The 46,124-nt window shown below is 49.9% G+C and carries 36 protein-coding genes and 1 pseudogene; 24 read left to right on the forward strand and 13 right to left on the reverse strand.

Annotated elements, in window-relative coordinates:
• Both VIN66_RS16280 and VIN66_RS16285 read left to right on the forward strand, forming a co-directional pair.
• On the forward strand, positions 1-753 hold a 753-nt coding region (locus VIN66_RS16280; RefSeq protein WP_331924957.1), incomplete at its 5' end, for a TonB-dependent receptor.
• A 67-nt stretch (positions 754-820) separates the two neighbouring features.
• Positions 821-1,468 carry a response regulator transcription factor gene (locus VIN66_RS16285; RefSeq protein WP_331924958.1) on the forward strand — a complete coding sequence of 216 codons (648 nt, stop codon included), beginning with the start codon at positions 821-823 and terminating at the stop codon, positions 1,466-1,468.
• Here VIN66_RS16285 and VIN66_RS16290 read toward each other — a convergent pair.
• Together VIN66_RS16290 and VIN66_RS16295 are read right to left on the reverse strand one after the other, a co-directional pair.
• Positions 1,465-4,902 carry a PAS domain-containing hybrid sensor histidine kinase/response regulator gene (locus VIN66_RS16290; protein ID WP_331924959.1) on the reverse strand — a complete coding sequence of 1,146 codons (3,438 nt, stop codon included), beginning with the start codon at positions 4,900-4,902 and terminating at the stop codon, positions 1,465-1,467. The two genes, VIN66_RS16285 and VIN66_RS16290, sit on opposite strands and share 4 nt — an antisense overlap.
• Positions 4,903-4,964: 62 nt before the next feature.
• Positions 4,965-5,714 (reverse strand): 3-hydroxybutyrate dehydrogenase, encoded by a 750-nt coding sequence (locus VIN66_RS16295; protein ID WP_331924960.1) that lies wholly within the window; start codon positions 5,712-5,714, stop codon positions 4,965-4,967.
• Between the two features lie 344 nt (positions 5,715-6,058).
• Here VIN66_RS16295 and VIN66_RS16300 point away from each other — a divergent pair, with 344 nt between their 5' ends.
• Complete coding sequence (locus tag VIN66_RS16300) at positions 6,059-7,660, forward strand: AbgT family transporter (protein ID WP_331924961.1); 1,602 nt, start codon at positions 6,059-6,061, stop codon at positions 7,658-7,660.
• A gap of 46 nt (positions 7,661-7,706) precedes the next feature.
• Here VIN66_RS16300 and VIN66_RS16305 read toward each other — a convergent pair whose 3' ends face one another.
• Positions 7,707-8,732, reverse strand: coding sequence for a LacI family DNA-binding transcriptional regulator (locus tag VIN66_RS16305; RefSeq protein ID WP_331924962.1), 1,026 nt, complete (start codon positions 8,730-8,732; stop codon positions 7,707-7,709).
• 530 nt (positions 8,733-9,262) lie between these two features.
• Here VIN66_RS16305 and VIN66_RS16310 point away from each other — a divergent pair.
• Both VIN66_RS16310 and VIN66_RS16315 read left to right on the forward strand, forming a co-directional pair.
• Positions 9,263-11,866: a TonB-dependent receptor gene (locus tag VIN66_RS16310; protein ID WP_331924963.1), complete on the forward strand. Its 2,604-nt coding sequence runs from the start codon at positions 9,263-9,265 to the stop codon at positions 11,864-11,866.
• Positions 11,867-11,948: 82 nt separating this feature from the next.
• Positions 11,949-12,962 carry a cupin-like domain-containing protein gene (locus VIN66_RS16315; protein WP_331924964.1) on the forward strand — a complete coding sequence of 338 codons (1,014 nt, stop codon included), beginning with the start codon at positions 11,949-11,951 and terminating at the stop codon, positions 12,960-12,962.
• 3 nt (positions 12,963-12,965) lie between these two features.
• On the opposite strand, the gene VIN66_RS16320 is transcribed toward VIN66_RS16315, so the two are convergent.
• Entirely contained in the window at positions 12,966-13,973 is a 1,008-nt protein-coding gene (locus VIN66_RS16320; RefSeq protein WP_331924965.1) for a sulfite exporter TauE/SafE family protein, read from the reverse strand.
• Between the two features lie 240 nt (positions 13,974-14,213).
• Here VIN66_RS16320 and VIN66_RS16325 point away from each other — a divergent pair, with 240 nt between their 5' ends.
• Positions 14,214-14,921 carry a SapC family protein gene (locus tag VIN66_RS16325; protein WP_331924966.1) on the forward strand — a complete coding sequence of 236 codons (708 nt, stop codon included), beginning with the start codon at positions 14,214-14,216 and terminating at the stop codon, positions 14,919-14,921.
• A gap of 314 nt (positions 14,922-15,235) precedes the next feature.
• On the opposite strand, the gene VIN66_RS16330 is transcribed toward VIN66_RS16325, so the two are convergent.
• The gene (locus tag VIN66_RS16330) at positions 15,236-17,800 is read right to left on the reverse strand and encodes a family 20 glycosylhydrolase (protein WP_331924967.1); all 2,565 of its coding nucleotides are present in this window, start codon (positions 17,798-17,800) and stop codon (positions 15,236-15,238) included.
• Positions 17,801-18,087: 287 nt separating this feature from the next.
• Between VIN66_RS16330 and nagK the strand changes: the two genes are divergently transcribed.
• Genes nagK through VIN66_RS16355 form a run of 5 tightly spaced genes read left to right on the forward strand, consistent with a single transcriptional unit; the run spans position 18,088 to position 23,559 of the window.
• Positions 18,088-19,002 (forward strand): N-acetylglucosamine kinase, encoded by a 915-nt coding sequence (gene nagK / locus VIN66_RS16335; RefSeq protein ID WP_331924968.1) that lies wholly within the window; start codon positions 18,088-18,090, stop codon positions 19,000-19,002.
• Between the two features lie 11 nt (positions 19,003-19,013).
• Entirely contained in the window at positions 19,014-20,012 is a 999-nt protein-coding gene (nagB-II, locus tag VIN66_RS16340) for a glucosamine-6-phosphate deaminase NagB-II (protein WP_331924969.1), read from the forward strand.
• Positions 20,013-20,034: 22 nt separating this feature from the next.
• Complete coding sequence (nagA, locus tag VIN66_RS16345; RefSeq protein ID WP_331924970.1) at positions 20,035-21,153, forward strand: N-acetylglucosamine-6-phosphate deacetylase; 1,119 nt, start codon at positions 20,035-20,037, stop codon at positions 21,151-21,153.
• 34 nt (positions 21,154-21,187) lie between these two features.
• Complete coding sequence (gene nagP / locus VIN66_RS16350) at positions 21,188-22,480, forward strand: N-acetylglucosamine MFS transporter NagP (RefSeq protein WP_331924971.1); 1,293 nt, start codon at positions 21,188-21,190, stop codon at positions 22,478-22,480.
• The gene (locus VIN66_RS16355; protein WP_331924972.1) at positions 22,480-23,559 is read left to right on the forward strand and encodes an acyltransferase family protein; all 1,080 of its coding nucleotides are present in this window, start codon (positions 22,480-22,482) and stop codon (positions 23,557-23,559) included. Before nagP ends, VIN66_RS16355 begins: the two co-directional genes overlap by 1 nt.
• Positions 23,560-23,588: 29 nt before the next feature.
• Here VIN66_RS16355 and VIN66_RS16360 read toward each other — a convergent pair whose 3' ends face one another.
• The gene (locus VIN66_RS16360; protein WP_331924973.1) at positions 23,589-24,986 is read right to left on the reverse strand and encodes a capsule assembly Wzi family protein; all 1,398 of its coding nucleotides are present in this window, start codon (positions 24,984-24,986) and stop codon (positions 23,589-23,591) included.
• Positions 24,983-25,465 (reverse strand): pantetheine-phosphate adenylyltransferase, encoded by a 483-nt coding sequence (coaD, locus tag VIN66_RS16365; protein ID WP_331924974.1) that lies wholly within the window; start codon positions 25,463-25,465, stop codon positions 24,983-24,985. The genes VIN66_RS16360 and coaD overlap by 4 nt, the downstream gene beginning before the upstream one ends.
• Before the next feature lie 119 nt (positions 25,466-25,584).
• On the opposite strand from coaD, the gene VIN66_RS16370 reads away from it, so the two are divergent.
• The 5 genes from VIN66_RS16370 to VIN66_RS16390 all read left to right on the forward strand — a co-directional run bounded on the left by VIN66_RS16370 (position 25,585) and on the right by VIN66_RS16390 (position 32,678).
• A complete protein-coding gene (locus VIN66_RS16370; protein ID WP_331924975.1) occupies positions 25,585-26,247 on the forward strand; it encodes a TetR/AcrR family transcriptional regulator in 663 nt (220 codons plus the stop codon).
• A 125-nt stretch (positions 26,248-26,372) separates the two neighbouring features.
• Positions 26,373-27,569, forward strand: coding sequence for a glycine C-acetyltransferase (locus tag VIN66_RS16375; protein ID WP_331924976.1), 1,197 nt, complete (start codon positions 26,373-26,375; stop codon positions 27,567-27,569).
• A gap of 15 nt (positions 27,570-27,584) precedes the next feature.
• A complete protein-coding gene (tdh, locus tag VIN66_RS16380; protein ID WP_331924977.1) occupies positions 27,585-28,610 on the forward strand; it encodes an L-threonine 3-dehydrogenase in 1,026 nt (341 codons plus the stop codon).
• A gap of 171 nt (positions 28,611-28,781) precedes the next feature.
• Entirely contained in the window at positions 28,782-29,324 is a 543-nt protein-coding gene (locus VIN66_RS16385) for a PEP-CTERM sorting domain-containing protein (protein WP_331924978.1), read from the forward strand.
• A 249-nt stretch (positions 29,325-29,573) separates the two neighbouring features.
• A complete protein-coding gene (locus VIN66_RS16390; RefSeq protein ID WP_331924979.1) occupies positions 29,574-32,678 on the forward strand; it encodes a S8 family serine peptidase in 3,105 nt (1,034 codons plus the stop codon).
• A 93-nt stretch (positions 32,679-32,771) separates the two neighbouring features.
• Here VIN66_RS16390 and VIN66_RS16395 read toward each other — a convergent pair whose 3' ends face one another.
• A complete protein-coding gene (locus VIN66_RS16395; RefSeq protein ID WP_331924980.1) occupies positions 32,772-35,078 on the reverse strand; it encodes a S8 family serine peptidase in 2,307 nt (768 codons plus the stop codon).
• 369 nt (positions 35,079-35,447) lie between these two features.
• Here VIN66_RS16395 and VIN66_RS16400 point away from each other — a divergent pair, with 369 nt between their 5' ends.
• The 3 genes from VIN66_RS16400 to VIN66_RS16410 are packed head-to-tail and all read left to right on the forward strand — an operon-like array spanning position 35,448 to position 37,956.
• Positions 35,448-36,629, forward strand: a complete 1,182-nt coding sequence (locus VIN66_RS16400; RefSeq protein ID WP_331924981.1) for an NAD(P)/FAD-dependent oxidoreductase — start codon at positions 35,448-35,450, stop codon at positions 36,627-36,629.
• A gap of 12 nt (positions 36,630-36,641) precedes the next feature.
• On the forward strand, positions 36,642-36,950 hold the full coding sequence (locus VIN66_RS16405; protein WP_331924982.1) for a hypothetical protein: 309 nt from the start codon (positions 36,642-36,644) through the stop codon (positions 36,948-36,950).
• 40 nt (positions 36,951-36,990) lie between these two features.
• A complete protein-coding gene (locus VIN66_RS16410; protein WP_331924983.1) occupies positions 36,991-37,956 on the forward strand; it encodes a DUF4862 family protein in 966 nt (321 codons plus the stop codon).
• 82 nt (positions 37,957-38,038) lie between these two features.
• On the opposite strand, the gene VIN66_RS16415 is transcribed toward VIN66_RS16410, so the two are convergent.
• Positions 38,039-38,752 (reverse strand): hypothetical protein, encoded by a 714-nt coding sequence (locus VIN66_RS16415; RefSeq protein ID WP_331924984.1) that lies wholly within the window; start codon positions 38,750-38,752, stop codon positions 38,039-38,041.
• 276 nt (positions 38,753-39,028) lie between these two features.
• Between VIN66_RS16415 and VIN66_RS16420 the strand changes: the two genes are divergently transcribed.
• The 4 genes and pseudogenes from VIN66_RS16420 (at position 39,029) to VIN66_RS16435 (ending at position 41,829) form a co-directional block, all read left to right on the forward strand.
• Positions 39,029-39,769, forward strand: coding sequence for a TrkH family potassium uptake protein (locus tag VIN66_RS16420; protein ID WP_331924985.1), 741 nt, complete (start codon positions 39,029-39,031; stop codon positions 39,767-39,769).
• Positions 39,770-39,832: 63 nt separating this feature from the next.
• Positions 39,833-40,264: pseudogene (locus VIN66_RS16425) on the forward strand (potassium transporter TrkG); the annotation flags it as partial.
• 46 nt (positions 40,265-40,310) lie between these two features.
• Positions 40,311-41,153, forward strand: coding sequence for a sensor histidine kinase (locus VIN66_RS16430; protein WP_331924986.1), 843 nt, complete (start codon positions 40,311-40,313; stop codon positions 41,151-41,153).
• Positions 41,146-41,829, forward strand: coding sequence for a response regulator transcription factor (locus VIN66_RS16435; RefSeq protein WP_331924987.1), 684 nt, complete (start codon positions 41,146-41,148; stop codon positions 41,827-41,829). The genes VIN66_RS16430 and VIN66_RS16435 overlap by 8 nt, the downstream gene beginning before the upstream one ends.
• Positions 41,830-41,833: 4 nt before the next feature.
• Here the strand turns inward: VIN66_RS16435 and VIN66_RS16440 are convergent, their stop codons facing one another.
• Positions 41,834-43,924 carry a S9 family peptidase gene (locus VIN66_RS16440; protein ID WP_331924988.1) on the reverse strand — a complete coding sequence of 697 codons (2,091 nt, stop codon included), beginning with the start codon at positions 43,922-43,924 and terminating at the stop codon, positions 41,834-41,836.
• A 219-nt stretch (positions 43,925-44,143) separates the two neighbouring features.
• Here VIN66_RS16440 and VIN66_RS16445 point away from each other — a divergent pair, with 219 nt between their 5' ends.
• A complete protein-coding gene (locus VIN66_RS16445) occupies positions 44,144-44,701 on the forward strand; it encodes an NAD/FAD-utilizing enzyme (RefSeq protein ID WP_331924989.1) in 558 nt (185 codons plus the stop codon).
• A gap of 65 nt (positions 44,702-44,766) precedes the next feature.
• Here the strand turns inward: VIN66_RS16445 and VIN66_RS16450 are convergent, their stop codons facing one another.
• From VIN66_RS16450 to VIN66_RS16460, 3 genes are all read right to left on the reverse strand, one after another.
• Positions 44,767-45,327, reverse strand: coding sequence for a CBS domain-containing protein (locus VIN66_RS16450; RefSeq protein WP_331924990.1), 561 nt, complete (start codon positions 45,325-45,327; stop codon positions 44,767-44,769).
• Positions 45,328-45,407: 80 nt separating this feature from the next.
• Positions 45,408-45,731 (reverse strand): hypothetical protein, encoded by a 324-nt coding sequence (locus VIN66_RS16455; protein ID WP_331924991.1) that lies wholly within the window; start codon positions 45,729-45,731, stop codon positions 45,408-45,410.
• A 123-nt stretch (positions 45,732-45,854) separates the two neighbouring features.
• Positions 45,855-46,124, reverse strand: a 270-nt coding sequence (locus VIN66_RS16460) for a diguanylate cyclase (RefSeq protein ID WP_331924992.1), incomplete at its 5' end; no start/stop codon positions are given.

The following is a 46,124-nucleotide window of genomic DNA, read 5'->3' on the forward strand; positions in this document are numbered from 1 at the left end:
GGCTTCAAGTCCGGTGGTTTTGATATGCGGGCAAACCAGTCAATTAACCCCGATGCTGACGAGCCGTATCAGGAAGAAACCGTTGATACCTATGAGCTTGGGATGAAAAGCGAGTGGCTCGAGCAGCGCTTACGTCTGAATGCTGCGGTATTCATGTCTTCTTATGATGATATGCAGGTAACAGTACAGCGTTCGGTTGAGACATCACCCGGCGTCATCACCGTTGCTTCTCAGGTGTTAAATGCCGCCAGTGCCGATATTAACGGTGTCGAGTTGGAGGCGCAGTTCGCTGTCAGCCGCAGCTTCGATATCAGCATGATTGTTGGTTATGTTGATGCCAGTTTTAACAAGGTGGAGTTTTTCGACCCTAACCAGCAGCAGGTTGTTGATGTATCTGATGTTTGGGCTTTCGCCAATACGCCTGAACTGACTGCAACCCTGGCCGGTAAGTACAGCATTGCAACCGATGTGGGCGAATTTGTCATTACCGCCAATATGGCGCACCGCAGTGAAACCCAGATTTTTGAGACGCCATCTTTGCTCGATTATGGTGGTTACACGTTGTTTAATGCCGGCGTAAACTGGTATTCAAATGACGGCCACTGGGATATTTCACTGCAGGGTAAAAACCTGGGAGATAAGCAGGCACGTATTGCCGGTTATAACTTCGGTGTTGCAGCTCTTGATACATCGGTGTTGGGTTTCTACATAGACCCGCGCACAGTTAGTCTGAGTGTCGGTTACCGCTTCTGATTAACAAAACACTTGCCGGGGCGAAAGCCCCGGTTCATTATGGGCCAAAAGGCTCAGATCCGGATTTATGATTGCTTTAATTGCTGATGACCACCCGTTGTTCCGGGTTGCTTTATCCCAGGCGTGCGCCAACATTCTTGGTGCCGATGCCCTGCTGTTACAAGCGCAGAATATGCAGCAACTCTGGCCGCTGTTACGGGCCCACCCTGATACCAACTTTATTTTTCTCGATCTTAAAATGCCCGGCTCAGACGGCTTTACCGGCTTAACGGCGCTGCGCACTGAATATCCAGACGTGCCGGTTATCATGGTGTCGGCAGAAGAAGACCCGGTCATAATTAAACAGGCGCTGACCTTAGGCGCCGCTGCTTATATTCCCAAATCAGCCCCGCTGGAGCTGTTATCGGAAGCCATCACTGCGGTGTTAAATGGCGACAGTTGGCTACCGGCCGAGCTGGAGCAGGATGTACGTAATGCCAAGCCGCTGATTGATGAAGATTTCGCTCACCGGCTGGAACAACTTACCCCCCAACAGTTCCGCGTGTTAAAAATGATTGCCGACGGCCTGCTGAATAAGCAAATTGCTTATGAAATGAACGTGCAGGAAACCACCATTAAACAGCATGTGTCGGCTATACTGCGCAAGTTAAATGTAAATAACCGAACTTTAGCCGGTATTATGTTTGAGAAATTACGTCTGCCAGAGCAGGTTTAACGCAGTAAACGCTGAAAAAGTTTTTTTAGTGCCGCCGGTTTGAGTGGTTTTAGCAAAAAGTAATAGCCGGCATTTAATGCATGCTCACGTATTGCCTCGTTATGATCTGCCGAATGAATGACGACCGGTACATTGACACCGAAATGCGCGGCCAGCTGCTCTGCCACTTCAACGCCGGTGGCGTTATTATCCAGATGATAATCAAACAGCAGGGCGTCAGGTTTAAAGCCTTGCTGCAGCGCCTGCAGTGCTTCCGACGGCTGACCGACAGCAATAACCTCTATTTGCCAGCTACGTAGCAGCTCGGCCACAGCGCTGCGTAATTGCGGTTCATTATCCAGCAGTAAAATGGCCTTGCCAGTGAAGCTGGCCAGCGTATCGGGTTTTGCGGCTACTGAGGTGGTTAACTCTACCGGGGCGGCTAATGGCAGTGTGACACTAAAGCAGCTGCCTTTGCCGGGCACAGACCACAGTGTAAGCGGATGACCTAAGATGGTAGTAATGCGACTGGCTATCGCCAGGCCAAGCCCGAGGCCACGTTGATCCTGTTGCTCACCTTGCTGGAATTCTTCAAAAATACGCTGCTGATCCTGCGCGGCTATACCAATGCCAGTATCCATTACGCATATTTGTAGATTAGCGCCGCGACGCTTTACTCCCAGCACGACTTTGCCAGTCGCTGTGTAGCGGATAGCATTAGCCAGCAGATTCTGGATCACGCGCTTTAACAGTTTGCGGTCGGTCGTGACAGCCAGTTTTGACGGCACATAACGCAGAGTCAGGCCTTTTTCCTCCGCCAGCACGGCGGCGTCACGGGCAATATCATCGAGTAATGCACATAGGCTGACACTTTGTGGCTGCGCGCTGATAACGCCGGAATCCAATTTGGTCAGCTCCAGAATTGCACCCAGTAACTCTTCGGCTGAGTTTAATGAGCTAATCAGGTTCTGGCTTAGCTGTTTAAGCTCCGGTGTGGTTTGCTTATCGCGCAGCAAACTGGCAAACAGTGCTGAGGCGTTAAACGGCTGCATTAAATCATGGCTGGCCGCCGCAAAGAAACGGGTTTTCGCCTGGGTGCTGGCTTCGATTTTTTGCTGCGCCTGCTGCAGCTGCTCGTTCAGCTGCTGCAAAGCCTGTGTGCGTTCAGCGACGCGTAGCTCCAGTTGTTGCTGCGTATTGATAAAAGCACTGACATCGCTGTAGGTGGTGACAAAGCCGCCACCGGGTAGCGGGTTGCCCTGCATTTCCAGTACGCTGCCATCTTGTTGACGGCGCTGAAACTTATAGGCACTGCCTTGTTTAAGATAGCTTAAGCGCTTTTGAATTTCCGCTTCGATATCTTCGCTGTCGATCAGGCCGCGCTGCAGGTTATAGCGGATCACATCAGCTACCGGCTTACCGACTTCAACCAGCCCGGCCGGATAGCTGAACATATCAATGTAACGTTGGTTCCAGGCGATAAGCCGCAGGTCGGCATCTACTACGCTGATACCCTGGCTGATATTGTCGATGGTTGAGCGCAACAATGCCTGATTAAACTGAAATACCTGGCTGGCTTCGTCAACAAAACGGGCAACAGATTCCAGTGGCAGGGCGGCATGGCGGCCACTGGCATCCATGATAAGCCGCATTGAAGCACCACCCACCACGGCAGCTAAACTACGCTCGGCAGCCTGCAGCAAATTCGCCGGAGCTTGTTGCTGCAATTCGTGTGGCTCTTTTAAATTACGTTGCAGCAGGCGCCGCGCTTCTTTTTCGCCGGCAAAGCGTTTTACCAACAGGTAGCAATCCTGCACCGATAAGTTAAGCGGCCTGTTGGCAGGGCTACTGAGCTGGGTGCGTAAAAAGCGCCCGCTTTCCAGCCATTCACCCACCCGGGTCACGCTGAACCGGCTGACCAGCAGTACCAGCAGGCAGTTCAGGCTCAGGCTAACCAGTGTGCCGATGCTTATTACATCAGCGTTAAAGCCAAACAGTTGCTGAGGGGAAAGCTGTGAAATACCAAAAGGCCCCTGTACCAGCCAGCTGCTGCCAATTAAGCCGGCACGGCTCAGTTCTGGTAACAGAATGATGTATGCCCAGGCTGCAGCGCCACCGCATAAACCGGCAATAGCCCCCTGGCGGTTAATATTGCGGCTGAGTAACCCCAAAATAAGCGCCGGGGCCAGCTGGGCTACCAGCGCAAATGCCATAAGGCCAAGCTGTGCCAGCCCGGTTGCTGTGCCAATCCAGCGGTAGTAGACATAGCCCAGCGCCATCACGGTCAACATGGCGATACGGCGCAAGGTAGCGACTTTAATATGCCGGGTCTGACCGGATTGCCGGGCTGCCGTCCGATACAACAGCGGCGCCAGCAGTTCGTTGGTTATCATAATACCCAGCACCACGGTAGCGACGACAACCATACTTGTCGCTGCGGAAAAGCCGCCGAGGTACGCCAGTAACGCCATGTCAGTGCGCTGGGCGGCCAGCGGCAACTGCAGGATCACCAGATCGATATTGGCATCAGCGCCCAGTAGCATTACGCCAGCCAGTGCCAGCGGTAACGTAAACATGCCCATTAGCAACAGATAAAGCGGAAAAATCCAGCGTGCGCTGCGTAAGTGGCCGAGGTGCTGGTTTTCCACGAAGGTGACATGAAACTGGCGCGGCAGACATAAGGTGGCGGCAAAGCCCAGCAACACATGCAGCCAGTAGGTATGCGCCGGCAATGCTTGCTGCTGCAGCTGCTGCACTGCCTGACTGTGGGATGCAAGCTGGAAAATCTGGCCTACGCCATCATACATACCCCAGAATACAAAAGCGGCAATCGCCAGCAATGCCAGTAATTTCACCAGCGACTCAAAGGCAATTGCCGTCATCAGCCCGGGGTTTGGCTGATGCGCTTTGGCACTACGGCTGACAAACAACAACGCGAATACCGCCATCCATAGACTGACATAGAGGCCGGTATCCGTGTACCAGCTGTCATCCGGTGTGCTGCTGACCAGCGTATTGATACTGGTTGATACCGCCTGCAGTTGCAGCGCGATATAGGGGATCACCGACATTAGCAAAATCAGCGTCGTTATCACGGCCAGTACACGGGAGTGGCCAAACCGGGTAGCGACAAAGTCGGCAACCGAGGTAATACGATAGCGCCGGCAGGCCAGTGCAATGCGGGCGACCAGTTTAAAACCGAACCAGAACAATAAAAACGAGCCGATATAGGTTGGCGGCATCCACCAGCCATTTACTGCAGCTTGTGCGGTAACACCATAGAATGCCCAGGACGTACAATAGATAGACAAGGCAAAGCTAAACACCCAGGGGGCCAGCGGGTGCTTGCTGTTTATGCGCCGGCCGAATACGCCGACACTGAACAGAATAAGCAGGTAGATAAGCGAAAGCGCAGCAATGGTACCAAGACCAATGCTGCTGCCGTTTAATATCATAAGCTCAGGCGTTGCCATATTTATTATTATCGCTTGATTGTGCCTGAGTTTTTAACCAGCGGCTAGCGTGCCGTCCAGCCACCGTCCAACACTAAGGTCTGGGCAGTGATATGGCGCGCGGCGCTACTGCATAAGAACGTAGCTGTGCCGGCTATTTCATCAACCCCAATAAAGGCTTTTTGCGGCATAGGTGCCAGCATTATCTGCTCGACGACCTGCTGCTCTGTCAGGTTATGCTCTTTGGCCTGATCCGCTATTTGCCGCTCAACCAGTGGCGTTTTGACATAAGCCGGGCAGATAGTGTTGATAGTGATATCTTTGTCAGCATTCTCAAGTGCGACCACTTTACTAAAGCCCAACAGACCGTGTTTAGCAGCCACATATGCCGATTTAAAAGGAGAGGCGACCAGCGCATGAATAGAACCAATATTAATGATGCGACCAAAATTACGCTGGCGCATTGCCGGTAACATAGCGCGACTCAACATCGCGGGTCCGGTCAGCATGACATTGATAAGCATTGCCCACTTTTCCGGCGGAAAATCTTCCAGTCTTGCAATATGCTGGATACCGGCATTGTTCACCAGAATATCAACCTGAAACCTGTTCGCGCAGCTAGTGATAGATGCCGCGTCGGTAACATCCAGTACTATACCTTCGGCCTGATAGCCTTGTTGCCTTAGCTGTGCCACTTTGCTGTCAATGGCGTCCTGCTGCAAATCAGCAATGACAACACTATGGCCTTCTGCTGCAAATTGGCTGGCGATGGCAAAGCCAATACCGCCAGTACCGCCAGTAATGAGAACCTGCATGTTGTTGCCTCCGTATAAACTGTCTGTCGTTATGCTAGAGGCTGTAGTGAAAAGCAGCAACGGTACTTTAGTGCTATAGCGAAGAGTTTAGTTTATATCGTTCGCTGGTATGTAATGTGATGTTAGATGGCTGAATGTGTAGCTAAGGTTTGGTAACCCAATATGTGTATGGTACAGTTTGTCTGATTATAAAAAATAACTTTGCCTGGCTGGCATATTTATCACGTATAAACATGTATTTTTTGCTTTTTAAGCATGTAATTAGGTTTTAATGTGCATAACTGAATGTTATGAAGGTTTGAGGTTCGGCCAAGCGACATAAACATCTACTCTGAGGACTTAAAATGTCTGCTCCTGACAACGTATCAACTACGGGCTCGGCTAAAGGCGGCTGGTTTAACCGCTTTCTTGCCACCGTAGAGTGGCTGGGTAATTTGCTGCCGCACCCGATAACACTTTTTGCATGTTTTTCGCTATTTATTATTATCTTAAGCGGTATTTTAGGTTTTTTCGGTGTAAGTGTCGAAGACCCCCGCCCGCTGGGCGCCGCCGGGCGCTCAGCAGATGGCATTATTTCCGTGGTGTCGCTGGTCAGTGCCGAAGGTTTACAGCGTATTGTCACTGGCCTGGTAACTAACTTTACCGGTTTTGCTCCACTGGGGACGGTATTAGTCGCGCTGTTGGGGGTGGCCGTTGCAGAGCATTCCGGATTGTTATCCGCAGCAATGCGGGCACTGGTATTAAAAGCGCCGGCAAAACTGGTTACGTTAACCGTGGTGTTTGCCGGGGTGGTGTCTAATACCGCGTCTGAGCTGGGCTATGTGGTGTTAGTGCCAATGGCGGCAATGATCTTCCATTCACTGGGCCGCCACCCACTGGCGGGGCTGGCCGCTGCCTTTGCCGGCGTTTCCGGTGGTTACAGCGCGAACCTGTTTTTAGGCACTATAGATCCGCTGCTATCAGGTATCACCACAGAAGCGGCGCATATTATTGACCCTGGCTATACCGTCGGACCGGAAGCGAACTACTTTTTCATGTTCATCAGTACCTTTATGATTGCTATTTTGGGCGCGGTGATTACCGAAAAAATTGTTGAACCACGGTTAGGGAAGTTTAAGCCGGAAGACGCAGCGCAGGATATACCGCAACAAGACATGCAATCACTTACCGCTGCCGAAAAAGCAGGTCTGCGCAATGCCGGTATCGCTTTACTGTTGGTGTTGGCAGTGCTCGCATTAACCATCATGCCGCCGCTGGGTGGGGTGCTGTTACATCCTAAGACCGGCGAGCTGTCTGGTTCGCCGTTTCTGAAAGGTATTGTTGCTTTTATCTTTATCACCTTTGCGATACCTGGCTTTGTTTACGGTAAGACTGTTGGTGTGATGAAAAATGACAAAGACGTTATCAATGCGATGTCAAAAGGTATGAGCACTCTTGGCATGTATATTGTGTTGGTATTCTTCGCATCGCAGTTTGTCGCCTTCTTTAACTGGACTAACCTGGGCACGGTGTTAGCGGTGAAAGGTGCGGCGCTGTTAACCGCACTGGGGTTAGATGGGCCTGAAGTGTTTGCACTGTTCATTTTGATGTGCGCGCTGGTCAACCTTTCTTTGGGCAGTTCATCAGCGCAGTGGGCAATTACTGCACCGATATTTGTACCCATGTTGATGCTGATCGGATTTGCGCCGGAGGTAATACAAGCGGCTTACCGGATTGGTGATTCAGTGACCAATTTAATCACGCCGATGATGAGCTATTTTGGCCTCATTCTGGCGGTGGCCAGCCGTTATCAGAAAAACCTGGGTATAGGCACGCTGGTGGCAACGATGCTGCCTTACTCGATGTTCTTTCTACTGGGCTGGACAGTGCTGTTTTATATCTGGGTATTCTTGTTTGGTTTACCGGTAGGGCCGGGCGCGCCAACCTATTATCAGCCTGCAGGGTAATACTGTTACCGGAAATAAAAAAACCGCACTTTCGTGCGGTTTTTTATTAACTATTGCTGGCAGTAGATTCACGTACCAGTAATTCCGGAATAAAGACCGGTTGTTTGTCAGTAAGGTTCTTACTGGCATTCGGTTTGGTATGACGGAACAACAGCTCTGCCGCTTGCTGCGCTATGGTCACGTTTGGCTGATGTGCAGTGGTTAGCGGCGGCCAGGTCTGGCGCGAGAATGGACTGTTCTCAAAGCCGGCAATGGCCAGTTGCTGCGGTATAGCAATGTTCATCAGCCGCGCACTGAACAGGGCACCTGCCGCAATCTCGTCATTACAGGCAAAAATAGCTGTCGGCTTTTTGCTCAGTTCCATCAGTTTAGTCGCGCCTTTTACACCTGATTCAAATGAATAGCTGCCGGGCACAATAAATTTGGGGTTCGCAGCGATACCACGTTTTGCCAAAGCGGCCTGATAACCCGCCAGACGTTCGCCACTGGAGCTGTGTTCTTCTTCACCACACAGGAAAGCAATATCAGTATGGCCGAGTTCGAGCAGGTGATTGGTAATTTTAAATGCTGCTGTAAAGTCGTCGATCAGCACGCAGTTACTCAGTTTAGGTGACGGCGTTGAACCAGAGATGATACGGACAAAATGTACGCCGATTTTTTCCAGTGCTGCGGCGATGTGCGGCATTTCCGAAAATGGCGGTGTCAGCACCAGACCTGCCAGACGTGAATGCTGCACCAGATCGATGACCTCCTGCACAATGTCCGGTGATTTGGCATTAGTCGGGTGGATCAGTAATTCATAGCCGTGCTTACGGCAGGCATCAAGCAAGCCGCGCTGCATATCAATAACGTAGTAGGCATTAGGGTTGTCGTAAATATAGCCAATGCTGAAAGAGCGGCTGCTGGCAAGGTTACGGGCGGCGGCATTCGGCTGATACTGCAGCTCATTAATCGCTGCCTGCACCTTATCTACCGTATCTTTTCGAACGGAAGGTTCGTTATTCATGACTCTGGATACCGTTTTTATCGATACCCCGGCGTGACGGGCAACGTCATTAATCGTGACTTTCATACTGTAAATTTTGCCCCCGTGAGATGGACCTAGCGCTGCATAAATCTGTTTGTCTGCTGCACCTTAGTATAAAAATGACAGCGCTGGTCAACAATTAGATCGTTTTAAACTAATGGATACCTTTTTTTTGCTGCAACGGCAAATACTAATTTAAAAAAGATTGGTTTATTTATACAACTAAAAGACCCACTCTCGTTGTTTATTTTATTAAGTTTTTGAATTTAATTGTTTTTATTTTATTTTTCGTGATGTGGCAAATAGTTATCAACTTGTATGCTTTACCATCTGTAGTCAGAGTCCTGTTCAGAGTTGCTTACAAAATTCGTCTAAAATTTCATCGAATCTGGTTTGCAAACGGAAATTTTTTTGTGTATGTTGAAGTTTAATGACAGCGTTGTCATTGAGTGTCCGGGAAGTTCGACAATAAAATCAGAGAACAGGAATGGGAGAAGCATATGCAGCACAATAAAATAAATAAATGTGCCTTAGCAGTAAAATTGGGTTTGTTAGTTGGCAGTGCGGTGTTAACCATGCCAGCTCTGGCCCAGGAAGAAGTGGCAAAAGAAGAACAAGTTGAAGTAATTGAAATTCGTGGCATTCGCGCGTCTCAGGAAGCTAACTTAAATGCCAAACGATTCTCAAATGCGGTTGTTGATGTGGTAACTGCGGAAGATATTGGCAAGTTCCCGGATAAAAACGTCGCAGAATCACTGTCTCGTATTACCGGCGTTGGTGTGAGCCGTGAGTTTGGTGAAGGTGAGAAAATTACTGTTCGTGGTGCCAGCTCTTCTACCAACAGAACTTTACTGAATGGTCAAACCGTAGCAACGGCCGATTGGTTTATCCTGGATAACCCTGGCCGTAGCTTTAACTATACAATGCTGCCATCTGCCTTAGTGTCAGATCTGGAAGTATACAAGTCGCCATTGGCGAGTATTGACGAAGGCTCTATTGGCGGTACTGTTATTCTCAGGACCCGTAAGCCTTTGTCAATGGACGCAAACTCAATAAACATTTCTCTTGAGGGCCAGTATTCTGAATCATCAGAAAAATGGGACCCACAAGTTTCAGGTATGTATTCCTGGAAAAACGATGCTGAAAGCTTCGGTGTTCTGGTGTCAGCTATCAAGCAAGACCGTAAAGTGGTGCGTGAGGGTATTGAAGTGCTTGGTTGGCCGACAAACCCTGCGCTTGATGAAAAAGTACCGAGCCACATAGGGGTACCGCGTTTTGAGCAGGATCGTGAACGTGAAACCTTATTCTTATCCTTGCAAGCAAGACCAAACGATAATCTGGACATGGTTCTGAATGTTTTAGATTCCAAAGTCGATGCCAACAACCAGAACCAGAACTGGCTGATTTTTGTTAATAACAATGCTGCTTCATTAACCAATACAGTGATCGAGAATGGCAGCGTTGTCGCTGGTGAGGTGGTATCAGGCGGTACGGCTGCTTATAACTTTATAAACCGGGTATCGTCGACTGAAACCCGCTCAATAGACTTTGACTTAAATTACAGTGCAGAGTCATTTGAATTACATACTCAAGTTGGCCATACCAAAGCCAAAGGTGGTACTTATCGTGAAACATCCTGGGAATATGGTACTCCGGCAGATATAACGGGTTACACCTTTGACTTACGTGGTGGTACGCCATCTGCTTCTACGACCGTGGATGCATCTGATCCAACGCAGTTCCGGCCAGGCTGGATTTGGGGTGGTGAAAAGCCGACGACAGACGAAGAAACCTATGCGCAGTTTGATTTTAATATCCCTGTACAAAAAGGTGCTTTTACAGCAGTTAAAACCGGCGCTAAGTACCGCATGGCTGAGCGGACTCAGGACCGCGTGGCGTATAGCTGGCATGGCCCGCAAACTATGACGGGTAACGAAAATGTGGCGGGTAGCTACTTGGACCACATTTTTGCTACTTGTTATGACTGGGCGCAGTGCGGGCTGTTTAACGGTACTGTAAATATTGATGCTGTTGTCAACGGCAATATGACGCAGCAACTGGCGCACAACCGGGCCGCGATGGAGCAAATTGCGTTTGTTGGTCTGGATGGTGTTCCTGCTGATTTTGCAAAGTCTTTAAATCTTCCGGAAATCTGGAGTGTTGAAGAAGATATTCTGGCGCTTTATGTGCAGGGTGATTTTGAAGGCGAAGGCTTCAGAGGTAACATCGGTGTTCGTTACGTCGATACCCAGCAGACCTCTGGTGGATATGAGTTCTCTGGCGACTCGTGGGGTTTACTAACGTACGATCGTGAATGGTTGACACCTGAATACCTGGCTTGGGTTGAAACTGACAATGATTATGCTGAAGTGCTGCCAAGCCTGAATATTGCATTTGATCTGAGCGATGAGCAGATCCTGAGGTTCGGTGCTGCCCGCGTTATGGCCCGGCAAGACTGGAACAACATTTCCTCGTCAATTACCTATGGCTCTCTGGATGTTGCGCAGCCGACAGGCAGTGCCAGTAATCCACATCTGATGCCACAAATTGCTGACCAGTTTGATTTGTCGTGGGAGTGGTACTTTGATGCTTCTTCTTTGCTGGCAGTGACGTATTTCCACAAAGATGTGAAGAGCTATCGTAGCTTCTCGACTTTTGTAGACCAGCGTTATTGGGAAGAAGGCGAAGAGTGGGTTGACGTGACCTTTACCCGGCCAGAAAATGGTCCTGGCGGGAAAACCGACGGTTTTGAAGTGAGTTATCAGCAGGCATTTGGTGATTTCGGTGTCAGTGCGAACTACACCTATACCAATGCTGAACGCGATGAGGCCCGTGATTTGACTAAGCCTGGCTCAGGTCTGGTTGAAGGAACGTCTCGTCACATGGCCAACGCCAGTGTGTACTATGAGACGGACAAAATCAGCGCACGGTTGATGTATAACTATCGTACTGAATGGTATAAAGGCCTGCACTACAATGGCGATGAGCTGTGGAATGATAGTTATGGCCAGCTCGACGCCAGCATCGGTTATAACCTGACAGAAAATATTACTTTGTCATTTGAAGCAGTGAATTTAACCAACGAAGAAGTGGTTGAGTTCAACACCGATAAAGCGCGCCTGTTCTCTATCTATGAGAATGGCAGACGATTTGTGGCTGGTGTGAGGATGAACTTCTAATAGTTGTAGATTGATCTGTACTATAAAGGCTGGTATTGCATAGCACTACCAGCCTTTATATTTTGTGTTTATCGGAGGGAGAATGGCCGCGGTTGCAGAGTATTTCGACGTAGATAAAAAACTGTTCTGGCAGCAAATCATACCATCATGTCAGCCGGCGATATTACGCCAGGCAGTAAAGCACTGGCCAAGTGTCGAGGCCGCCTGTGAGTCTGATGTAACACTGCAGCAGTACTTCGCCGGGTTAGATAACCGTAAGGAAGTTAACACCATACTGGCTCACCCGGACACAAAGGGGCGCCTGACATATAATGACACGTTAACTGGTTTGAATTTTGAGCGGCAGAAAGCCCCGGTGACGGCAGTGTTGAATGAACTGCGTCGTATCGCCGGGAACAAAGATGCATTACATATCGCAGTGCAAAGTGCCCGCACAGACGTCTGCTTACCCGAGTTTAGCAATCAGAATGTGATGCCTTTGCTGGACACTGATGTTGTACCTAGAATTTGGGCTGGAAATAAGATTGTGGTTCCCGCGCATTTTGACGATGCTGACAATCTGGCATGTGTAGTTGCCGGGAAAAGGCGGTTCACGTTGTTTCCGCCTGATCAGGTTGCCAATCTATATATCGGGCCGCTGGATTTTACGCCCGCCGGTGCGCCGGTTAGTCTGGTGGATATAACCGCCCCTGATATGGCTAAGTTTCCGAGATTCCAACATGCATTAGAGCACGCACAGATTGCTGAGCTGGAGCCAGGAGACGTGTTATTCATTCCGGCGCTATGGTGGCATCATGTCGAGTCTTTATCTGCGGTTAATGTACTGATTAATTACTGGTGGGGCGGTTCGCTGGCAGATAATGTCAATAAAGTTTCGCCGTTTGATAGCTTGTTACATACCTTGTTGACAATTAAGCAGCTACCGGAGCATCAACGCAAACACTGGCAAGCACTGTTTGGACACTTTGTGTTTCATGATGCGTCAGACCCGTGCTCTCATTTACCTAAAGGCTGCGGTAGTGTGCAGGGGGAACTGACTGAGCCACGTAAGGAAAAAATCGTCGATTGGTTGCAAAGTCAGATAAAGCATTTGTAACGACTAGTAAGCGGGCTGACGACGTTCTCCTGCCAGTTTCGTTCCCCAGTGTCGAAGTCGCTCAAAACCCAGCAAACACAGAGCCACTGCCAGCACTGACACAACTATGCCGGTAACGCCCAGCTGTGTGCTTTCTGAGTGTATTGTCCAGACAAACTGCAGTACGCATAAAAATGCAACCACCACGAGGGTCGGCTTGCGGCCAATCAGCGCGACAATATAGGCGCCCAGTGGTGCGCCAAGTGCTACCACCGGCGCGGCAGCCAGCCAGTTCTCAAATACCCCCGGCTGCATACCGGTTGTAAGATTTTTTACCACCACGCCCAATACGGAGGTAAAAGCCATAATAATGACAGAGGTTGGTATCGCGATTTTAAGGTCGGTGCGGCAAAGCAATACCAGAGCTGTGTAAAGCACCATATCAATGCCAACGCCGGTAACCGATGCGACAGTAGCGCCGGAAAATAACCCAATCCAGCAGCCTACTTTAAAGTCCCATTTCTCGTTAAACTCAGTCATGCCGCTGTGACCGGCAATTTCATTGATGCGGTACAGATGTAAAATGCCAAAACTGGCCCATACCACCGCAAAGGTGAGTTTAATCCAGAGGCCGGGAATGTAGGGGGCGATAAACCAAATCCCCAGCGGCGTGCCAACCAGGCTACCCAATATTGCGCCGTTCAGCATGGCCCACGCCACCGGTTGGCGCCTGGCCAATATGAAAATACTGGCACTTGTCATACCTATGGCTTGTACCGCAAAACTGAAATCCCGCCCCAGCGTGGCTGGCTGTTCAAACAGCAATACCAGGACCGGAAAACCAACGGTGCCCCCACCCATTGGCGTGGAACCCGCCGCATAGCTGCCAATTGCCATTGCTGCGGCTATTGGCCAGTGTGCTTTAGCCTCAGGCCACAAACCTAAGCCCAGCACTAGATAAAGCCAGACTGAATAAAAGCCTGCCAGCCATAACACCCAAAGCCAAAGAAAAGTTCGCCGTTGTTGCTGCACTGCTTTTTATCCTTATTATTGTGTAAGACAGCGTTGTCACACATTATTAATGCAGAAAAACCCTAACAGTTATAGTGTTTTGCTGCTAGCTGGCACATTCTCTGTTTTAACCTTGTTGATCCTGTTGTCAACTTGGCGCATGATAAGGCCGCACTGCTGATGGTACAAGGGGTGAGCAACTTGAACAACGGTGCGGCCATCAGCACTTTTCAAATTCCAGAACAGAACAAAGAGTAGTTTATGACTTCAACACCAAAAATTGTGCCATTAAACAAAGAACAGCACGCAGCCACAAAAATTAATAATAACAATGCCTTTTCTCATATCGACGGTGAACACTTAGTGCCGGTTGTAGTGCACGAGTTTGTCGTAGCAGGTGCAGAGTTTCCTATTGTATTTGTGAAGAACAACGATAATTTTCAACCGGTTGCGATGCTCGGTTTAGCTGTAAAACAAAACCTGTTCCTGCAGGACAATCAATGGCAGGCGCTTTATGTGCCGCGCGCCATTCGTAACTATCCATTGATGCTGGTGCAGGAAAAACAAGACAGCGAGCGTTTACTGTTAGCTCTGGACGAAAACTCTGAGCGTGTTGGTGAAAACGAAGGCCATGCACTGTTTAATGAAGACGGCAGTGAAAGTGAGTTTTTGGCGCACCGCAAAAAGCTGATGTCTGAATATGTTGATATGGGCGTGATTACCCGTAATTTCATTGCCAAACTGCAAAGCTTAGACTTGATCACCGAGCAGACCCTGACACTGAACATTAACGGTGAAGAGCGCCGTATTAACGGTATTCACCTGATTGACGAGAAAAAGCTTAATGAGCTTAGTGACGAAGTGTTCCTGGAGCTGCGTAAGAGTGGTTATCTGACCGCTATCTATGCTCAGCTGATGTCATTACAACACACTCAGAAGCTGGTTAAAAAAGTAGCTGAAGCCAGCTAATCCCCCGCAGCATGGCAATGGCTGTCGGCCGTTACCATGCTGCTTCTTCGCTTCCCGCCAGAAAAATTTCATAATTCTGTTGATTTGATTAAAAAATGTTCATAGTATGTTGGATGACAGCGTTGTCATGGCTGCGCTGTCCGGTTTCATGTGACCGTCGGGATGCAGGCTCTGGCTGATGTCTGCGTATATCTCCCTATTTCAGGCAGCAGGGTAGTTGTTGTGGCCTGAAACAGCCGACAAGGATGTTGCTTTTATTTGCCAATCTTTAGGGTGTTTTGCCAGCTAACCCCGGTTAGCTGGCTTTTTTATGTTTACTGGTTAAGCGGTAGTCTCACCGTGCGACTGACAGCATTGCCGTGGCGGCTTCGCGCCAAAAAGCTTTGTTCTGCAAGCTCCGCAGTGTTACAGACTTGCCAGCTATTGCCTTCATCTGTTGAGCATTCGATGGTCAGATGGGGCAAGGCTGTATTAAATTGCCAGCCAGTGTTGCTAAACTTTGCTCCCGGCGGCGGCAGGTAGAAGCTACTACCACTGTCATTCAGCCGGCCCAGTTCGATTTCGCTCAACCTGGCTGCGAAGCTTTGCCAATCCCTCAATCGCCCGGCTTCATCGTTGGTGTCTTCCCAGGCAGCTTTGTGCCATGCACGCTCAGCCAGTGCCAGCATGCGTGGGTAAATCATTTGCTCCAATTGTTGTTCAGTGCGTATGGTCTCACTCCATACCTGGCCCTGAATACCCAGTATATTTTCCGGTTTGGTTAACTCAGGCAAGGCTCTGCCAACCAAAGCGGGTAAATCGGTAATGCTGGCACCGCTGCGGGTAGTATCTGCATTGGCATACAGGTTATCAGGCTTAAAACCAAACACTTTGTCGATGCTTGCGTACCGTGTTGCCCAGTAATAGCCGCGTTCTTGCGGGTGAGCTTCGTGTGGGTGGTCAAAGTACAGGTGGGTTGCTGGTGACAATACCACCTGATAGCCATTATTCGCCAGGCGGTAAGCTCTGTCAGCAACACCCCATTCCCAGATGTTGTCCCAGGCGTTGGCAATAATCTGCTTGTTATTAAGTAACTTACGGTCGAAGGTATTTTGCTGATCATACATCAAGCCATCCTCCCAACCCGCTAATACCAGCTTATGTTGTTGTGTAAGTTCAGCCAGCCGGCTGACAAAATAAGGCTTTAAATCCGCGACTGTGCCGATATTGTCGTTGCTTTGAGCGAATAACTGCTGGCAGGCAGGCGAACCTTGCCAGGAACCTTTGGCTACTTCATCGCCTCCCATATGGAAGGTGTTTAGCCTGATACCGGCTTGCTGATACATCTTCTGCAGCTCAGACAATACTTTTTCGATAAAGGCGTAGGTTGAGGGCAGGCAGACATTAGCGGAGTTGTCGTTATAGTTCTGTACGCTGAGATAAACAGAAGTGTCGTCTGGGTCTGACAACAGATACTGTGTTGCCTCTTTGGTTTTACCCTCTGCCATCAGGCGATTATAACGGGCTTTCATGGCGACGATGGCTGCGCGGGCGTGGCCCGGCAGATCTATCTCGGGAATGACTTCTATATGGCGTTCAGTGGCATAACGCAGGATCTCGATAAAGTCTGTTGTACTGTAATAGCCATTACCACCGCCACTGGCATGGGGGCCCGTGCCCAGCTGGGTCAGTAAACACTTTTGTTCGGATAAATCAAAACAACGTGTTGCACCTATGTCAGTGAGCTCCGGTAAACCGGGAATTTGCAGCCGCCAGCCTTCATCTTCGGTTAAATGCAGGTGCAATTTATTCAGCTTGTAGCGTGCCATGTTATCAATAAGGCGCAACGTAACGGCTTTGCCATGAAAGTTACGCGCCATATCGTAGTGCATACCACGCCAGCCTGATCTTGGCTGGTCGGTAATCTGCCCTGCAGGCAGTGCTAATCCGCCGTTGGTGTTTTGTAGTAACGCCAGCAGGCTTTGCACAGCGTAAAAAGCCCCGCTGCTGTCTTTGCCGTTTAGGCTGATCTGCTGCTCGCTGATGATCAATTGGTAACCTTCTGCCCCAAGCTCAAGCTCAGGTGTGATATTCAGCCGGATAAGCGGCATTTCTGAAGCTTTGTTGCTCGTTAGCACTAGCTTAATACCTTGCTGTTGTAGCTGCTGCTGCAGGTAGTTAGCCTCAGTTTGAAGCGCATCAGTAAACTGTATCTGCCAGTCTGGGGTCAGTGAGACAAGTTGATTGCGCAGTTCAGCATGCAGGGGCGCCGGAATGATGCGGTGACGGCTGTCAGTATATGTACTACCTGATAACAGTGCGGTATTGCGTTCAAACCGGCCGGACGGCGTTACAACAGCAACCTGGTCGCCTTCAGCGAAGTTTCGCTGCAACTGTGCCGGTGAAACCAGAGGCTGCACAAAAGCGCTGAAATCCTCAGTGTCGGTGTTTGCGAAAATTTCAGGTGTCAGGCCTGTCGCGGTTATAAAAGCCCGCGGCATAAAGTCACTGTAGCTCACCATCCAGGGTGCTGAACTAAACGGCAACACCAGTTGCTGTGCCGGCGCTAAACCCGCGAAGTGTTCAGTCGGGCTGATACGATGTAAATCACCTTGCACATGTTCAACTTTGACCCCTTGCAATTCGACTGTGTCGATATGCCGGATCAGGTGAAAATAGACCTGCCAGTCTGACTTACCCGCAGGCAACGCAAACTTTGAACCATTGTGTAGCGTAATGGCCGCATTGAACTGCATTGGCGTGGCTGGCTGCTTTTGCGCCACGGCAAAACTCAGTGTACTTTGACTGGCAAATTGCGCTAACTGCTGCTGGGTAAATTGTGCAGCTGCCGACAATGGCTGACAGCTTAACGCCAGCAATAAAAAGATATATTGTCGCAAATCTTCTCTCCCCATGTTTGCTGAGCTTGCTACGGCTTGCTGCTTATCAGCTCAGAGCAGTTATTTAAGTTAATGATATTAAATATCTTTATAAAGAAATTATCGTTGTAATGCCAAACTTTTAGCTCGATTTTTAAACAAGACACTTGTTATTTGTCAGATTTATTATATGCTGGATTCTAAAAATGACAACGCTGTCAATTTTGTCAGCCGAAACTGGCTAAAACAAATATCAGCGCGTTGCAAAGTCACTGGCGTTACGGGTTATATCGTAAAGAGGTTGAAGAATGAATGGGATGCTGAAGGCCGATACGCCTTTGTATTTGGGAATTGATGGCGGCGGTAGCAAGTGCCGTGCTGTCATTGTATCGTCAGATCAGCAAATTCTGGGTGAGGGGTTGTCTGGCCCTGCCAACCCGTTACGCGGTATGAAAATTGCCACTGATTCTATCCTGGCGGCAACTCAGCAGGCACTGACCTGCGCAGGTCTGGCATTTAATGATATGTCACGACTGGTGGCAGGGGCTGGTCTGGCGGGCGTCAATGTACCGCAATATTATCAACTGTTTTCCGACTGGCAGCATCCGTTCAAAAAATTGTATCTGACCAGTGATTTACATATTGCCTGTATGGGCGCTCATCAGGGGCAAGACGGGGCTGTGATCATCGTCGGTACCGGCTCCTGTGGTCTGGCGTCGGTGAACGGACAGCTGGTAGAGGTGGGCGGCCATGGATTTCCGTATGGTGATAACGGCAGCGGTGCCTGGTTTGGAATGCAACTGGTGCACAAAGTCCTGTTAAGCCTTGACCAATTGGCGCCCGCCACGGCGATGACCCCGTTGTTGATGCAGGAGTTAGCTGCACGCGATACGATGGCACTGGTCTCACATTTTATGCATGCCACCCCAACGACTTATGCTAAATATGCTCCTCTGGTGTTTACTGCCGCAGAGGCGGGGGATGCAACAGCACAGGCCCTGATTGAACAGGGCGCGGCGTTTATTACCGCGGTTGCACAGCGGTTGCTTAAAGCCGGCCCGCCACGACTGTCATTTATTGGTGGTTTGGCGCATAAGTTATTGCCTTATTTGCCGCTGGATATTCAGCAACAGGTTACACCGGCTCAACAAACGCCGGAACTCGGAGCGATTTGGTTTGCGTTACAGCGGGACCAGTCGCAATCTATCGCACTATCGTTATAGGTAAAGAAGTAATGAGCAACAGTATTATGGCTCTGGAGGCCGCAGAGGCGCCAAAACGTATTGCAGAGCAATTGGCTGCTAATGCCGCCACGGTAGAGCAGGTGGTGGCGCAAATTCGCCAGCGCGCGCCTAAATTTGTCTATATGGTAGGCCGCGGTTCATCTGATCATGCAGGTGTATTTGCCAAATATCTGATTGAAATTGAAATTGGCTTACCAGTAGCTGCCGCAGCGCCGTCAATTGCCAGTGTGTATAACAAATCGCTGCAGTTAAAAGAGGCGCTGGTGCTGGTTATTTCGCAATCCGGCCGCAGCCCGGATATTCTGGCTCAGGTAGAGATGGCAAAACGCAGTGGCGCTATGGTGGTGGCACTGGTCAATGATACGACGTCACCCTTGGCTGAGCAGGCGCACTATACGCTACCTCTGCATGTAGGGGCAGAAAAAGCCGTTGCTGCAACGAAGAGCTATCTGGCTACGTTAAGCGCTATTTTACAGCTGGTATCGGTTTGGTCTGGCAATCAGCCACTGCAGCAAGCGGTACAGCAGTTGCCGCAAAGCCTGGAACAAGCCATCGCATTGCCACAGCAACTGAATGCCGCAGCGCTGGAGAAAGTTGCCCATCTGGTTGTGTTGGGTAGGGGGCTTGGTTACGCCATTTCACGTGAAATCGCGCTGAAATTAAAAGAGGTCTGTGGTATTCATGCTGAAGCGTTTTCCAGTGCAGAATTTCTGCATGGGCCCGTGACACTGGTTAAAAATCAGTTCGCCATTGTTGATGTAACAGTCGAGGATGAGAGCCTGGCGGCACATCGCAATCAGATCGAAGATGTCCGTAGCCGTGGAGCGGCAATAGTGCAATTGCATCACAAAGGCGTAGATGCACAGGCCAGAGTGTTGCCTCTGCTGATTTTACAACGCTTTTATCTGGATGTAGAAGTGGTTGCGCGTAGCAGAGGGATAAACCCGGATGCGCCTCCTGGCCTGAATAAAGTGACAAAAACGGTTTAGTGCAATTATACGGTAATAACAAATGCAGCAGTTAAGTGTCAGCCGGTTATTTGACGGTGAACAATGGTTTGAAAATGTCAGCGTGAGCATAAACAATGGTGTTATTCACGCCGTTGCGCCTGCCAGCGGTAATGTACAGCCTGGGTTGTTAGTGCCCGGTTTTATTGACGTTCAGGTAAATGGTGGTGGTGGTGCTTTGTTTAACACCGCGCCCAACCGGCAGTCACTGCGTACTATGATGCAGGCACATGCCCGCTTTGGTACTACGGCAATGCTGCCCACTGTTATCACTGACAGCATCAGCGTAATGCAGCAGGCAGCAGAGGCCATAGCGTCAGCCATTGCAGACAAAGAACCGGGTATTATTGGAGTGCATTTTGAGGGGCCACATTTGTCGGTGCCGAAAAAAGGTGTGCACCCTAAGCAACATATCCGCGAACTAAGTGCTGCAGAATTGGCTATTTATGGCCGTGACGATCTGGGCATTAAACTGGTGACTGTCGCGCCGGAGAATATTACTCCGGCACAGATCCGTCAGCTGATAGCGCTCAATGTCATCGTTTGCCTTGGTCACTCCAATGCTGATGCGGCGACGGTACAGGCAGCGCTGGATGCCGGCGCAACCGGCTTCACGCATTTATATAATGCCATGTCTGCGCTTACGTCACGTGAGCCAGGCATGGTTGGGGTAGCCCTCAGCGATCCGGACAGTTGGTGTGGTGTTATTTTTGATGGCCATCATATGCACCCGGTTGCGGCAAAAGTAGCGCTGGCAGCTAAACCTCGCGGTAAGCTGATGATCGTGACGGATGCGATGTCACCGGTAGGTACAGATGATACCGAGTTCGATTTTTTTACCGGCAAAGTAATACGTGAAGGCAGCAAGTTAACTAACGAGGCGGGTTCACTGGCAGGTTCGGTGTTGGATATGGCGGCAGCAGTGCAATACGCGGTACAGGTGTTAGCTGTTAGCCCGGCAGAGGCACTACGGATGGCATCTTTGTATCCGGCACAGTTTCTGTCTTGTCATCATAGCGGTCGTATTGTCGCCGGCGCGCAGGCCGATTTGGTACTGCTTAATGATAACTGGCAGGTACAGCAAAGCTGGATAAGCGGTAAGCCAGTCTTCAGCACAAAATAACAATGATAAAAGCAAACGGGGAAGGAAAATGGAAATGACAGCTGAACAAGCCAAAAACCGCAGCAGTGTGGTGCCGATGGTAATAGTGGCGATATTGTTTTTTGTGCTGGGGTTTGCAACCTGGCTAAATGGTTCGCTTATGCCGTATTTAAAACAAATGCTTACTCTGAGCCCTTTTCAGGCGTCGTTAGTGGTGTTTTCCTTCTACATTGCTGTCACTTTTACCGCCCTGCCATCGGCATGGATTATCCGTAAAGTTGGCTACAAAAGTGGCATGGCACTGGGCATGGCGACCATGATGCTGGCCGGTTTGCTGTATATTCCAGCGGCACAAACACAGACGTTTGCCTTATTTCTGTTTGCGCAGCTGGTGATCGGTACCGGCCAGACGTTGCTGCAGACTGCGGTTAACCCTTATGTGGTTAAAATTGGCCCTGAAGAAACGGCAGCCGTGCGTATCAGTATCATGGGAATTCTGAACAAAACTGCCGGTGTTGTAGCGCCAGTAGTATTTACTGCGCTAATGGCCAATAGCTTTGTTGCCTCGCCGGATACCGCTTTGACGGGGGCGCAGATAGATGAAATGGCATCTGCTTTGGTGGTGCCTTATCTGGGGTTAGCGGCGTTTTTAGGCCTGTTGGCGCTGGCGGTTAAGTTTTCGCCATTGCCAGAGCTGGAAAAAGAAACCGCAGATAATAACAACTCAGCGCAGATAAAAGCAGCGCTGGCAAGGCCAAGCCTGGCACTGGGTGTGCTGGCTCTGTTTGTATATGTTGCTGTAGAAGTGATCGCTGGCGATACCATAGGTTTGTTCGCGTTATCACTGGGCGTTGAACGTTATACCGTTATGACCTCCTACACCATGGGCTGTATGGTGCTGGGTTATGTGCTGGGCATAGTGTTAATTCCACGGGTATTGTCGCAGCAGACTGCGCTGGCGGTATCTGCCGTGTTAGGTGTGGTGTTGGTACTGGCAATAGTGCTGGGTGATACCTCATCTTACGCGTTGGCAAACAGTTTACTGGTACCTTTAGGTGGCACGGCACTGCCGGACACTTTGTTGTATATTGCAATACTCGGGCTGGCTAATGCCATTGTCTGGCCAGCTGTGTGGCCACTGGCATTGTCTGGTTTAGGTGCGCTAACCAGCACAGGTTCTGCACTATTGATTATGGGCATTGCCGGCGGTGCATTTGGCCCATTGTTTTGGGGGCTGGCGAGTGGCACAGGGCTAGGGCAGCAGGGGGCTTATATCGTGATGCTGCCATGTTACCTGTTTATTCTGTTTTATGCGCTCAAAGGCCATAAGATGACAAGCTGGAAATAATGACAGGCAGCTCACGTTTTTATGCATTAGATGCACTGCGTGGGCTGGCTATCGCGCTGATGATCCTGGTGAATACGCCGGGATCGTGGCAGCATGTTTATAGCCCGCTGTTACACGCATCCTGGGACGGCTTCACCTTTGCCGATATTGTGTTTCCGGCATTTCTGTTTGTTGTCGGTGCGGCGATGTTTTACGCCTTACGCCATACCAGCCTGACAGTTGCGATGGTGCAGCGCATTGTTAAACGTGGCGTGTTATTGGTTGCCATCGGCATTTTACTCAACTGGTTCCCTTTCACTCACTCAGTTAATGAACTGCGGCTACCTGGCGTGCTACAGCGCATCGGCCTGTGCTACATGCTGGCAGCGTTGTTAGTGCTGTTGATTAAAGTGCGTTATATACCGCTTTTGAGCATAGCGCTGCTTGCACTGTACTGGATATTGCTGCTCACCTTTGGTGGCGGGCAGCCTTTTAGTCTATCGGGTAATGCAGTATTGAAGCTGGACATGCTGCTGTTTGGATCTAATCATCTTTATCAGGGATTTGGTATTGCTTTTGACCCGGAAGGGCTACTCAGCACTTTGCCTGCCGTGGTCTCGGTACTGGTGGGGTACTATGTGGCGGCTAAGCTGGTGCAGCACAGTCCCAGAGCCGGTGCGCTTTGGCTGGTTAAGTTTGCTGCGGTGTTGTTCATTGCCGCCTGGTTATGCAGTACGTTCTGGCCGGTTAATAAAGCCTTATGGAGCGGCAGCTACGTACTGCTTTCCAGCGCTATTTTGTTGCTGATACTGGCCGTACTGGTATGGGTTTCAGATGTGTTGGCAAAACGTGCGCTGGTACAGCCGCTTATTACTTACGGCACCAATCCTCTATTTATCTATATTTTGTCGTGGCTGTGGGCGGTCTGTCTGTCACTTATCCCGGCAGGCGATAGCAATTTATACCAGTACAGTTTTGAGCTACTTACTACCGTACTGGCACCAAAGCAGGCTTCGTTATTGTTTGCCGTGCTGCATGTACTGTGGTTTTGGTGGTTATCGCGTGTGTTATATCAGCGTAATATCATTATCCGCCTGTAGTCTGCAGGCAGATAATAATATTTAACGTGTCAGAAACGGTATTCCCAGGTAGCGGCTATGCTACCGCGTTTTATTTCCAGCTCGGGCTGCGGTGATTTATCAAATACCCGGCCTTCAATACTGAGTAAACCGTTGAAAAACGGCTGCCGGTATTCCAGCCGCAGCTGCCAGTTTTTTAATGCGGAACTGGCGGCAAGAAATTCACCGCGCAGTACACTGACAGCCCAGCTGTAGCCATCAAATGTCTGGTACCGGTAACCGGCAGACAATACTCGGGCATCGCTGCCGTAACCACTGCCTATTACCCTGCCATAGCGGCGATAACCCTGGGGGTAAATATCGCCCTCGTAGGCGCAGTGGCCGGCAGTCAGGGCGTCTTCGCAGCGGATATAGGTATCAGACCACTCCAGATTCAGCGTGTGAACCGCGCTGGTATGACCAAAAAATGTTCGTACACCATATAGCTGCAGCGGTTTGCTCAGGTTACCGCCGTTGTTATCGTCTGCCAGTTCGGTGTAAAAACTGAACGGGCGGTCAAACAAGGTGGTGTGGAACGTCAGGTCAATTGCAGCCATATTGTCTGAGTTCATCTTGTCATCAAGCAGCAGCATGTCGGTAAAGGCATCGAAGCCATTATCCAGCGTATCACCGCCCCACTGACTGATACGGGACAGCCCCAACTCCAGCTGAGGCAGTGGTCTGGCGCTGAAACGGGCACCAAAGTACTTGATTTGCCGAGGTTGGCTGCTATGTTCGCCCTGACCGATGAAAGTGGTAAAACTCCAGGGGCCGAGCCAGCTGAACAGTGGATTTTCACTGCTCTGCCAGCTGTGCCGACTGAGCCTCAATGATGGGACAGGTCGGGCGTTATTACTTACCAGCAAGGCTGTTTGCTGGCCGGGCCCCCACCACATAGCTTGCTGGTCCAGCGCTAGCACCCAGTTACCGGCGATCAGCGCCAGATAGCTGCCATCTAGTGTCAGATCCTGTTCTGTGCTGCCGTTTTCTGTCTGACGGTAATTAACCTGAGTTTTCGCTGCCCAGCCATCGCCCAGATACTCTTTGAATAAGGTGACAGCGCTTTTTTCAACATAGGTTTCGCCGAAACTCTGAAACAGTGACGGATCACTGCTGCCCCTTACCTTCATGCCGGCAATGTAGTTTTTCTGGCTGGCGTTCAGTGCAGAGCGTACATGCGCCAGAGCAAACTGCAGCTCAGCTGTGGGTTGCTCCTGAGCTGAGGCTAAATCAGCAACAATATTTTTCCACATCAACGGGTAAGTATTCACCGGGCCCGATATCACGCCAGCATGCGCCAGTGTTTGCAGTGACTGGCGTAAGTAGTTATCTGTGGTATCGACCCAGGGCGCAGCCGCAACTGGCATGGCGCACAGCAAGGCCGCCGCCATGGAAAGTTTTTTTGTCATACGTTCAGTCTGGTTTTAAGGGCTGTTTCTACATGGGCCGGTACAAAGCTGGATACGTCACCACCGTGACGGCAAACCTCTTTGACCAGAGTGGAAGAAATAAAGGTATTTTTTTCCGACGGCGTCATGAAAATACTGTCCAGTGCCGGGTTAAGCTGTCGGTTCATGCTGGCGAGCTGGAATTCGTATTCAAAATCCGCCACCGCCCTTACGCCGCGAATAAGTACCTGTGCAGCATTATCTTCGGCAAACTTTGCCAGTAAGCCGGAGAAGCCAATAACACTAACGTTGCTGATACCGGAAAATGCCTGTTGCGCCAGTGCAACCCTTTCATCCAGCGTAAACAGCGGTTGTTTACTGGGGTTAGCGGCAACACCCACTATGACGGTGTCAAACATGCGTGCGGCACGCTGCACTAAATCGGCATGGCCATTGGTCAAGGGGTCAAAAGTACCTGGGTAAATTGCTTTTATTTTCATTATGTTGTCGGCATTCCTGGGTCAGGGCAAAAGCCTTGTATAAGCTGCGACTAGAGTTTTTAGTCAATTTGGCGTTACTATAGCAAATTAAATTCGCTAACCATAAGCCTGTTTCGCAGATGGAAAAGAAGTTAAGAACCAAAGATAAAATTCTGCAAGCCAGCATAGAATTGTTCAATCAGGTCGGTGAACGTCAGGTTACCACTAACCATATCGCTGCCCATTTAGGGATCAGCCCCGGTAATCTGTACTACCACTTTCGCAATAAAGAAGACATCGTACGGCAGATCTTTAAAGAGTATGCCAAGCTACTGGAAACCAAAATTAAACCGCCATCAGATAAAGCTGAAGCTCTGGATACACTGGCCAATTATCTGGATGCCGTATTTGAGCTGATGTGGCGGTTTCATTTCTTTTATGCCAACCTGCCGGATATTTTATCGCGGGACCCGGCATTGCAGCAGGACTACCAGCAGGTACAGCAAGGGGTGCTGATGCGTGTTACTGCGGTGCTTAAAGCATTGAAGCAGTCCGATATTATTGATATCGAAGATGAAGATATCACTGATTTGGCTCATAGCATCAAGTTGCTGGTCACGTTTTGGATCAGTTATCTGAAGACCCAGGCACCTGACAAAGATATCGATCAGGCCAGCGTCTATCAGGGGGTGTTGAAAGTGCTGTTATTGTTCAAACCTTATGCAACAGCACAGGCGAAACCACGCATTACCCGTCTGCAGCAACATTATGAGGCGCTCGCCGGCGATATTAAGCTGCTGTAGGCTAAACTTGACAGCAGCAGGTCTGAGCAGCACCAGCTATTAAGCAAAACCCCTGCACAGCACCGATATTAGCTATACAATAGCGCCGTTTTTTCTGTTCTCTCTACCCCGTAACAGGAGGCTTTATGCGCAGCAGCGCTTTTCTGCAACACCTACAACAACAAATAGATGATGTTAAAGCAGAAGGTTTATACAAAGCAGAACGTATTATTACCTCGCAACAGCAAGCCAGTGTTGATGTTGGCGGCGAGCAGGTACTGAATTTCTGTGCCAATAATTATCTGGGGTTAGCAAACCATGCTGATCTTATTGCTGCGGCTAAACATGGCCTTGATAGCCATGGTTTTGGTGTGGCGTCAGTGCGTTTTATCTGTGGTACTCAGGATATTCACAAGCAGTTGGAGCAGAGCATCAGCGAGTTTCTTGGCACAGAAGATACTATTCTATATTCCTCATGTTTTGATGCTAACGGCGGTTTGTTTGAAACCTTGCTTGGTGCTGAAGACGCCATTATCTCCGATGCGTTGAACCATGCGTCCATTATCGACGGCGTGCGGTTGTGCAAAGCAAAACGTTACCGCTATGCCAATAATGATATGGCAGAACTTGAAGCTCAGTTACAGCAGGCTGATGCTGATGGCGCACGTTTTAAGCTGATTGCGACCGACGGCGTGTTCTCTATGGACGGTGTTATTGCTGATTTAAAAGCCGTTTGCGATTTGGCTGATAAATATGGTGCCATGGTGATGGTAGATGACAGCCATGCAGTTGGCTTTGTTGGCAAACATGGCCGTGGCACGCATGAATACTGCGATGTGATGGACAGAGTAGACATTATTACCGGTACCCTTGGTAAAGCTCTGGGTGGGGCATCGGGCGGCTATACGTCTGGCAAGAAAGAAGTGATTGAATGGCTGCGTCAGCGCTCACGGCCTTATTTGTTCTCAAATTCGTTGGCACCATCGATAGCGTCGGCGTCGATCAAAGTACTTGAGATGTTAAAGCAGGGCGATGACTTACGGGCAAAGTTATGGCAGAACGCTGATTACTTCCGCGAGAAAATGTCCGCCGCCGGTTTTACCCTGGCAGGGAAAGACCATGCCATTATTCCGGTAATGCTGGGTGATGCCAAAGTGGCTGCTGAAATGGCCAAACGTATGCTGGCAGAGGGCATTTATGTGGTCGGTTTCTCCTTCCCGGTGGTGCCTAAAGGCCAGGCCAGGATCCGCACCCAGATTTCTGCAGCACACAGTAAAGAGCAATTGGACAAGGCAATTGATGCCTTTATCCGCATAGGTAAAGACATGGGCGTGATCGCATAAGGGCGGGGCGTAAAGATGAAAGCATTAGCAAAATTAAAAGCAGAACCTGGGATCTGGCAAACCGAAGTTGATAAGCCTGAAGTCGGGCCGAACGATGTGCTTATCCGCATCAGAAAAACCGCTATTTGTGGCACTGATGTGCACATCTATAAGTGGGATGAGTGGGCACAAAATACCATTCCGCACGGTATGGTAGTTGGCCACGAGTATGTCGGTGTGGTCGAGGGTATGGGCTCTGAGGTTCGCGGCTTTAAAGTAGGTGATCGCGTATCAGGCGAAGGCCACATTACCTGTGGTTACTGCCGCAACTGCCGTGCCGGCCGTGTGCATTTATGCCGCAATACCACAGGTGTTGGTGTTAACCGCCCGGGTGCCTTTGCCGAGTATCTGGTGATCCCGGCATACAATGCATTTAAATTGCCGGATAATATTCCGGATAACATCGCGGCCATTTTCGACCCCTTTGGTAACGCGGTGCATACTGCTTTATCGTTCGATTTGGTCGGTGAAGATGTGCTAATAACCGGTGCTGGGCCTATCGGTATTATGGCTGCGGCAGTAGCACGGCATGTTGGTGCCCGTCATGTGGTTGTTACTGATGTAAACCCTTACCGTTTAGAGCTGGCGCTGAAAATGGGGGCCACCCGTGCCGTGGATGTCAGCAAGCAAAACCTGAAAGAGGTAATGCAAGAGCTTGGTATGACTGAAGGTTTTGATGTTGGCCTTGAAATGTCAGGGGTCCCGGCGGCGTTTCGCAGTATGCTCGATACCATGAACCATGGTGGCAAAATTGCCATGCTGGGCATTCCCCCATCAGATATGGCAATCGACTGGAACAAAGTTATTTTCAAAGGCTTGATCATTAAAGGCATTTACGGCCGTGAAATGTTTGAGACCTGGTACAAAATGGCCAGTTTAATTCAGTCCGGGCTGGACTTATCCCCAATGATCACGCACGAAATGCCAGTGTCACGTTTTCAGGAAGGCTTTGACATTATGTGCTCTGGGCAGTCTGGAAAAGTGGTACTAAACTGGTACTGACAATTAAAACCGTACGCTACACCGATGATAAAAAGGCGAACTGAGGTTCGCTTTTTTATTGTCGGTTTTTTTTTCAATCAAGATTGGGCTCTGACAATAGATACGAACTGAATTGGCCTAATGTGCTGATATAAAGCTGAATTTTTAGTTGGATTGGTTTATGCATTACAGATGTTGCAAGTTTTTGCAAAAACACAATCTATAACAATATTCAGAGGTATATCCATGTTGAAGTCCATACTATTTGCTGTTGCGACAGTAGTGTTAAGCAGTTTTGCTTTACCTCAAACCGCACAGGCCACACCTATTATTACGCAAGATTTTTTACTTGAAGATGGCACTGTCTTTGGCACTTTGTCAGTAGACATTAATAATATCGACGAGCTCGGCAATGTGCTTGAGTGGGAAGTGTTTGAACTATTTGGTTTGGCAATTGGTGAAAGCTTTGAGTTTGTTGCGATGTTTGATCCAGCAGATTTATTCACTGGTTTTAGCTATTTATATTTCGACGTTAACGAAGTGAGCGGTACCTATGCATTCCAAGGATTTTGGGATACAGATTTTGGTTTGTTGGACATTTATACTCCCGATGGTCAATTCATTGATCAGGGGTTGTTTGTGCTAAGCGCTGCGTCAGTCAATGTACCAGAACCAGGCACTATGTTTTTACTGTTAGCCAGTGTTGGTGGCTTATTACTGCGTCGCCGCGTTTAAGCTGTTAACTCTGTTAAGCGCTAAAGTGTCAGCTTTTTTATCAATAACATTACAGCTGTAAATATTTGTTATCTGTATGCTGTGGTCGTTAAAGCTGGGCTTTGGTCTGGGATGGTTAAAAGAAGGTGTCTGATTTTTATACAGTGACGTAAAAACATACTGCCACTCTTTAGCATTAACCCGGCTGTTATGCTGCTTTGCAGGCAAAAAATACGTGTTGCGAACGATAAAAATAAACGGAGAACGAGCATGCAACTTACCAAAATTATGACCAGAACCGCCCTTGCGGTAGCGGTCGCTGCGGGCGTAGCGCACGCCCAGCAAATGAATAACCCTTATGAAGTTCAGATAAACCCGGCATTATTAAAACAAGAAGCTGTTGATGCCGGAGTCGCCCCGTATATTGTGCAGGTAAAAGGTAAAACCGGCATCGAAAAAGCGCAGGAATTAGGCGAGCTAATGCCAGCGCGTCAGTCTGTTACCCGAGCGCTGAACCGCTATAACTCATCATCGTCAAGGCTGCAAACCTATACCAAAAGCCTGAAGGCGTTACATCAGAATCTGGCGGCGCAAAGCGGTGCTGATAAACTGATCTATTCTTACACCCACACCTTTAACGGCTTTTCAGCCAAGATGACAGCTGCTCAGGCAGAAGCGTTGCGTAATCACCCGAATGTTGCAGGTGTATGGCGTGACGAAGCGCAGCAGATGACGACGTCCAATACGCCAGCGTTTTTAGGCTTAACCAGCTCACCTGATGGCCTGCACACACTGGGTGTTAAAGGTGAAGATGTGGTTATCGGTGTTGTCGATAGCGGTATCTGGCCAGAGCATCCAAGCTTCGCTGATGATGGTTCTTACGCGCCGCTTTCGGGTTGGAACGGTACCTGTGATGTGGGTGAGGACCCGGAATTTAGCTGTAACAATAAACTGATTGGTGCGCGTTACTTTAAGAGCACTTTTGAAACTGTGTACGAAATTCAGCCGGGCGAATTTATTTCACCCCGTGACGCGGATAACCATGGTACTCACGTGGCATCAACCGCAGGCGGTAACGAAGGTGTTACCGCTGTGTTTAATGGCACACCGGTAGCAACGGTATCCGGTATTGCGCCGCGTGCGCGTATTGCTATGTATAAAGCCTGTTGGAACAGTGATTACGTAAGCCCTGAAGGGGTAAACGAGCGTGGTTGCTTCTACGGCGATACTATGGCGGCGATTGATCAGGCGGTTGCAGATGGCGTAGACGTCATTAACTATTCTATCGGTGGTGACAGAGTTAATCTCACCACTGTATCTGCTGCCGCTAAATTACGCGCTGCTCAGGCAGGCGTATTTGTTTCCGTATCTGCCGGTAATGATGGCCCGACAGCCAGTACTATAGGTACGCCAGCACCTTGGGTAACTACTGTAGCAGCTTCAACTTATGATGGTTTGAGTATTGCCAATGGTATCGAAGTGACCGCAGGTCCGCTGCAGGGCACTTACATTGCAGTAGAGGGTGTAACGTCAACTCCTCTTAACCAGGTCGGTGATATCAGTGCTGATGTTGTTGTTGCAGAGCCACTGTTGGCCTGTACTGAACTAACAAATGCTGCTGAAATTGAAGGCAAATTTGCGCTTATTCAACGCGGTACCTGTAGTTTTGACATCAAAATTGCAGCAGCAGAAGCAGCAGGCGCGGCTGGCGTGATTGTGTATAACAACTCTGCCGTTGCGCCTATTCCTATGGGCGGTACCGGTAGCTTTGGTATTCCGGCAGTGATGACAACTTTGGCAGCAGGCAGTGCCTTTAATGCTGAAATCACTGGCGGCGGTGTGGTCAACGTCAAAATGAGCCCGTCGGTATTTGTTGATGACGTGGTTGAAGTGGGTAATGTTATGGCCAGCTTCTCGTCACGTGGCCCTAACCTGTCAACGTTCGACGTGATTAAACCAGACATTACAGCGCCTGGTGTGAAAATTCTGGCGGGTGCTTCATCTCAGCCTATGTTAGCTCCGCCAGGTAACAGCTTTACCTACCTGCAGGGCACGTCAATGTCCAGCCCGCATATTGCTGGTATGGCGGCATTGGTGAAAGAGGTACATCCAGACTGGTCAGCCGCTATGGTGAAATCAGCACTGATGACTACGGCGCGGCAGAATCTCACCAAAGAAAACGGTGTAACTCCTGCAGATCCGTTTGACTTTGGTGCTGGTCACGCAGTGCCTAACAAGGCTACCCAACCAGGCTTGACCTATGATATTGCCAACAATGATTACTTTGCCTTCCTGTGTGGTATCGGCAACAGTAGCTTTGTAGCTAATACTACAGGTGTTACCTGTGCCCAGTTCGAAGCTGCGGGCTATGATACTGACCCAAGTCAGCTAAACCTGCCATCTATGGCCATCGCTGAGTTAACCGGTGCCGAAACGCTGACCCGTGTGGTAACCGATGTTAGTGGCTCAGGCTCGGTATATACCGCAACTGTTGAAGCGCCTGCCGGTGTTGATGTTGAAGTTATTACCAACGACGGGGCTAACCAGATGACGGTGGCTGCTAATGCGTCAGTGGCTTATGGTGTGAAATTTACACCTAATGCCAGTGCAACTATTGGTCAGTGGGTATTTGGCGCTATTACCTGGTCTAACGGTGTGCATAGTGTACGCAGCCCTATTGCTGTTAAAGTCGAATCACCACAGCTTATCGTCGCGCCTGAAGTGATCAGTGGCGCGGTTAAAGCGAAATCTGGACGTTTAAGCTTCCAGGTTGATATGCGCTATAGCGGCACTACCAGTGCTTCTGTGGTAGGTGTCAGTGCACCGTTTGGTTCAACCCGCACTGTGACTCAAGACCCGGATCGGACCTTTAGCTTTAATGAAGCTGGTTTGGGCTTCCATGCCTTCCTGGTACCTGAGGGGACCCGCGTAGCTCGCTTCAGCTTGAATGAAGCTTTGGCTTCTGTACCGGGTGCAGATCTAGATCTATATGTTTATCGCTGTATTGGTTATGCCTGTGATCCAGTTGGATCTTCTGCAGCTTCAGGTGGTAATGAGGTAGTGACGCTACGCGACCCTGCTCCGGCAGCAAATGACGCAGCGGGTGATTTCTATCTGGTGTTTGTACATGCGTATGACTTGCTGGGTGCAACAGAGGCTGAATACACTATGCCGCTATGGATTGTGGATAGCCAGGAAAGCACTACCCGCCTTGTTTCCAGCCCACGCGCTATTATGGGCCGGTCAAACATTGTTACTGTCATGACGTCTAACCTGACGGCCAGCCCGTTGCCATATTTAGGTGTGGTTGCATTCGAAGATGCTGACAGCATTGAGCATTCATCGACGCTGATTGAAGTGATTGCCAATCCGTAATTGATGTGATGAATGAAACTGTGTATTGGTGCACAGTTTCAACACAAAAAATCCGGTGATTAATCACCGGATTTTTCATTGCCTGTTATCAGCTTAAGGTTGATAAGTCGCTGTTAGCGTTAAGCCACTTACTGCACTGTAACCATAAACTGAGATGTACCAGGTTGCAGCCTGAGGGGTGGTAAAGCTGCAGCTCTCAGTATTGCCAGTGTTATAGGGCCGGCAATCGTAGCTGGTTGTGGTTGGCTGGCTGCCGCGTTTTACATACAAGTCTGCGTCACCGCTGCCGCCAGACGTATCAATAGTCAGGCTGCTCATGCCTGCCGGCACCGTTACGGTGTAGTGTTTCCAGCTGCGGCGTGCAATGCTGATGTTTGATTCCGTCATAGTTGCACCCTGGTTAGTGCCACCACCGCTTGCTGCAGTGTAATCAGCCAGTAGCGACACACCGGAATAGGCACTGTAACCGTTTAGCATAATGTAGTATGTGCCAGGCTGAGGCGCTGTGAAGCTGCAGCTTTCATTGTTGCCGGTTTTATAAGGACGGCAATCGTAGACCGAGCTGGTTGGCTGGCTGCCAGATTTAACATACATATCGGCATCACCGCTTCCGCCGGACATAGTGACAGTCAGGTTAGTAGCACCAGAGGGCACCGCAAAGGTATAAAGTGTGCTGCTGCCCGTGGCACCACTGATGCCGGTGGTAGCAATACCTTTAACCAACTCATTACCTGCAGGTGGTGGTGGCTCACTGCCATTACCGTCACAACCATTCTGGGCAATATAATCGTATGCCGCTTTAGTGCGAACCAGACCATAGCCATATGAATTATCGCGCCCTACTGTGCCTAAGTCTTCTGCTGTTGTGGCCAGCACGTTTCTGATCTGGGCGTTAGTACACTGTGGATAATGGCTCCACAACAAGGCAGCTACACCGGCTACGTGCGGAGAGGCCATCGAAGTGCCGCTCATCAGACCGTAGTTACTGGCGCCCGAGTTCAGGCTGGCAGTTTGGTTGAGTTTCGTCATCAATGCCTGACCCACTGCCTGAGTCACAGCCAAAGCCGGAATAGTGGTACCAGGGTTATCTCCCAGTGTGCCACCGAAATCACCTGCCACGTTATTATAAATAATCGCTGCCAGGCCACCACCCGCTTCACAAGACTGAACTTTCTGCACAAAACTGACATTACCGCGCTCGATCAGACAAATCTTGTTGCTGACGCCTGAGCAGGTGCTTTCTGCTAAACCACAGCTGGCAAGGGGGGCATTTGCGCTGCCATCTGAAGAGTTAGTCATAGGGCTGCTGTCGTAGCTGGTACTGCCTACGCTTAACGTGGCCTCAAGACCGGTCCCTTCCGGATATGTCGAGCGTATGTCGACACCCGGTCCGGACAGTTCTACCTGGCTGTTACGCTGCGAGAAATCTGCCAGCTGCTTATTTTTGTCTATTGCGGCAACAGATATAACAGAGTTATAAGACGCCGGATAGGACAGCGCTGTATTACCGTCGTTACCTGCTGCGGCAATCAACAATACGCCGGCATCAAAGGCTGCCTGCATAGCGTTTGATTCTGTTGTACTGGAGCCTTCTCCACCCAGGCTCATGTTTATTACCGTAGCACCGTTACTGACACAGGTATTTACTGCGTTAGATAAGGTAGAACTGTAGCCCCAGCCATCGTCGTTAAATACTTTGATGATATGCAGTTTCACGTTGGCGTTAGGCATAACACCGAGCATGCCGGTCGCATTGTTTAGCGCCGCTATAGTGCCGGCTACATGAGTGCCGTGCGGGCCACCGTTGTCAGACCAGTTACCAGTGCCGGAGTTATTGGTGCCGGTGATGTTAGCGCTCAGAAAATCTTCATGCGGTAAGTCCAGACCTGAATCGATGACACATACTTTTTGATTGGATGCAAAATCGTCACTGACCTGATTCGCTTGTACCATGGTATAGCCGTAAGGTATCTGCTGGGCCATCGGGTAGCGTTTATAATCCTCTTCAATCAATTCAATGGTACTGTCTTGAGCCAGAGCAGCAAGTTCCGCAGCGGATAACTCAACAGCCAGTGCCGATTGTGCAGCCAGCACTTCTTTAACACGGTTACCACGTTGCTCAAACTTGGCTTTGTAGTGCTGCAGATTGTTTAACCTGCGTTGTGTGTCGCTGGCATTGAATGTTCCCGGGCTGGCAAGCTCAAGTTGTTGTTGCTTATATTTCACTATGTAACGCTTTGTCCCGTCACTTGCTGTTTGCTGGTTTTTCGCCGCCGCTATGACCGGGCTGGCGTAACGGCTGGCCTGATCCGCCGCTTGCGTAGTTGCAGCAGCAGTCAGCAAGGTGGCTGGCAGGCAAAGTAAAGCCAGCTTATTAAGGGTGAACTGAGGTTTTTTCATCTGTTTCTCGAATTATTTATTGTTGTATGTTTCCTGGATGATGACGGCCTGCTGCAACCTTGCAGCAACATCTTTCACCCTTTTAACTAAATTGTAATTTTATGTAAATCTGCTAAATGGTGACATTTGTTACAGCTTTCGCGCCGGCACACGCCTTGTCTGGAAAAAAGGTCTTTTTGCAAGTCACCTGCTTGGGAACGCTACAGCGTGGATGGGCGTCAGCACCCGGTCACGCTGGCAGTACCTGTTTTCCCATATGTCGATTCTGCATAACTTATAATGCTTTTTGCTAAGCAGTCGTCGATTGCATCCATCGGCAGAGTCGCCGACAATAGCGGCTCTTTGATTAAGAGCGGGTAGAGCAGCCTGATGCAGCAGTGGGATGTAATTGTAATTGGTGCCGGAGCCGCCGGACTGATGTGCGCAATAGAGGCGGGAAAGCGTGGTCGTAGCGTATTAGTATTGGACAATGGCAAGCGGGTAGGGCGCAAAATTCTGATGTCTGGCGGTGGCCGTTGCAATTTCACCAACATGTACGCTGGGCCAGAGAATTTTCTGTCGCAAAACAGGCACTTCTGTAAGTCTGCTTTAAGCCGTTATACGCAATGGGATTTTATTGCATTGGTGCAAAAGCACAGTATTGCGTATCACGAGAAAACACTGGGGCAGCTGTTTTGTGATGATTCTGCGAAAGATATCGTCGATATGCTGTTAAAAGAGGCGAAAACCGCTAATGTGCAAATTGCGCTGCAGCAGAACATTACCGCTGTCAGTTTTGCTGAGGGCCAGTATACGGTTACTACGCCAGAGCTGAGCCGGCAGTGCCAAAGCTTAGTGATTGCCAGTGGCGGCCTGAGTTTACCTAATTTAGGCGCCACCGCCTTTGGTTTTCAGTTGGCCGAACAGTTTGGTTTAAAAGTACTGCCACTGCGAGCGGCCTTAGTGCCATTAACCTGGCAGCCGGCCGACAAGGCGGTGTTTGAAGAAATAAGCGGTGTGTCTTTGCCGGTAACGGCTGAAGCTAATGGCACTGTATTTCCGGAAGACATGTTGTTTACCCACCGCGGTTTAAGCGGGCCAGCCATTTTGCAAATATCCAGTTATTGGCAGCCGGGGGACGACGTCACAGTGAATATGTCACCGCAAACTGACATCACTGAATTCTTAGCCGCTCAGCAGCAAGCTCACCCTGAACAAGAAGTAAAAACCGCGTTGGGCAAGTTGCTGCCAAAACGGCTGGTAGAAAAACTGCTGGAGCTAAATGTATTCAAGAATCAGCCGCTGAAAGCGTTAACCCCAAGAAGCATTGCACAGCTTGCTGACAGCCTGCATGGCTATGTGTTTAAGCCGAACGGCACCGAGGGCTACCGCACCGCAGAAGTCACCATCGGCGGTGTCGATACCGATTACTTGTCATCAAAAACCATGGAAGCAAAAAGCCAGCCAGGCCTGTATTTTATCGGCGAAGTGGTAGACGTCACCGGCTGGTTAGGGGGCTACAACTTTCAGTGGGCTTGGGCCAGCGGCTGGGTAGCCGGACAGTATTGTTAGTGTGGGATTGCAATGAAAAAACTTTCTAAAGTTCAGTTAAAACAGCAGGCGGCTGTACTGGAGGCGGTAACGGCACTGGAGCAGCAAGCTCTGGCGGGTTTGCCCGGCACCGCGCAGTGCTGGTTTAGTATGGAGTATGAGGCTTTTCCCGGCTCGCTGCTGGTGCGGCTGCAGTTTAGCGGCCAGCCTTATCTGGATCAGGCGCAAACTCAGCTGCTGCTGTGGCAAAAAAAGCTCAGTGCTTTGCTGCTGAAACAAGGCATAGTGCTTAAGGATATGCGCCGGCATTTGGTGTTTACGTTAAGTGGCCCGGACGACTAACTACGCTGGTCACAGATTCTGTCACAGGATAAAAGTAACAATGAAATATTATGTTGGCGCTTATGCCGCTTCGCCCAATCAAACCGGCTGGGATCAGCAACTGGAAACCGCTTATTACAATGAACTGAAACAGCTCAGCAACATTAAAGGGCTGGAGCATCCGTTTCTGGGCAAGTTGCATATACATGACGACAACTGGTTTTTAGCCAATATCGCACCGCAGTGGGATTATGTGTTTACTTGCATTCCCGGCATTATGAATGCGCTTGGGCAAAATCCGCAGTTTGGCCTGGCATCGACAGATGAAACTGGGCGCCAGGCTGCGTTGAGTTTTATGCAGCAAGCATGTGAAGCGATTGCCAGGTTAACCCATCATCTTGGTCGTCAGGCCGTTACCGCTATTCAAATTCAAACTGCACCGGCGCGCAACAAAGCTGACTCTTCGGTACAGGCGCTGGAGCAATCATTGCACACTATGCTGCAGTGGGATTGGCAGGGCGCCAAGATCGTGATTGAACATTGCGACGCACTGATGCCTGGGCATGAACCGTCAAAAGGCTTTTTAGCGCTGCAGGATGAGCTGGCACTGCTAATGCGATTGAATGAACAGGCCGCCCCGCAGCAAAAGCTGGGCATGGTGATTAACTGGGGCCGCTCGGTATTTGAAAGCCGGCAAGTAGACGGTGCCAGGCAGCATATTCTGGCCGCTCAGGACGCTGGTTTACTAAGTGGCGTGATGTTTTCTGGTGTGTCTGATAAGGACAGTGAGTACGGCGCCTGGCGCGACAGTCACCAGCCCCCGCAAAGCAGTGAACAGGTAAAGCATGGCGAGCCTGGCAGCTGGATGAGTGAGCAGGCGATACACCAATGCCTCGCAGCCATCGATAATCTGAAGCAGCTACCGGTACTGGGGGCGAAAATTGGTATCCGGCCGCACCAGGCACCGGTTGAGCTACGTGTTGCTTATATCCGCGATATGCTCGCTATTTTAGACAGGTTTTTTTAACTCAGCGCTATATGCAAAATGCTGGCGCGGCGTTATGCAGCACTGAAGTGCTGCAGTCTGTGCCGCGCGGGAGTGTGCCAGTTTACTTAAAGGGCGCAAAGCCGCCGTCAGTATCGATGCGGGATACGTCCACATACATTCTGCCGCGTAGCGCAGTGTGCACGGGGACAGGGGATTGCAGGCCTGTGATATTAAAGCGGTATAATACAGACTCATCCGCAAGACCGGTTAAAAAATGGATATTGTCTTTTTCATCATGGTTGGTGGTATAGCCACCTGCACCCAGGTCTTTGTCGACTGTTTTATGGCAAATCACGCCATCTTGCTGGTATTCCGACACATCATAGTGGCGAATATTCACCAGGCCTTTGAGTACTAAAAAGCCTGACAGTACGCCTCTGTGGGCATGTGCCGGAATGCTATCACCTTTTTTCAGCAACAAAATATCAATTCTGATGCGGGCATGGCGCAGCAGGTACAACCTTCTGTTCCACAATGAAAACGGCCTGAACCATAGCGACGGCGAGCGGGTCGGCATATCGAGAATATCTGTCTTATAACCGTCTTTCTTCAGTAGCGGGTACACCGCATCAAACTGAATCTCTTGCAGTAAACGGGGGATTTCAATGTTTTGATAATACCGGTTCAGCTCTTTGTCTAACTGATAGGCATCTGATTTGCCGAGGTATAACTTTGCTGCTTGTCCCAGCAGCACGTCTGTTGCGTTTGCACTGCGGCAAAGTGCAGGTTGCATCAGCCGTATCAGAAATGATTTAACAAATCCTGTTGTTAACATGTTGCGCTTGATCTTGACTTGCTCAGGCCCTAAAAACTGACACAGCTTATCCGGTACGTCAAATTTCTAAGCGTTGTTTTTGCTAAATATCCGGGAGTTTCTTTCAGAACAGCGTGCAATGAGGCTTTTTCTGGCAGTTTGACCGGGTTGAAGCAGGTTGCGTGGCGTCTTTATAAAATCTTTATACTGATAGCCTAAATCTTTAGAAAAGCTTTACAACACAACATCTGTGATAGCGGTAGGCTTGGCGGCATCTGAAACAGGGGTTGTGTTGTAATGTCTGATTACTCCTTTGTGCTCAATGTTAGCGCTATCAATAATAAACGCTTTTTCTACCGGGTGATTGGTTATCTGCTGGCCTGCCTGGCGGTCGCCCAATTTACCACTATGGCAATCAGTTTTATGTTGCACGACAAAGCATTCTGGAGCTTTTTGTTGTCTGCGCTGGTTACCGCTGGTGCGGGTGCCGCACTGCTTGTGCGTTCAGGCGGTGCGACAGAGCTGAAAAAGCGTTATTTGTTTTTGCTGACCACACTTTGCTGGTTATCGGTATGCGCTTTTGCTGCACTGCCGTTGTACCTGAGTTTACCGCAATTGAGTATGACTGATGCCTGGTTTGAAGCGGTGTCCGCTATTACAACGACAGGCTCTACCGTGCTTAGCGGACTGGATACTATGCCCAAAGCTGTGCTGCTTTGGCGCGCTATTTTACAATGGATTGGTGGAATTGGCATTATTGTGATGGCGATAGCAATATTACCGGCATTGAAAATTGGCGGCATGAAGCTGTTTAAAACGGAAAGCTCGGATATTTCTGAGAAGATTCTGCCACGCAGCAGCCATTTATCCGGTTCTATTTTGCTGGTCTATCTGGCCATCAGTGCTGGTGCAGCGCTTAGTTACTATGTCGGTGGCATGTCATGGTTTGATGCGCTGACACATGCCATGACATCTGCTGCTACCGGCGGTTTTGCAAACTATGACGCCTCGTTTGGCTATTTCAATGATAAGCCCTGATTGCTGTGGTTAAGCAGTGTGTGGATGGCACTGGCTGCTTTGCCGTTTGTGCTGTTTGTTGGTATGGCGCGGGGGGATCGATGGGCACTGTTGCGCGATCCGCAGGTTAAAGCCTTTATTGCTATTGTACTGGTGGCCGCCATACTGCTGGCGCTGTACCAGATAGCGCACAATGACCGGGACTGGTTTGCAGCATTGACCCACAGTGTGTTTAATGTGGTGTCTGTTATTACCACCTGTGGGTACGCCTCTGAGGACTATACAAAGTGGGGAGCGATGGCGGTGGTATTGTTTTTTTACCTGACATTCAGCGGTGGTTGTTCCGGTTCAACTTCGGGTGGGCTGAAAATTTTCCGAACCCAGCTGGCTGGGTATTTACTACTGAAGCAGCTGAATTTACTGATCCACCCTAATGCAGTATGGACACGTAAATACGGCAGCAAAAAGCTCGACGATAGTTTGCTGGGGGCGGTATTAGCGTTTGCCTTTGTCTATTTTGCCACTGTTGCTGCTGGCCCTGATTGTACCGGTACTGATTGCATTGCTGCTGTTACCGGGGCGCGATTTATTAACAACCACGGATGTTGCCATGTTACAGCTGCTATGGGTAACCTGGATGGCACAGCAAGCCGGACAGCGCTGGGCCGTGATTACTACGGTAAACAGTGTACTACTGCTCGACTGGTTTTTTGTTGAACCCTATAACACCTTATATGTGCACCAGATCGACTATCTGATCACCTTTATTGTGATGTTGCTGCGGTCTATCTCACATGACTTACGTACACCGCTGGCAACGATTATGGGAGCATCCAGTATGCTGGCCGATAAAGAGCTGACACTCAGCCGAGAAGCCATACAGCAACAGGCCGAGAATATTTTTCAGCAAAGCAGTTTACTCAGTCGTCACTTTGACAAAGTGATGGAGTTAAGCCGGGTGCAGCAGCCACAGCAGACACTGACGCTCGCAGAGCTTGATGTAGCAGATATCATTTCCGCCGCAATTAGCCGCCGGGCGCAGCTGTTAAATAGCTTGCCACTGCAGACAGCGCTAGCGGGCTCTCAGTGTGTCGCCGACAGCACCTTGTTAGAAATAGCACTGGCAAATATGCTGGAAAATACCGTGCGTCACGGCGCCGCGCCCTTTATGGTTTGTTTTGACCTATCAGAGGGGTATTACAGTCTGGAAGTCAGCAATGCCCCGGCACCGCAGCAACAGAGCCAACGTGACAGCGGCACCGGGCTTGGTACTGCTATTTGCAAGGCGGTAATGCAGCTGCATAACGGCCAGTTTACGTTGCAAACCTCAGTGGACCATACCATATCGGCTAAGCTACGCTGGCCACAGCAGATAACAGATGTCACGGAGCTACAGCATGGCTGAGTCAATACTGGTACTGGAAGATGATCCGGCTATGCAGAGCTTCCTGACTACACTGTTAAACAGCCAGCAGTACCAGGTGCAGAGCTTCAGCGCCGGCTTGCCGGCATTACAGTATCTGGTTATGCAGCCGGCAGCGCTTATTTTACTTGATCTGGGGCTGGCAGATATGGATGGTCAGCTCTGGCTGCAGCAACTGCGCAGCTGGTGCGACACACCTGTCATCGTGATATCGGCCCGCCACAGTGAGCAGGATAAAGTTCAGGCTCTGGATAACGGTGCAAACGATTATGTCACCAAACCGTTCAGTGCAGCTGAGCTGATGGCCAGGGTACGCGCAAACCTGCGCAAAGTGGCGCCCGGCCAGCAGTTGTTTGTGTTTGGCGATGTGCAGCTGGATCCGATAAGCCGCTCTGTACAGCGCGGCGGGCAACAAGTCCACCTGACTAAAACCGAATATGACATCTTGCTACTGCTGATGCGGCATTGTGACAAGGTACTGACACATAACCAGATCCTGACGCAGGTTTGGGGTAAGGCTTATGTCGACAGGCCGGAATATGTGCGGGTGCACGTGGCGCAGTTGCGGCAGAAGCTGGAGGCTAATCCGGCAGCGCCGATGTATCTGAAAACAGAACCCGGCGTTGGCTACCGCCTGGCAGCCAGCATACCGGGTTAAATAACTAGTTGGTTTTTTCTGCTGGTGTGCGGTACTTCTCGAACCACGCCAGCATATATTCTACTTTTTCAATCATCCGGCTTGGCCGGTTAGAAATACCATGTGGAGAGCCCGGAATACGCACCATCGCTGTATCAATCCGCCGTAGTTTCAGCGCCTGATAAAACTGCTCTGATTCCGAGATTGGCGTACGCCTGTCGCTTTCACCGGTGATCAGAATGGTTGGTGTCGTGACATTGCCGACCAGGCTCAGTGGTGAACGCTGCCAGTAATGTTCCACATTTTCCCATGGCACCCCCGGGAACTGATGGAAGGTCTGGTAGGTGTAAGAGTCGCCGGTCAGCACTTTGCTTAACCAGTTGATAATAGGTTTAACGACTGCTGCTGCTTTATATCTGTTGGTCAGGCCAATGGCATAGGCGGTCGCGATACCACCGGCAGAACCACCGCCAATAAACAGATTATTTTCGTCGATAAAGCCCAGTTTAAGCATCGCATTTACGCCGCTGTCGTGGTCGGCATAGTCTTCCGGTGAGCTGTATTTATTATGTAGCAACATCGCAAACCGTTCGCCATAAGATGAGCTGCCGCGGTGATTGTCGTAAAACACCACATAGCCTTCTTTGGCATAACGCTGCATTTCGGCGCTCCATTGCGGGCCGTACGCTAAATGCGGGCCGCCGTGGATTTCCAGCAGTAACGGATATTTTTTCGCCGGGTCGAAATCCGGAGGTGTCATATACCAGCCCTGGATCTCTTCGCCGTCAAATGAAGATTTATACGTAATTTCATGCACCTGAGCCAATTTTTTGTGGCCTAACAAATCTTCGTTAAGTGCCGTCAGCACTGTGCTTTTGCCTTTTTGCAGTACTGCAACATCGCTTGGACGCTGACTGGTACCATGGGTGTAGGCTATTACGCCATTGTCTGACACACTGTACTGGCCGCTCAGATAAGGTTGTGGCTGGCTGACGCCGCCTAAACTGGCCGTCAGGTCTGTCAGTTTGCCTTTACTGGTTAAACTGGCCAGTTTGCGCTGACCGCGGTCATCGTATTGCACAACAAAGCTGGAATTACTCAGCCAGTTAGGGCTGTCGATACTGCGGTCAAAGTCTGCTGCGACATCAGTAACAGTATTATTACCCAGCGTAAGGATTTTTAGCTTGCTGTTGCTGTAAGGCACCAGATCGTTGCTCTGCCACAGGAAAGCCAGTTGCCTGCCATCAGGCGAGAACACCGGAGATGACTCATCTCCGGCCATGGTAGTCAGCGCAACCAGCTGTTCTGTGGCTAAATCCAGCCGGTACAGGTTGCTGTCGCGTGGCTGAAACTCCCACTCGGCATCCAGATTGGCGGAAAATACCAGCGCTTTACTGTCGGGGGTGAACTGCAAATCGCTGCCATAGTGAAAATCGCCTTTGGTCAGCTGGCGCTCGGTACCGCCACTGGCCGGCAGGACAAAGATCTGGCGGAACTCGGGTTTCAGAAAGCCTTGGCCATCCGCCTGATAACGCACTCTGTCGAGCACGACTGCTGAATCAGACCATTTTGCCCCTGCAGGCTTTTTCACCTTCTTAACCCGTTGTTTTACGTCGGCCTCGCTGGCCATTATATTCATCGTAAATGCCAGCTGTTTGCCATCCGGTGACCAGGTCAGGTTGGACGGGCTGTTTTGCAGCGTGGATAACTGTGCGGTTTTATTCTCCGCCAGCCAGTGCAGGTGAATTTGGCGCTTGCCGCTAACATCTGAGATAAACGCCAGCTGCTTACCATCGGCAGACCAGCGCGGCTGGCTATAGTTAAACTTATCAGCAAACAACGGGAGTTGTTTACCGGTTTTGACATCCAGCAGCCATAAGGTTGTGTGCGTGCTGTCCGTCATGATGTCGTTGCTGGCGCGAACATAAACAATTTTGCTGCCATCTGGCGATATCTGCACGTCGCTGGCGTATTCCAGCGCAAATATATCTTCTGCTTCAAAATAACGGCTGCTGGCACTGACTGGCGTCTGGCTGGTGGTTTCTGCCTGTAACGCAGCACTGCCCAGGAGCAGACTGGCCGTGATAGCCAACGCTGAGCGGGTAAAAGTAGACATAAATCTCCCGGATATCATTAATCTTATAGTTTGGTCCTTAAAACTATCCTGATCTGTTTGCTGTGACAAACCTGTTAGCGGCAAACTGAAGGTTTTAAGCGGCATAGCTCTAAAAGCAGGTGTGTTTGCAGTATTAAGGTATGGCTAATATTTGTACAGTTATGCGACTGATTGCCTATACTTAACACCCGGCTGTTTATCTGTATGGAGGATGGCGACATGTTAAGGCACTACTTTATCAGTGACGACCTAACCGATTTTGTGAAAATAGAATATGAACTGCAGCAGCACGGTATCGATGCGCCACAGGTTCATGTACTGAGTGACAATGATGCTGCGATAGAACTACACCGTTTACATGAAGTTGCACCTGTGCTGAAAAGCGATGTTGTGCACGCAACAGAAATTGGCGCAGTCATTGGCGTGATAGCGGCTTTGTTTATCCTGGCCCTGGCCTATATTCTTGGCTGGACAGAGACAACAGCCGGTTGGATCCCTTTTATCTTTCTGGCTGTAGTAGTGCTTGGCTTCTGTACCTGGGAAGGCGGCTTTATTGGTATTCAGCAGCCCAATACCCACTTCAAGCGCTTTCAGGGAGAACTACAGCAGGGGCAACATGTGTTGTTTATCGATATTGAACCAGCGCAGGAAGCAGTGCTTAACGGCGTGATACAACATTACCCGAAACTGAAAAGTGTCGGCCAGGGCGAGGCTACACCGGCCTGGGTTGTGCGCAGTCAGCAGTTATTCCGCCGTTTTGTAAAAGTGATGCCCTAACAGCGTCAGTGGTGAGCATTGAATAAACAGGCTGGCTATTACTGCCAGCCTGTTTTGTCTTAGCCTCAGGCACTCAGGCTGTCGAAGATATGCAGGAAAGTCGGCGTTTGCTGAATATGCAGATTCACTTTCAGTCGCCGTGCGATGTCCTGTGCGCTGATTACGCCCCGGATCTGATGGCTTTCGCGGTCGATGACGACGCAGTGTTGTTCGCCACTGGATTGCAGTGTATTAACAACATCAGCGATACTGCATTGTTTTAACTGTTGGTACGCCAGCGCTTTAATGCGCTCACGCGGGCGCATCAGATCGGCAACCAGAATATCATCACGGCTGTCACCGAAGGCTACTCGGCGCATAATGGCCTGATCTGACAACTGTTCCAGATGCAGTAAGCCGACCATCTCACCGTCGTTATCAACAACCAGTTTTAACTTGCTTTGTTCTTGTTGCATCATTTCAAGCGCATCACTGGCAGAACTGGCGGCGCTGATCATATTAGGCAGGCTGTGTTTGAAATCAGTAACAACAGACAGCGCAGGTGAACTCAGAGTAGTATCGTCAAAATCAGCTGGTTGTACTAAATGGTCAATAGCTTCAACAGCATATAAGGCTAACGTTTTCATGGTATTCCTCACAAACCGGCACGCAGAGGCCATGCCGGAACAATTATTTCTTGGTAAATAAACAGCCTGGCTGTTCAGAATTAAACAAATTGTGAGGTAAGTACCGGTGGCGCACGCGCCTGTTGCAGTGTCAGACTGGCAGCAATACCGGCAGCTATCAGTTGCTCAGGTGAGTTATTGCCGTTGTGGGGGAGTTGCTTGTTAGCGGTAACCGGCAAAACCGGTTGTGGCTCGTCAGTGCCATCCTGTGTTACATCAGAGGTACACTGTGGTATTTCAGGTGTGACGGCATGGAATTGTGTATCGGCCAGCGGTGACAGCCGTGCATCGTGCACTGCAAAGGCTTGTGGCGTACACAACAAGCTTAGATACAGTATTAAGGCAAAACTACTTAGCCAACGCACAACGGGTAACCTTATTAAACCGATATTGATCTAAATCAAATATGCTGGCTGTTTACAAAATATGCAAGGCTGACCGCCTAACAATTGCGACAAATTGCACAATTTCACTGTTAAGAGGTTTAGCTAGCTGGTTGTTTCCTGCTGCGAGAAGCCATTTCGGCCCCGCTGCTTGGTCAGGTACAGTTGCTTATCAGCACGCTCGGTGATGTCTGCTTCATAACCCCAATGTGGATCTGCGGCTGCAATACCGATACTGACACTGATCACGCCATACTTCGATGCCGGATGCGCGATAGCTAACGCTGTGATAGCCGCCAGAATTTTGGCCGCTACAGTGCGGGCTCCGTCGGCAGTGGTATCTGGTAATACTGCAACAAACTCTTCCCCGCCATA

Origin of the sequence: Rheinheimera sp., assembly GCF_036568245.1 — a bacterium.
In the GTDB taxonomy this organism is placed as follows: Bacteria; Pseudomonadota; Gammaproteobacteria; order Enterobacterales; family Alteromonadaceae; genus Alishewanella.

Bases quoted from the DNA above. Each gene is read 5' to 3' on its own strand.
- VIN66_RS16285 (WP_331924958.1), top strand. From the start codon at position 821: ATGATTGCTTTAATTGCTGATGACCACCCGTTGTTCCGGGTTGCTTTA.
- VIN66_RS16290 (WP_331924959.1), bottom strand. From the start codon at position 4,902: ATGATATTAAACGGCAGCAGCATTGGTCTTGGTACCATTGCTGCGCTT.
- VIN66_RS16295 (WP_331924960.1), bottom strand. From the start codon at position 5,714: ATGCAGGTTCTCATTACTGGCGGTACTGGCGGTATTGGCTTTGCCATC.
- VIN66_RS16300 (WP_331924961.1), top strand. From the start codon at position 6,059: ATGTCTGCTCCTGACAACGTATCAACTACGGGCTCGGCTAAAGGCGGC.
- VIN66_RS16305 (WP_331924962.1), bottom strand. From the start codon at position 8,732: ATGAAAGTCACGATTAATGACGTTGCCCGTCACGCCGGGGTATCGATA.
- VIN66_RS16310 (WP_331924963.1), top strand. From the start codon at position 9,263: ATGCCAGCTCTGGCCCAGGAAGAAGTGGCAAAAGAAGAACAAGTTGAA.
- VIN66_RS16315 (WP_331924964.1), top strand. From the start codon at position 11,949: ATGGCCGCGGTTGCAGAGTATTTCGACGTAGATAAAAAACTGTTCTGG.
- VIN66_RS16325 (WP_331924966.1), top strand. From the start codon at position 14,214: ATGACTTCAACACCAAAAATTGTGCCATTAAACAAAGAACAGCACGCA.
- nagK (WP_331924968.1), top strand. From the start codon at position 18,088: ATGAATGGGATGCTGAAGGCCGATACGCCTTTGTATTTGGGAATTGAT.
- nagB-II (WP_331924969.1), top strand. From the start codon at position 19,014: ATGAGCAACAGTATTATGGCTCTGGAGGCCGCAGAGGCGCCAAAACGT.
- nagA (WP_331924970.1), top strand. From the start codon at position 20,035: ATGCAGCAGTTAAGTGTCAGCCGGTTATTTGACGGTGAACAATGGTTT.
- nagP (WP_331924971.1), top strand. From the start codon at position 21,188: ATGACAGCTGAACAAGCCAAAAACCGCAGCAGTGTGGTGCCGATGGTA.
- VIN66_RS16355 (WP_331924972.1), top strand. From the start codon at position 22,480: ATGACAGGCAGCTCACGTTTTTATGCATTAGATGCACTGCGTGGGCTG.
- VIN66_RS16360 (WP_331924973.1), bottom strand. From the start codon at position 24,986: ATGACAAAAAAACTTTCCATGGCGGCGGCCTTGCTGTGCGCCATGCCA.
- coaD (WP_331924974.1), bottom strand. From the start codon at position 25,465: ATGAAAATAAAAGCAATTTACCCAGGTACTTTTGACCCCTTGACCAAT.
- VIN66_RS16370 (WP_331924975.1), top strand. From the start codon at position 25,585: ATGGAAAAGAAGTTAAGAACCAAAGATAAAATTCTGCAAGCCAGCATA.
- VIN66_RS16375 (WP_331924976.1), top strand. From the start codon at position 26,373: ATGCGCAGCAGCGCTTTTCTGCAACACCTACAACAACAAATAGATGAT.
- tdh (WP_331924977.1), top strand. From the start codon at position 27,585: ATGAAAGCATTAGCAAAATTAAAAGCAGAACCTGGGATCTGGCAAACC.
- VIN66_RS16385 (WP_331924978.1), top strand. From the start codon at position 28,782: ATGTTGCAAGTTTTTGCAAAAACACAATCTATAACAATATTCAGAGGT.
- VIN66_RS16390 (WP_331924979.1), top strand. From the start codon at position 29,574: ATGCAACTTACCAAAATTATGACCAGAACCGCCCTTGCGGTAGCGGTC.
- VIN66_RS16395 (WP_331924980.1), bottom strand. From the start codon at position 35,078: ATGAAAAAACCTCAGTTCACCCTTAATAAGCTGGCTTTACTTTGCCTG.
- VIN66_RS16400 (WP_331924981.1), top strand. From the start codon at position 35,448: ATGCAGCAGTGGGATGTAATTGTAATTGGTGCCGGAGCCGCCGGACTG.
- VIN66_RS16405 (WP_331924982.1), top strand. From the start codon at position 36,642: ATGAAAAAACTTTCTAAAGTTCAGTTAAAACAGCAGGCGGCTGTACTG.
- VIN66_RS16410 (WP_331924983.1), top strand. From the start codon at position 36,991: ATGAAATATTATGTTGGCGCTTATGCCGCTTCGCCCAATCAAACCGGC.
- VIN66_RS16415 (WP_331924984.1), bottom strand. From the start codon at position 38,752: ATGTTAACAACAGGATTTGTTAAATCATTTCTGATACGGCTGATGCAA.
- VIN66_RS16420 (WP_331924985.1), top strand. From the start codon at position 39,029: ATGTCTGATTACTCCTTTGTGCTCAATGTTAGCGCTATCAATAATAAA.
- VIN66_RS16435 (WP_331924987.1), top strand. From the start codon at position 41,146: ATGGCTGAGTCAATACTGGTACTGGAAGATGATCCGGCTATGCAGAGC.
- VIN66_RS16440 (WP_331924988.1), bottom strand. From the start codon at position 43,924: ATGTCTACTTTTACCCGCTCAGCGTTGGCTATCACGGCCAGTCTGCTC.
- VIN66_RS16445 (WP_331924989.1), top strand. From the start codon at position 44,144: ATGTTAAGGCACTACTTTATCAGTGACGACCTAACCGATTTTGTGAAA.
- VIN66_RS16450 (WP_331924990.1), bottom strand. From the start codon at position 45,327: ATGAAAACGTTAGCCTTATATGCTGTTGAAGCTATTGACCATTTAGTA.